General features: G+C 53.3%; 54 protein-coding genes (1 of these 54 running past the window's edge). 31 read left to right on the top strand and 23 right to left on the bottom strand.

Annotated features, from left to right (window positions below):
* The 7 genes from pstS to GC087_RS00240 all read left to right on the top strand — a co-directional run.
* Window positions 1–1,000 carry the 3' portion of a phosphate ABC transporter substrate-binding protein PstS gene (gene pstS, locus GC087_RS00270; protein ID WP_006121207.1) on the top strand. 44 nt of this gene lie to the left of the window's left edge, so the window shows 1,000 of its 1,044 coding nt (coding positions 45–1,044); the start codon falls outside the window, past its left edge; its stop codon occupies window positions 998–1,000.
* 86 nt (window positions 1,001–1,086) lie between these two features.
* Entirely contained in the window at window positions 1,087–2,049 is a 963-nt protein-coding gene (pstC, locus tag GC087_RS00265) for a phosphate ABC transporter permease PstC (RefSeq protein ID WP_324029404.1), read from the top strand.
* Entirely contained in the window at window positions 2,046–2,936 is an 891-nt protein-coding gene (pstA, locus tag GC087_RS00260) for a phosphate ABC transporter permease PstA (RefSeq protein WP_033737233.1), read from the top strand. The genes pstC and pstA overlap by 4 nt, the downstream gene beginning before the upstream one ends.
* A gap of 44 nt (window positions 2,937–2,980) precedes the next feature.
* Window positions 2,981–3,754 carry a phosphate ABC transporter ATP-binding protein PstB gene (gene pstB, locus GC087_RS00255; protein ID WP_033737235.1) on the top strand — a complete coding sequence of 258 codons (774 nt, stop codon included), beginning with the start codon at window positions 2,981–2,983 and terminating at the stop codon, window positions 3,752–3,754.
* Between the two features lie 17 nt (window positions 3,755–3,771).
* Window positions 3,772–4,509, top strand: a complete 738-nt coding sequence (gene phoU / locus GC087_RS00250) for a phosphate signaling complex protein PhoU (RefSeq protein WP_006121211.1) — start codon at window positions 3,772–3,774, stop codon at window positions 4,507–4,509.
* Window positions 4,510–4,619: 110 nt separating this feature from the next.
* Window positions 4,620–5,858, top strand: coding sequence for an MFS transporter (locus GC087_RS00245; protein WP_033737237.1), 1,239 nt, complete (start codon window positions 4,620–4,622; stop codon window positions 5,856–5,858).
* Window positions 5,859–5,870: 12 nt separating this feature from the next.
* On the top strand, window positions 5,871–6,971 hold the full coding sequence (locus tag GC087_RS00240) for a GNAT family N-acetyltransferase (protein WP_052133176.1): 1,101 nt from the start codon (window positions 5,871–5,873) through the stop codon (window positions 6,969–6,971).
* Window positions 6,972–7,029: 58 nt separating this feature from the next.
* On the opposite strand, the gene xylB is transcribed toward GC087_RS00240, so the two are convergent.
* Window positions 7,030–8,475 carry a xylulokinase gene (gene xylB / locus GC087_RS00235; protein WP_172913539.1) on the bottom strand — a complete coding sequence of 482 codons (1,446 nt, stop codon included), beginning with the start codon at window positions 8,473–8,475 and terminating at the stop codon, window positions 7,030–7,032.
* A 17-nt stretch (window positions 8,476–8,492) separates the two neighbouring features.
* Window positions 8,493–9,815 carry a xylose isomerase gene (gene xylA / locus GC087_RS00230; protein ID WP_033737241.1) on the bottom strand — a complete coding sequence of 441 codons (1,323 nt, stop codon included), beginning with the start codon at window positions 9,813–9,815 and terminating at the stop codon, window positions 8,493–8,495.
* Between the two features lie 354 nt (window positions 9,816–10,169).
* Here xylA and xylF point away from each other — a divergent pair, with 354 nt between their 5' ends.
* The 6 genes from xylF (at window position 10,170) to GC087_RS00200 (ending at window position 16,809) form a co-directional block, all read left to right on the top strand.
* Window positions 10,170–11,162, top strand: a complete 993-nt coding sequence (xylF, locus tag GC087_RS00225; protein WP_039339152.1) for a D-xylose ABC transporter substrate-binding protein — start codon at window positions 10,170–10,172, stop codon at window positions 11,160–11,162.
* 26 nt (window positions 11,163–11,188) lie between these two features.
* Complete coding sequence (locus tag GC087_RS00220; protein ID WP_205957113.1) at window positions 11,189–12,709, top strand: xylose ABC transporter ATP-binding protein; 1,521 nt, start codon at window positions 11,189–11,191, stop codon at window positions 12,707–12,709.
* Window positions 12,702–13,883 carry a xylose ABC transporter permease XylH gene (xylH, locus tag GC087_RS00215; RefSeq protein ID WP_110268680.1) on the top strand — a complete coding sequence of 394 codons (1,182 nt, stop codon included), beginning with the start codon at window positions 12,702–12,704 and terminating at the stop codon, window positions 13,881–13,883. The genes GC087_RS00220 and xylH overlap by 8 nt, the downstream gene beginning before the upstream one ends.
* Window positions 13,884–13,976: 93 nt before the next feature.
* Window positions 13,977–15,152 (top strand): D-xylose utilization transcriptional activator XylR, encoded by a 1,176-nt coding sequence (gene xylR / locus GC087_RS00210; RefSeq protein WP_033737245.1) that lies wholly within the window; start codon window positions 13,977–13,979, stop codon window positions 15,150–15,152.
* Window positions 15,153–15,827: 675 nt separating this feature from the next.
* Window positions 15,828–16,265, top strand: a complete 438-nt coding sequence (locus tag GC087_RS00205) for a GNAT family N-acetyltransferase (protein ID WP_205957112.1) — start codon at window positions 15,828–15,830, stop codon at window positions 16,263–16,265.
* Window positions 16,266–16,347: 82 nt separating this feature from the next.
* Window positions 16,348–16,809: an OsmC family protein gene (locus GC087_RS00200; protein ID WP_205957111.1), complete on the top strand. Its 462-nt coding sequence runs from the start codon at window positions 16,348–16,350 to the stop codon at window positions 16,807–16,809.
* 106 nt (window positions 16,810–16,915) lie between these two features.
* Here GC087_RS00200 and GC087_RS00195 read toward each other — a convergent pair whose 3' ends face one another.
* Window positions 16,916–17,854: an omptin family outer membrane protease gene (locus GC087_RS00195; RefSeq protein WP_033737252.1), complete on the bottom strand. Its 939-nt coding sequence runs from the start codon at window positions 17,852–17,854 to the stop codon at window positions 16,916–16,918.
* Between the two features lie 318 nt (window positions 17,855–18,172).
* On the opposite strand from GC087_RS00195, the gene GC087_RS00190 reads away from it, so the two are divergent.
* Together GC087_RS00190 and GC087_RS00185 are read left to right on the top strand one after the other, a co-directional pair.
* The gene (locus GC087_RS00190; protein WP_006121221.1) at window positions 18,173–18,361 is read left to right on the top strand and encodes a YjfB family protein; all 189 of its coding nucleotides are present in this window, start codon (window positions 18,173–18,175) and stop codon (window positions 18,359–18,361) included.
* A gap of 278 nt (window positions 18,362–18,639) precedes the next feature.
* On the top strand, window positions 18,640–19,278 hold the full coding sequence (locus GC087_RS00185; protein ID WP_110268678.1) for a LysE family transporter: 639 nt from the start codon (window positions 18,640–18,642) through the stop codon (window positions 19,276–19,278).
* Here the strand turns inward: GC087_RS00185 and GC087_RS00180 are convergent.
* Entirely contained in the window at window positions 19,249–20,067 is an 819-nt protein-coding gene (locus tag GC087_RS00180) for a helix-turn-helix domain-containing protein (RefSeq protein ID WP_324029402.1), read from the bottom strand. The two genes, GC087_RS00185 and GC087_RS00180, sit on opposite strands and share 30 nt — an antisense overlap.
* A gap of 797 nt (window positions 20,068–20,864) precedes the next feature.
* Here GC087_RS00180 and GC087_RS00175 point away from each other — a divergent pair.
* The 3 genes from GC087_RS00175 (at window position 20,865) to GC087_RS00165 (ending at window position 23,749) form a co-directional block, all read left to right on the top strand.
* Complete coding sequence (locus GC087_RS00175; RefSeq protein WP_033737256.1) at window positions 20,865–21,080, top strand: YdgH/BhsA/McbA-like domain containing protein; 216 nt, start codon at window positions 20,865–20,867, stop codon at window positions 21,078–21,080.
* Window positions 21,081–21,381: 301 nt separating this feature from the next.
* A complete protein-coding gene (locus GC087_RS00170; protein WP_033737258.1) occupies window positions 21,382–22,704 on the top strand; it encodes a methyl-accepting chemotaxis protein in 1,323 nt (440 codons plus the stop codon).
* A 145-nt stretch (window positions 22,705–22,849) separates the two neighbouring features.
* Window positions 22,850–23,749 (top strand): L-proline-binding transcription factor PsrA, encoded by a 900-nt coding sequence (locus GC087_RS00165; RefSeq protein WP_033737398.1) that lies wholly within the window; start codon window positions 22,850–22,852, stop codon window positions 23,747–23,749.
* Here the strand turns inward: GC087_RS00165 and GC087_RS00160 are convergent.
* From GC087_RS00160 to GC087_RS00125, 8 genes are all read right to left on the bottom strand, one after another.
* Window positions 23,724–24,530 (bottom strand): substrate-binding domain-containing protein, encoded by an 807-nt coding sequence (locus GC087_RS00160; protein WP_058708575.1) that lies wholly within the window; start codon window positions 24,528–24,530, stop codon window positions 23,724–23,726. The two genes, GC087_RS00165 and GC087_RS00160, sit on opposite strands and share 26 nt — an antisense overlap.
* Before the next feature lie 15 nt (window positions 24,531–24,545).
* Entirely contained in the window at window positions 24,546–25,847 is a 1,302-nt protein-coding gene (locus GC087_RS00155; protein ID WP_205950908.1) for an MFS transporter, read from the bottom strand.
* 337 nt (window positions 25,848–26,184) lie between these two features.
* Window positions 26,185–26,601 (bottom strand): VOC family protein, encoded by a 417-nt coding sequence (locus tag GC087_RS00150; protein WP_054634764.1) that lies wholly within the window; start codon window positions 26,599–26,601, stop codon window positions 26,185–26,187.
* Between the two features lie 190 nt (window positions 26,602–26,791).
* A complete protein-coding gene (locus GC087_RS00145) occupies window positions 26,792–28,171 on the bottom strand; it encodes a carbohydrate porin (RefSeq protein ID WP_033737263.1) in 1,380 nt (459 codons plus the stop codon).
* Between the two features lie 190 nt (window positions 28,172–28,361).
* Window positions 28,362–28,664: a PTS lactose/cellobiose transporter subunit IIA gene (locus GC087_RS00140; RefSeq protein WP_033737266.1), complete on the bottom strand. Its 303-nt coding sequence runs from the start codon at window positions 28,662–28,664 to the stop codon at window positions 28,362–28,364.
* Window positions 28,665–28,675: 11 nt separating this feature from the next.
* The gene (locus GC087_RS00135; RefSeq protein WP_033737268.1) at window positions 28,676–30,058 is read right to left on the bottom strand and encodes a 6-phospho-beta-glucosidase GmuD; all 1,383 of its coding nucleotides are present in this window, start codon (window positions 30,056–30,058) and stop codon (window positions 28,676–28,678) included.
* Between the two features lie 12 nt (window positions 30,059–30,070).
* Window positions 30,071–31,408: a PTS sugar transporter subunit IIC gene (locus GC087_RS00130; RefSeq protein ID WP_033737270.1), complete on the bottom strand. Its 1,338-nt coding sequence runs from the start codon at window positions 31,406–31,408 to the stop codon at window positions 30,071–30,073.
* Between the two features lie 12 nt (window positions 31,409–31,420).
* Window positions 31,421–31,735: a PTS sugar transporter subunit IIB gene (locus tag GC087_RS00125; RefSeq protein WP_324029400.1), complete on the bottom strand. Its 315-nt coding sequence runs from the start codon at window positions 31,733–31,735 to the stop codon at window positions 31,421–31,423.
* A gap of 289 nt (window positions 31,736–32,024) precedes the next feature.
* Between GC087_RS00125 and GC087_RS00120 the strand changes: the two genes are divergently transcribed.
* Window positions 32,025–32,981 carry a LacI family DNA-binding transcriptional regulator gene (locus GC087_RS00120; protein WP_324030673.1) on the top strand — a complete coding sequence of 319 codons (957 nt, stop codon included), beginning with the start codon at window positions 32,025–32,027 and terminating at the stop codon, window positions 32,979–32,981.
* 26 nt (window positions 32,982–33,007) lie between these two features.
* On the opposite strand, the gene GC087_RS00115 is transcribed toward GC087_RS00120, so the two are convergent.
* From GC087_RS00115 to GC087_RS00100, 4 genes are all read right to left on the bottom strand, one after another.
* A complete protein-coding gene (locus tag GC087_RS00115; protein WP_324029399.1) occupies window positions 33,008–34,141 on the bottom strand; it encodes an ROK family transcriptional regulator in 1,134 nt (377 codons plus the stop codon).
* A gap of 215 nt (window positions 34,142–34,356) precedes the next feature.
* A complete protein-coding gene (gene dnaC, locus GC087_RS00110; RefSeq protein WP_006121359.1) occupies window positions 34,357–35,097 on the bottom strand; it encodes a replicative helicase loader DnaC in 741 nt (246 codons plus the stop codon).
* On the bottom strand, window positions 35,097–35,633 hold the full coding sequence (dnaT, locus tag GC087_RS00105) for a primosomal protein DnaT (RefSeq protein WP_006121358.1): 537 nt from the start codon (window positions 35,631–35,633) through the stop codon (window positions 35,097–35,099). Before dnaT ends, dnaC begins: the two co-directional genes overlap by 1 nt.
* A gap of 165 nt (window positions 35,634–35,798) precedes the next feature.
* A complete protein-coding gene (locus tag GC087_RS00100) occupies window positions 35,799–36,404 on the bottom strand; it encodes a hypothetical protein (protein WP_058701537.1) in 606 nt (201 codons plus the stop codon).
* A gap of 191 nt (window positions 36,405–36,595) precedes the next feature.
* On the opposite strand from GC087_RS00100, the gene GC087_RS00095 reads away from it, so the two are divergent.
* From GC087_RS00095 to GC087_RS00045, 11 genes are all read left to right on the top strand, one after another.
* Window positions 36,596–37,156 (top strand): DNA-3-methyladenine glycosylase I, encoded by a 561-nt coding sequence (locus GC087_RS00095; RefSeq protein ID WP_033737277.1) that lies wholly within the window; start codon window positions 36,596–36,598, stop codon window positions 37,154–37,156.
* A 116-nt stretch (window positions 37,157–37,272) separates the two neighbouring features.
* Complete coding sequence (locus tag GC087_RS00090) at window positions 37,273–37,935, top strand: OmpA family lipoprotein (RefSeq protein WP_006121355.1); 663 nt, start codon at window positions 37,273–37,275, stop codon at window positions 37,933–37,935.
* 161 nt (window positions 37,936–38,096) lie between these two features.
* Window positions 38,097–39,086, top strand: a complete 990-nt coding sequence (locus GC087_RS00085; protein ID WP_324029397.1) for a LacI family DNA-binding transcriptional regulator — start codon at window positions 38,097–38,099, stop codon at window positions 39,084–39,086.
* Between the two features lie 62 nt (window positions 39,087–39,148).
* The gene (locus tag GC087_RS00080) at window positions 39,149–40,174 is read left to right on the top strand and encodes a LacI family DNA-binding transcriptional regulator (protein WP_205952433.1); all 1,026 of its coding nucleotides are present in this window, start codon (window positions 39,149–39,151) and stop codon (window positions 40,172–40,174) included.
* Window positions 40,175–40,313: 139 nt separating this feature from the next.
* Window positions 40,314–41,063, top strand: coding sequence for a sugar phosphate isomerase/epimerase family protein (locus GC087_RS00075; protein WP_324029395.1), 750 nt, complete (start codon window positions 40,314–40,316; stop codon window positions 41,061–41,063).
* Window positions 41,064–41,072: 9 nt separating this feature from the next.
* A complete protein-coding gene (locus tag GC087_RS00070) occupies window positions 41,073–42,026 on the top strand; it encodes a sugar kinase (RefSeq protein WP_054688589.1) in 954 nt (317 codons plus the stop codon).
* A 33-nt stretch (window positions 42,027–42,059) separates the two neighbouring features.
* Complete coding sequence (locus GC087_RS00065; RefSeq protein ID WP_039339172.1) at window positions 42,060–43,340, top strand: MFS transporter; 1,281 nt, start codon at window positions 42,060–42,062, stop codon at window positions 43,338–43,340.
* Window positions 43,341–43,411: 71 nt separating this feature from the next.
* On the top strand, window positions 43,412–44,386 hold the full coding sequence (ghrB, locus tag GC087_RS00060) for a glyoxylate/hydroxypyruvate reductase GhrB (RefSeq protein WP_205952431.1): 975 nt from the start codon (window positions 43,412–43,414) through the stop codon (window positions 44,384–44,386).
* 80 nt (window positions 44,387–44,466) lie between these two features.
* On the top strand, window positions 44,467–45,717 hold the full coding sequence (locus tag GC087_RS00055) for a valine--pyruvate transaminase (protein ID WP_324029393.1): 1,251 nt from the start codon (window positions 44,467–44,469) through the stop codon (window positions 45,715–45,717).
* A 158-nt stretch (window positions 45,718–45,875) separates the two neighbouring features.
* Complete coding sequence (locus GC087_RS00050) at window positions 45,876–46,787, top strand: EamA family transporter (protein ID WP_058701535.1); 912 nt, start codon at window positions 45,876–45,878, stop codon at window positions 46,785–46,787.
* 225 nt (window positions 46,788–47,012) lie between these two features.
* Window positions 47,013–47,942, top strand: coding sequence for an Rpn family recombination-promoting nuclease/putative transposase (locus GC087_RS00045; RefSeq protein WP_110268692.1), 930 nt, complete (start codon window positions 47,013–47,015; stop codon window positions 47,940–47,942).
* A 201-nt stretch (window positions 47,943–48,143) separates the two neighbouring features.
* Here GC087_RS00045 and ibpA read toward each other — a convergent pair whose 3' ends face one another.
* Window positions 48,144–48,560 carry a small heat shock chaperone IbpA gene (gene ibpA / locus GC087_RS00040; protein WP_006121371.1) on the bottom strand — a complete coding sequence of 139 codons (417 nt, stop codon included), beginning with the start codon at window positions 48,558–48,560 and terminating at the stop codon, window positions 48,144–48,146.
* Between the two features lie 276 nt (window positions 48,561–48,836).
* Between ibpA and GC087_RS00035 the strand changes: the two genes are divergently transcribed.
* Window positions 48,837–49,199, top strand: a complete 363-nt coding sequence (locus GC087_RS00035) for a YceK/YidQ family lipoprotein (RefSeq protein ID WP_006121372.1) — start codon at window positions 48,837–48,839, stop codon at window positions 49,197–49,199.
* Here GC087_RS00035 and GC087_RS00030 read toward each other — a convergent pair.
* The 6 genes from GC087_RS00030 to dnaA form a co-directional block, all read right to left on the bottom strand.
* Complete coding sequence (locus tag GC087_RS00030; protein ID WP_110268666.1) at window positions 49,180–50,433, bottom strand: YidR family protein; 1,254 nt, start codon at window positions 50,431–50,433, stop codon at window positions 49,180–49,182. The genes GC087_RS00035 and GC087_RS00030 overlap by 20 nt on opposite strands.
* Before the next feature lie 108 nt (window positions 50,434–50,541).
* Window positions 50,542–51,351, bottom strand: a complete 810-nt coding sequence (yidA, locus tag GC087_RS00025) for a sugar-phosphatase (RefSeq protein ID WP_006121374.1) — start codon at window positions 51,349–51,351, stop codon at window positions 50,542–50,544.
* Between the two features lie 171 nt (window positions 51,352–51,522).
* The gene (gyrB, locus tag GC087_RS00020; protein ID WP_006121375.1) at window positions 51,523–53,931 is read right to left on the bottom strand and encodes a DNA topoisomerase (ATP-hydrolyzing) subunit B; all 2,409 of its coding nucleotides are present in this window, start codon (window positions 53,929–53,931) and stop codon (window positions 51,523–51,525) included.
* A 17-nt stretch (window positions 53,932–53,948) separates the two neighbouring features.
* On the bottom strand, window positions 53,949–55,034 hold the full coding sequence (gene recF, locus GC087_RS00015; RefSeq protein WP_006121376.1) for a DNA replication/repair protein RecF: 1,086 nt from the start codon (window positions 55,032–55,034) through the stop codon (window positions 53,949–53,951).
* Window positions 55,035–55,159: 125 nt separating this feature from the next.
* On the bottom strand, window positions 55,160–56,260 hold the full coding sequence (gene dnaN / locus GC087_RS00010; RefSeq protein WP_006121377.1) for a DNA polymerase III subunit beta: 1,101 nt from the start codon (window positions 56,258–56,260) through the stop codon (window positions 55,160–55,162).
* A 4-nt stretch (window positions 56,261–56,264) separates the two neighbouring features.
* Window positions 56,265–57,671 (bottom strand): chromosomal replication initiator protein DnaA, encoded by a 1,407-nt coding sequence (gene dnaA, locus GC087_RS00005; protein ID WP_006121378.1) that lies wholly within the window; start codon window positions 57,669–57,671, stop codon window positions 56,265–56,267.

The raw sequence follows: 57,671 nt of genomic DNA, 5'->3' as shown, positions 1-57,671 counted from the left end.
TCTTGCCGTTAGTGCGGTTTCTGCATTTGCAGCCACCGATCTGACCGGTGCTGGCGGTACATTCCCGGCGCCGGTTTATGCCAAGTGGGCAGCAGAGTATCAGCAAGCCACCGGTAGCAAAATCAACTATCAGGGCATTGGTTCATCTGGCGGTGTAAAACAAATTATCGCCAAAACCGTTGATTTCGGTGCCTCCGATGCGCCTATGAAAGACGAAGATCTGCAGAAATATGGTCTGTTCCAGTTCCCTACCGTAATCGGTGGCGTGGTGCTGGCGGTTAACCTGCCAGGCATCAAATCTGGTCAGCTGACGCTGGACGGTAAAACCGTTGGCGACATCTATCTGGGTAACATCAAAAAGTGGAACGATCCTGCGATTGTTAAACTGAACCCAGGCGTGAAACTGCCCGATACCAACATCAACGTGGTGCGTCGCGCGGATGGCTCAGGTACCTCTTTCGTTTTCACCAGCTACCTGGCGAAAGTGAACGAAGAGTGGAACAGCAAAATTGGTAAAGGCAACACCGTTAACTGGCCAACCGGTCTGGGCGGTAAAGGTAACGATGGCGTAGCAGCGTTTGTACAGCGTCTGCCAGGTTCTATTGGTTACGTTGAGTACGCGTATGCCAAACAGAATAACCTGACCTATACCAAACTGATGGATGCGGACGGCAAAGCGGTTGCGCCAAGCGAAACCAGCTTCTCTAATGCCGCGAAAGGCGCAGACTGGAGCAAATCGTTTGCTCAGGATCTGACCTTCCAGAAAGGCAATGATGCATGGCCGATCACCTCAACCACCTTTATCCTGATTTACAAAGATCAGACTAATGCGGCGAAAGGTGCCGAAGTCCTGAAGTTCTTTGACTGGGCCTACAAAGATGGCGGTAAAACGGCCAATGCGCTGGATTATGCCACCCTGCCGGAGAGCGTGGTTCAGCAGATCCGTGCTGCCTGGAAAGCCAATATCAAAGACAGTTCTGGTAAAGCGCTTTATAAGTAAGTGAATGACCCTGACCAGCCTGCGTGCTGGTCAGCCTTCAAGGGCGGCGTCTGCCGCCCTGATAACTTCTGAGGACGAAGACTTCTATGGCTGCAACGAAGTCGGCATTCAAAGCCCCAGGTAAGCAAGGTGACCGAATTTTTGGCGCGCTGGTAAAACTCTCTGCGCTGATTGTTCTGTTGCTTATGGGCGGCATTATCGTCTCCCTGATCTTCTCTTCCTGGCCAAGCATACAGAAATTTGGTTTCGCGTTTTTGTGGACCAAAACCTGGGACGCCCCTAACGAACAATTTGGTGCACTGGTGCCGATTTACGGCACACTTGTCACCTCAATCATTGCGTTGATTATTGCGGTACCGGTCAGTTTCGGTATTGCTCTTTTTCTGACCGAACTCTCACCAGGCTGGTTACGACGTCCACTGGGAACCGCAATTGAGCTGCTCGCTGCGATTCCGAGTATTGTTTATGGTATGTGGGGCTTATTTATCTTTGCTCCGCTGTTCGCAGAATATTTCCAGACGCCCGTTGGTGATGTCCTCTCGGGCATTCCGATTATTGGCGCTCTGTTCTCCGGTCCGGCGTTTGGTATCGGTATTCTGGCCGCAGGTGTGATTCTGGCCATCATGATCATTCCCTATATTGCTTCGGTCATGCGCGACGTGTTTGAGCAGACGCCGGTGATGATGAAAGAGTCAGCCTATGGGATTGGCTGCACCACGTGGGAAGTGATCTGGCGCATCGTATTGCCGTTTACTAAAAACGGCGTCATCGGCGGCATCATGCTGGGCCTGGGACGTGCGCTGGGCGAAACCATGGCGGTCACCTTTATTATCGGTAACACCTACCAGCTCGACAGTGCCTCACTGTTTATGCCAGGCAACAGTATCACCTCGGCACTGGCGAATGAGTTTGCTGAAGCCGAATCGGGTGTGCACGTAGCGGCACTGATGGAACTGGGCCTGATTCTGTTTGTTATCACCTTTATTGTGCTGGCGATTTCCAAGTTAATGATTATGCGTCTGGCAAAAGGTGAAGGAGCGCGATCATGACAACAATGGAAGTACAGGCTCGGGCCGAACTGGAAGCGTCACGTCGCAAAATGCAGTCGTGGCGTAGCACCAAGAACAAAATCGCCTTAACGCTGTCCTTGCTGACGATGGCATTTGGCTTATTCTGGCTGGTCTGGATTTTGTTTACCACCGTGAGCCGCGGCATTGACGGGCTTTCATGGTCGCTGTTTACCGAGTCCACACCGCCGCCAAACACGGCGGGAGGCGGATTAGCCAATGCGCTGGTAGGTAGCGGTTTACTGATTTTATGGTCGACATTCATTGGCACGCCACTGGGCATTCTGGCGGGTGTGTATCTGGCAGAATATGGTCGTAAGTCTTTACTGGCGGAAGTGATTCGTTTCATCAACGACATCCTGCTGTCTGCCCCATCGATTGTTGTGGGCCTGTTTGTCTACACCATTGTCGTGGCGCAGATGCACCATTTCTCAGGCTGGGCAGGTGTGATAGCGCTGGCGTTGTTACAAATTCCAATAGTGATTCGCACGACGGAAAACATGTTACGACTGGTGCCTGACAGCATGCGCGAAGCAGCCTATGCGCTGGGTACGCCGAAATGGAAGATGATTTCCGCCATTACGCTGAAAGCGTCCGTATCCGGGATTATTACGGGTGTGCTGCTGGCGGTAGCGCGCATCGCGGGCGAAACCGCGCCGCTGCTGTTTACTGCGCTGTCGAACCAGTTCTGGAGCACCGACATGATGCAGCCGCTGGCAAACCTGCCGGTCACCATCTTTAAATTTGCGATGAGTCCGTTCGCCGAGTGGCAAAGTCTGGCCTGGGCGGGCGTACTGATTATTACCCTCTGTGTGTTGCTGTTAAATATCGTAGCACGCGTGGTATTCGCCAAGGGTAAACACGGTTAACGACTGACACGGCCCTGTGCGGTGTCGTATAAGAGAGAAAAGCAATGAGTACTGCGACTGCATCAGCGGGTAAGATTCAGGTCCGTAATCTGAATTTTTATTACGGCAAGTTTCACGCTCTGAAGAACATCAACCTGGATATTGCGAAGAATCAGGTGACGGCCTTTATCGGCCCTTCAGGCTGTGGTAAATCCACTTTGCTGCGAACCTTCAATAAAATGTATTCGCTCTATCCCGAGCAGCGCGCGGAAGGGGATATTCTGCTGGACGGCGACAACATTCTGGCGTCCAACCAGGATATCGCCCTGCTGCGCGCCCGGGTTGGCATGGTGTTCCAGAAGCCAACGCCTTTCCCGATGTCGATTTATGACAATATCGCCTTTGGCGTGCGCTTGTTTGAAAAGCTGTCTCGCGCCGATATGGACGAGCGTGTGCAGTGGGCGCTTACCAAGGCAGCCCTGTGGACTGAAACCAAAGACAAGCTGCATCAGAGTGGCTACAGTCTGTCAGGCGGCCAGCAGCAGCGTCTGTGTATTGCGCGCGGTATCGCCATTCGTCCGGAAGTCCTGCTGCTGGATGAGCCCTGTTCAGCGCTGGATCCCATTTCTACCGGCCGTATCGAAGAACTCATTACTGAACTGAAGCAGGATTACACCGTCGTGATCGTGACACACAACATGCAGCAGGCGGCACGTTGTTCCGACCACACGGCGTTTATGTATCTGGGCGAACTGATTGAGTTCAGCGACACCGACACGCTGTTCACCAAGCCGGCACAGAAACAAACGGAAGACTACATTACAGGTCGCTACGGCTGATTAGACAGGAGATCGCCATGGACAGTTTAAATCTGAATAAACACATCTCCGGTCAGTTTAACGCTGAGCTGGAGCACATCCGCACGCAGGTGATGATCATGGGCGGCATGGTTGAGCAGCAGCTGACCGATGCCATTACCGCCATGCATAATCTGGACGGCGAACTGGCCCAGCGCGTCATTGATGGCGACCAGAAGGTCAACATGATGGAAGTGGAGATTGATGAAGCCTGTGTGCGCATCATCGCCAAACGTCAGCCGACCGCTATCGATTTACGTCTGGTCATGGCGATTATCAAAACCATCTCCGAACTGGAACGCATCGGCGATGTTGCCGAGAAAATCAGCCGCACTGCGCTGGAGAAGTTTGGCCAGCAACATCTGCCGCTGCTGGTCAGCCTGGAATCGCTGGGCCGTCATACTGTGCAGATGCTGCATGATGTGCTGGATGCCTTTGCGCGCATGGATCTTAACGAAGCCGTGCAGATCTACCGCGAAGACAAGAAAGTGGATAAAGAGTACGAAGGCATTGTGCGTCAGCTGATGACCTACATGATGGAAGATCCGCGGACGATTCCCAGCGTTCTGACGGCGCTGTTTTGCGCCCGCGCCATCGAACGTATCGGTGACCGCTGCCAGAATATCTGCGAAATCATTTTCTACTTCGTGAAAGGTCAGGATTTCCGTCACGTGGGCGGCGACAGGCTGGACGCGCTGTTATCCGGTGACGACGACGGTAGCAACAAACCGTCTTGATCTCGCGCAACCGTGCGCCATAAGGCGCACGGCTCCGGCTATTCTGCATAGACCCCATCCTCTTAGCTCTTTATACTTGCGCCAGTTTTTTAACCAACGGGTGCGCACTCATGTCCTCTTCTTCCCCTGTTAAGCAGAGCATTACGCCTGCGAAAGCGATGCTGGCTGCCGTCAGCGGTTATGCCATGGACGGATTCGATCTGCTGATTCTCGGGTTTATGCTGCCCGCTATCAGCCTGTCGCTGGCACTGGATCCGTCACAGGCTGGTTCACTGGTGACCTGGACGCTGATCGGCGCGGTCATCGGCGGCATTGTGTTTGGCCACCTCAGCGATCGCTATGGGCGCATTCGTGTGTTAACCATCACGATACTGATGTTCTCTGTCTTTACCGGATTGTGTGCAGTGGCGCAGGGTTACTGGGATCTGCTGGCGTACCGTACGCTGGCGGGCATGGGACTGGGCGGTGAGTTTGGCATCGGCATGGCGCTGATTGCAGAAGCCTGGCCGGCAGAAAAGCGCAACCGCGCCTCGGCCTGGGTCGGCATCGGCTGGCAACTTGGCGTACTGCTGGCGGCATTTATCACCCCGCCTTTACTGAGTGTGATTGGCTGGCGCGGCATGTTCCTGGTGGGATTACTGCCCGCGCTGGTGTCATTTGTTATTCGCCGCAGCATGGGCGAACCCGAGAGCTTCACCCGTCAAATTAAACATGTTCCCTCGCTGTCCTTTCCCGCCCGACTGAAACTGCTGTTTAAAGACCGTGCCACCAGCAAAGCCAGCCTGGGGATCTTTATTCTCTGTTCCGTTCAGAACTTCGGTTATTACGGCCTGATGATCTGGATGCCCAGCTACCTGTCCTCTAACTTCGGTTTCAGTCTGACCAAATCCGGCGTCTGGACGGCAGTAACCGTGGTGGGCATGACCTTTGGCATCTGGCTGTTTGGCGTGCTGGCCGATCGCTTTGCGCGCTGGAAAATCTTCCTGCTTTACCAGTTCGGTGCGGTCGTGATGGTTGTGGTTTATGCGCAACTGCGCGATCCGACCGTGATGCTGTTTACCGGTGCGCTGATGGGCCTGTTCGTCAACGGTATGATTGGCGGCTATGGCGCATTGATCTCAGATACCTTTCCGCCGCAGGTTCGTGCGACCGCGCAGAACGTATTGTTTAATCTGGGGCGCGGCGTCGGTGGATTGGGTCCGTTGGTAATCGGGCTGCTGGCGGGTAAATTCTCCTTCGTGGCTGCTATCACGCTACTGGCCCTGATCTACCTGCTGGATATTGCAGCAACGCTGTTCCTGCTGCCGAAAAAGCAAAGCCAGGACGATGCGCTGGGGGCGATTGGTTAAGTAACCCGGCTGATGTCGCTTAACCGGCTTTATAATGAAGCCGGTTTAAGTTGGCTGGGGATGCCCGGATCGTTTGCTGAACTGAATTCGTCCATTGCGCATGGTTACACTGGCTGTTTGCGTATTCATTCCAGGCCGATGTTGGTGGAAAGACGCAATGCGGAACTTCGCCGCGCGAAAACAGGCAATGATTTCATCGTATTCATCAGGGTTCGCACCATGCTGGCCAGTTTACTCGATTACTACAAAAGTCTTCCTTTGACAGAAGAAGCCTTAAGGTTTCAGTTGGAAAAATGGCTTAGCATGCAACGCTCATGGTGTTGCGATATGTCATTTGCCACACAGTTTCCGTGGAAGGAAACGGGACTCCCTGCGCATTATTTTCTTCAGCGTCAGGTCGATGTGGATGGCGGGCATTACCTGACTGGCCCACGTTACATGGCAGGCGATCTGGCCCGTCCTTTTGTCGATATCGTGGCATTTGATGCCCCCATTACTTCGCATGTCATAACGAAAATTTGCAGGGAATGGTCAGAAATTAAGCCTCAGCGTGTTCGCATTCTCGTGCCTGGCGACATTCCTGTATGCGGAGAAACGGATCAACTCATCTATGCCTCAGCCCTCACCAGCAAGGGAAACGAGGCTGAAGAACATCATTTGACACTAATTCGCGCTGACGCAAGAAGTTTGAGCTGGTGCATGCAAGGGTTGACTGACGCTTATCAACGGGCATGGGAAGCCATGCCTGCTTTGAAAGAAAGTTTACTGCCGACGAATGAAAGGACACTGATGGAAAAAATTTCTGATGGCAGTGTTTTTATTCTTTATGAAGAAGCACAACGTGTCGGGTTTATTGTTTGTGAGGAAGGTACGGTAGGGTTTCTTCAGGCATTCCAGATAACTGAGGAAGTGATATTGCCTGAATATCAAGGGCGATCGCTGGCATCCCTTGCTCAGCAGGTTTTAAGAAAACAGCTGTGTCTTTCGGGTAAACGAAATTCCCTGTTAGCGGGCACGATTGTTCCGGGGAATCGTCCCTCAATCCGCGTAGCCGAAAAAGCAGGCCGTCGATGCGTGCTCAGATATGAATTTCTTCCAGCAGGACAGCCTTGATCGGCGACGATGAAAACCCTGCGCAGCCAGAGGGCAACGGTGTTGCCCTCTGGCTGAATTACAGATTCATCAGCGGCAGCAACTGCTGATACAACCGACTGAACGTCTCACGTCTCGGCTGATAATGTGCATGACGAGCCGGATCTGGCTCATGGCGCTGCACCTGCTTCAGGGCCGGAATGGTCAGATTGTTATCTATTGCCATCTGCGCCAGTCGGGCGGCACCCAGCGCCGGGCCGACATCGCCACCTTCGCAGTAGTCCAGTGTTTGTCCGCTGATATCTGCCAGCATCTGCCGCCAGTAGCGACTTCGTGCTCCACCGCCAATCAGCATGATGCTTTCGGGTGTTACGCCGCAGTCGTGAACCACATCCATACCGTCTGCCAGCGCAAAACCGACGCCTTCCAGCACGGCGCGCGCCAGCTCGGGTCGCCCATGCTGGTGGGTAAACCCAAAGAAGCTGCCGCAGGCATGCGGATTATTATGCGGTGTGCGTTCACCGGAAAGATAAGGCAAAAACCACAAGGGGGGCGCATCGTCTTTTGCACGTTCCGCTTCGGCTAACAGGTGCGGGACATCATCGCAGCCCGTCAGTGACGCTGCCCAGTCCAGGCAGGAAGCGGCGCTCAGCATTACCGACATCAGGTGCCAGCGCTGCGGCAGCGCATGACAAAAGCTGTGTACCGCCTGCTCGGGATTGCTGAGATAGCCTTCGCTGACCACGAAGTACACGCCGGAGGTACCGAGTGACAACATCCCTTGCCCCGGCGCGACCATGCCGACGCCGACCGCGCCTGCCGCGTTATCGCCACCGCCCGCCACGATCGGCACCTGCGGCAGCGACCAGCGCTGCGCGATCGCGGCTGATAAAGTACCGGTAATCTGGTTGCCTTCGAACAGGGCTGGCATCTGGCTGTGATCCAGCCCGCAGGCCGCGAGCATCTGCTCACTCCAGTCACGCTTTTCCACATCCAGCCACATGGTTCCGGCTGCATCAGACATGTCGCTGGCAAACTCGCCGCTCAGGCGCCAGCGCAGGTAATCTTTAGGCAGCAGCACCCTGGCAATCCGGGCAAAAATGTCTGGTTCGTGCTGTTGCACCCATAATAGTTTGGGCGCGGTAAAGCCTGGCATCATCAGGTTACCGGTGATGCGTCGTGAGTCAGGTACCCGCTGCTCCAGTTCACGGCACTGATCGCCGCTGCGTCCGTCGTTCCAGAGAATGGCGGGACGCAGCACCCGATGCTGCGCGTCCAGCAAGGTCGCGCCGTGCATCTGTCCTGTCAGGCCCATAGCTTTCACCGTGCTCAGGTCGTGACGCTGTGCCAGTGCCTGCATTGCCTTATCCGTGGCCTGCCACCAGCTTTCGGGATCTTGCTCGCTCCATAAGGGATGCGGGCGGGAAACCGTTAGTGGGGCCGTTTCCACCGCCGCCACCTGCCCTTGCACATCCAGCAACACGACTTTTACGCCGGATGTGCCGATATCGATCCCGATTACCATGTCGCGCTCCTTACGGATTAGAAGTCATAGAGGTAATGATTCACCAGGTTTTCCAGTTGTTCCTGGCGACCGCTGCGATGTTGCGGATTGAACTGCTGCTGGTGCGCATGGGCCGCGAGTGTTTCCAGTGAAAACTCACCTTTCAAAATCTGCTGACCAAACTCCCCGTTCCAGCCGCTGTAGCGCTGTGCCACGCGCTGATCAAGCTCACCGTCAGACAGCATACGCGCCGCCACTTTCAACGCCAGCGCCATCGTGTCCATGGCACCGATGTGTCCATAGAACAGATCGTACTTGTCGGTGCTCTGCCGACGTACTTTGGCATCAAAGTTTAAGCCGCCTGTGGTAAAGCCGCCTGCTTTGATAATTTCATACATCACCAGCGCGTTCTCTTCCACGCTGACCGGGAACTGATCGGTGTCCCAGCCGCACTGGGCATCACCCCTATTGGCATCGACCGAACCAAATACACCCAGCGCAATTGCCGTCGCTATTTCGTGATGGAATGAGTGACCCGCCAGCGTGGCATGGTTGGCTTCCACGTTCACCTTAATCTCTTTTTCCAGGCCAAACTGCTTCAGGAAGCCATAAACCGTCGCAACGTCATAATCGTACTGATGTTTGGTCGGCTCTTGCGGTTTGGGTTCAATCAGGAGCGTGCCCTGGAAGCCGATTTTGTGCTTATGTTCAACGACCATCTGCATAAAGCGGCCAATCTGTTCGCGCTCCTGGCGCAGGTCGGTATTTAACAGCGTTTCATAGCCTTCGCGTCCGCCCCACAGTACGTAGTTTTCGCCCCCCAGCGTTTGGGTCGCTTTCATTGCACTGCACACCTGACTGGCGGCCCAGGAAAACACTTCCGGATCCGGATTGGTGGCGGCACCCGCACCGTAGCGCGGATGCGTAAAGCAGTTAGCGGTGCCCCAGAGCAGTTTTAAGCCCGTTTCCTGCTGTTTCGCCTGCAACGTATCGGTCATTACCGCCAGGTTTTCGCGATAGCTTTTTAAGGAGTCACCTTCAGGTGAGACGTCCACATCGTGGAAGCAGTAGTAAGGCACGTTCAGCTTGTGGAAAAACTCAAAGGCAACGTCCGCTTTCAGTTTGGCCAGCGCCAGCGCATCGCCCGCTTTTTGCCATGGACGATCAAAAGCGCCGACACCAAACATGTCCGCGCCATTCCAGCAGAAGGTGTGCCAGTAACAGGCGGCGAAGCGCAGATGCTCAGCCATGGTTTTCCCCAGGATGACTTCGTCAGGGTTGTAGTGGCGGAAGGCCAGAGGATTACTGGTTTTTGCGCCTTCGTAGCGAACGCGATCAAGCTGGTCAAAATAAGCGTGCATGGTTTGCTCCTTAACAGTGGTCCCGAATGGGTTACCCAGAAGCCATATTGTGCGTATCCGCTTTCTGACCACTCAATTACGATATTTCACACAGGCAGTAAGAGAATTATTTATTGTGCGCTTGCTCGCAAAAAAATATGACGATGAGATGACCTCATGCTGTGCAGTTTGCGGTAACGGCGAGTCTGAAAATGTTAAAATTTGGATCGCGCTCAAAAATTCAGAAATAAACCAAAAAACGTAATAGCCGGATAAAAATCAGTAATTGCTGGCAGGTAAAAATAAGGTGAACAATTCATCCGCCTGGTTCATAGCCTTACAACGACAATAACCGTTCCCTACAGGATGACCATGATGAAAATGAAACCCGCATTACTCGCTGCGCTTGCGGCGCTTACGCTGTTCAGTCAGGCCAGTCTGGCAAAAGAAGTCAAAATCGGCATGGCCATTGACGATTTACGTCTGGAACGCTGGCAAAAAGACCGCGATATCTTCGTTAAACAGGCGGAAGCAAAGGGCGCGAAAGTCTTCGTGCAGTCTGCCAATGGCAACGAAGAAACGCAAATGTCGCAAATCGAAAATATGATCAACCGCGGCGTGGATGTGCTGGTTATTATTCCCTACAACGGTCAGGTATTAAGTAACGTCGTGGCAGAAGCGAAACGCGAAGGCATTAAAGTTCTGGCCTATGATCGCATGATTAATAATGCCGATATCGATTTCTATATTTCGTTTGATAATGAAAAAGTCGGCGAAATGCAGGCCGAAAGCCTGGTGAAAAAAGTGCCCAAAGGCAATTACTTCCTGATGGGCGGATCGCCTGTCGATAATAACGCCCGCCTGTTCCGCGAAGGGCAGATGAAGGTGTTAAAACCCTCTATTGATAATGGCAGCATAAAAGTTGTCGGTGACCAGTGGGTTGATGCCTGGCTGCCGGAAAATGCACTGAAAATCATGGAAAACGCCCTGACCGCCAATAAAAACCACATCGATGCCGTTGTGGCCTCAAACGATGCTACCGCGGGGGGAGCGATCCAGGCGCTCAGCGCGCAGGGGCTGGCCGGTAAGGTCGCCATCTCCGGGCAGGATGCCGATCTGGCCGCCATCAAACGCATCATGAATGGCACGCAAACCATGACGGTGTACAAACCGATCAAAGAACTGGCGACTGAAGCAGCTAATGTCGCCGTCGAGCTGGGCAACGGTCAGACGCCTGCCAGCAATGCCAAACTCAACAACGGCCTGAAAGATGTGCCGTCGCGCCTGCTGACGCCCATCGAGGTCAACAAAGACAATATCGACAGTACCGTGGTGAAAGACGGTTTCCACAAGAAGAGTGAACTCTGATCGCCATCCTGCGAAGGAGAAGACCGATGTTGCTGGAAATGAAAAATATCACCAAGCGTTTCGGCGCGGTGAAGGCGCTGGACAACGTCAGCCTGCAACTGGATGCCGGTGAAGTGCTGTCGTTGTGTGGTGAAAACGGCTCTGGCAAATCGACCCTGATGAAAATCCTGTGCGGACTGTATCCGCACGGGGAGTTTGAGGGGCAGATTCAGTTTTCCGGGGACCCGATCCAGGCACAGACTATTCGCGATACCGAACGCAAAGGGATTGTCATTATCCATCAGGAGCTGGCGCTGGTACGGCAACTGACCGTGATGGAGAACATCTTCCTGGGCGCAGAGCTGGGGCGCTTTGGCATGGTGGACGATGAAACCATGACGCTGCGCTGCCAGCAGTTGCTGGAACGGGTCAAACTTAACGTCTCGCCCGACACGCGCGTGGGTGAGCTGGGCCTGGGGCAGCAGCAGCTGGTGGAGATTGCGCGGGCGCTCAACAAACAGGTGCGGCTGCTTATCCTCGATGAGCCGACGTCCTCGCTGACCGAGCAGGAAACCACGGTACTGCTCAGTATCATCCACAACCTGCGCGAGCACGGTATCGCCTGTATTTATATCTCGCACAAACTGAACGAGGTGCGGGCGATTTCGGACACCATCTGCGTGATTCGCGATGGTCAGCATATTGCCACTCGTCCGGCGGCGGGCCTGAGTGAGGACGATATCATCACCATGATGGTCGGACGTGAACTCACGGCGCTCTATCCACATTCATCTCACGAGATTGGCGACACGGTGCTGCAGGTCAGCAACCTGACGGCCTGGCACCCGGTCAACCGCCACATCAAGCGCGTGAATAACCTGTCCTTTACCCTGCGTAAGGGAGAGATCCTTGGTATCGCCGGATTAGTCGGTGCTGGCCGAACGGAAACCGTTCAGTGTCTGTTTGGCGTCTGGCCTGGTCGCTGGCAGGGTGAGATCCGGATTAACGGCAACAAAGTGACTATCCGCGACTGTCAGGAGGCGATCGCGCACGGCATTGCCATGGTACCGGAGGATCGCAAAAAAGACGGCATTGTGCCGCTGATGGGCGTGGGCAAAAACATCACTCTGGCGGCGCTGGATCAGTTCAGCCAGCGCCTGTCCACAATTGACGAAGCCAGCGAGCTGCACGCCATTAATGCCGCTATCGCCCGCCTGCGGGTCAAAACCTCGTCACCTGAACTGCCGATTGGCCGCCTCAGCGGCGGCAACCAGCAAAAAGCGATTCTGGCGAAATGCCTGCTGCTCAATCCAAAAATTCTGATTCTGGATGAGCCCACGCGCGGTATTGATGTGGGTGCGCGGCAGGAAATTTATGTGCTTATCAATGCGCTGGTACAGCAGGGCATCTCCGTCATTGTGATCTCGTCTGAGTTGCCCGAAGTGCTGGGCCTCAGCGACCGCATTCTGGTGATGCATGAAGGGCAAATCAAAGCCGATCTGATTAACGACAATCTGACTCAGGAGCAGGTGATGGAAGCCGCTCTGCGGAGTGAACATTATGCTTAACAGCGAAACCAAGCCCGCCGTATCGACGCCGGCCAACAAGCCCGTCTCCAGCAAGCTCGGCCTGCGTAATTTGCAGGTGCTGGTCATGCTGGGGGCGATTGTGTTGATTGCCCTGTTTTTTACCTGGACTACTGACGGTGCCTGGCTCAGCCCGCGCAACGTCTCTAACCTGCTGCGCCAGACGGCGATAACCGGCATCCTGGCGGTGGGCATGGTGTTTGTCATTATCTCCGCTGAGATCGACCTCTCAGTTGGCTCTATGATGGGGCTGCTGGGCGGCGCGGCGGCGATCTTTGACGTCTGGCTGGGCTGGCCGCTGCCACTGACCATTGTGGTCACGCTGGTGCTTGGCCTGCTGCTGGGCACCTGGAATGGCTGGTGGGTGGCCTACCGCAAGGTGCCTTCGTTTATCGTAACGCTGGCCGGTATGCTGGCGTTTCGCGGCATCCTGGTCGGTATCACCGACGGAACTACCGTTGCCCCGACCAGTCCGGCGATGTCCCAGATTGGGCAAAGCTATTTGCCAGGCGGCTTCGGTTTTGGTTTTGGCTTTATCGGCCTGGCACTGTTTATTCTGTGGCAGTGGCGCTTACGGCTGCGTCGTCAGCAGTTGGGACTGGCTCAACCGGCGGCGACAGGCACCGTGGCACGCCAGGCGATCACCGCCGTGCTGGTGCTGGGGGCGATCTGGCTGCTGAATGATTACCGTGGCGTACCTACTCCGGTACTGCTGCTGGCATTGCTGCTGCTGGCGGGAATGTTTATGGCCACCCGCACGGCTTTTGGCCGCCGCATTTACGCCATCGGCGGCAATATTGATGCCGCCCGGCTTTCCGGTATCAATGTGGCGCGCACCAAGCTGGCGGTGTTTGCCATCAATGGCCTGATGGTGGCGATCGCGGGGCTGATCCTCAGCTCACGTCTGGGCGCGGGATCGCCTTCTGCCGGAAACATCGCCGAACTGGATGCGATTGCAGCCTGTGTTATCGGCGGCACCAGCCTGGCTGGCGGCGTCGGATCCGTCGCCGGGGCGGTGATGGGCGCGTTTATCATGGCCTCGCTGGATAACGGCATGAGCATGATGGATGTGCCGACCTTCTGGCAGTACATCGTAAAAGGGGCGATTTTGCTGCTGGCGGTCTGGATGGACACCGCAACGCGCCGCCGTATGTAATCGTGTGAACGATCACACTGTGGCGCAAACCATTTCTGTGATGCATCCAGCTGTGCTATGCAATTCGCTGGGAGTTAACGGGACGCTGCCACTATGCATGAGAAACGATACCGCATTACCCTGCTGTTTAACGCCAACAAGGTTTACGATCGTCAGGTGGTTGAAGGCGTTGGCGAGTATTTACAGGCTTCACAGACAAACTGGGATATTTTCATTGAGGAGGATTTCCGCTGCCGCATTGACAATATCCATGAGTGGCTGGGCGACGGCGTGATTGCGGATTATGACGACAGCGCCATTCAGCGTTCGCTGGCAGACGTGGCGGTGCCGGTCGTCGGTGTGGGTGGCTCCTATCATCGTGAAGAGGATTACCCGCCGGTACACTACATTGCCACCGACAACAGCGCGCTGGTGGAAAGTGCCTTCCTGCACCTGAAAGCGCGCGGTATCAACCGTTTTGCATTTTACGGTTTGCCGGCTTCCAGTGGTAAACGCTGGGCACAGGAGCGCGAACTGGCGTTTCGCCAACGCGTCATGCGTGAGCGCTATATGGGCGTGGTTTATCAGGGCATGGAAACCGCCTCTGAGAACTGGCAGCACGCGCAAAACCGCCTGGCCGACTGGCTGCAAACCCTTCCCCCGCATACCGGCATTATTGCTGTCACTGATGCACGTGCGCGTCATCTGCTGCAGGCCTGCGAGCACCTCAAGATTCCGGTGCCTGAGAAGCTGTGCGTAATTGGCATCGACAACGAAGAACTGACCCGTTATCTCTCTCGCGTCGCGCTTTCCTCGGTAGTTCAGGGTTCACGACAAATGGGTTATCAGGCCGCTAAGCTGTTACACCGCCTGCTGGATAAGCAGGTTCTGCCGCTCCAGCGCATTCTGGTACCGCCAGTGAAAGTGATTGCCCGCCGCTCAACCGATTTCCGCTCGCTGCACGATCCTGCAGTGATTCAGGCGATGCATTTTATCCGTTTTAACGCCTGTAAGGGCATTAAGGTGGAGCAGGTACTGGATGCCATTGGCCTGTCGCGTTCTAACCTGGAGAAGCGTTTCCGTGACGAAACCGGCGATACGATTCACGCCATGATCCATCGCGAAAAGCTGGAAAAGGCAAAGGAACTGCTGGCGGGCTCGTCACTCAGTATCAATGAGATCTCGCAGATGTGTGGTTATCCCTCATTGCAGTATTTCTATTCGGTGTTCAAGAAGAGCTATGCGACGACACCGAAAGAGTACAGGCAGGAAAATGGAGAAGTGGCGTAAGAAGGCGACGTTGGCATTTCTGTGAGTACATGAATGAACCGATGACCTGTCGCCATCATCTATAAGGAAGCCGGTCCGAATGTCCTGGGCTGGCTTTCCACTTATATTTTCTCTGAAAGACAAGACGAGAATGTCAGAATGAATATATTCAACTGAGTAACACCGTAAGGCATATTAAAGTAGCTATAAAAGATTTAATTCGTTGATTTATATAATTAATTATTCAAAATTTTCTGAGGTTATGTTCTGTTAAACAGTGTGGCAGAGCTTGCTGTCACTCTGTTTAACAATCACCATGATCCATGGTCACCCTTTTTTTGAGGGACTGTGTAGTTCAGTGCTTTTCTGACAGACTGTCGAAAATATACTTCTTTATATTATGGTTTTCTTTGAGAAAGGGCTGGGCCGCTGCCTCGCTTAAGTAGGAATCGCAAAATTCCACAGCCATTCGTAATACCCTGGTTGAATGCGCCTGCGCTGTCATCGTTATTATGGTCATCAGCCACGATTTTACAGACTCCATCGAATTAAGATAGCTTCTGAGGGAGACAGCTGCTTTACTGATTGAGCAGGCTCCAACAAGCCGTCAGTCGCTGTTTTCGTATCCGCGATGTGTAGCGTCGTCATGGCATTACAGCGGCGAGTTATCTGGCCCATTGACTAAAAGGAACGTCAATGCTTAACGTTCGTAATGCCCTGCCGGATGATTACGCAGCCTGGCTGGGGCTCTGGAAAGATTACCTGCTGTTTTATGGTCATCACCTGGATGAGAGCGTCACGCTATCTACCTGGCAGAGAATCCATTCACCTGACTCCGCGCTCATATGTCGACTCGCCGAACACAACGGCAGCGTGATCGGTTTCGCGATATGCGTGATACACGAAGGGACCTGGGTCACCCAGCCCGTATGCTATCTGGAAGATCTCTTTGTTAAGGAAAACAAGCGCGGCGTAGGTGCGGGAAAAGCCCTAATCGTAGCAGTCTGCGATGAAGCCCGTGAACTGGGTTGGGCGAAAGTATATTGGGTGACAAATGAAAACAATCCTGCCCGCAGATTGTACGATAAGCTGGCACAGGTGGATGATATTGTCCGTTATAACATCAGGCTCTGAGCATCAATCCGCTGGGCTACAGGCCTGAAATCACGATGGGCACTGTCTCCAGAATCACCTTCAGCCTTTAAAAGGATGCAAGATGGCTAATCGGGAACATCATTACCATATTCACATTCGCTGGACCGGTAACCGTGGCAGCGGTACAGATTCCTACACCGCGTACGATCGCAATGGTGAGCTTGCCGCTGAGGGGAAAGCGACCATCGCACTGAGTGCCGATCCGGCCTTTCGGGGCGATGCCACGCGCTGGAATCCCGAAGAACTGTTGCTGGCCTCGGCGTCCGCCTGCCATAAATTATGGTATCTGCATCTGTGCGCTGATGCTGGTATCATCGTCGAGGCTTATGAGGATGCGGCGGAGGGCACAATGGTCGAGGGTGAGCGGGGGCATTTCACGCAAATCACGTTGAAGCCGTTGGTCACATTGCGCGATCCGGCAGACGCTGCGCGCGCAGAAGCGCTGCACCACCATGCTCACGATGCGTGTTTTATCGCGAATTCGCTGAATTTTCCGGTGAGTTTTGTGCCGCGGTTTGTTTGAAACTGCAATCATATATAGCAGTTGTTATTACCAAATCAGAATAACTTTCTGGGAATATTTAAATTTAAAGGCGAAACTATGTTTCGCCTTAATTATTAACGTCTAATTAAAAGCGATATTGCAATCCTGCTGTAACCGTATAATTGTGGTTTGCTATGCCTGCTGCGTCACCATCAATATTCCCGGACTGGCCACTTACATTATCAAAAATTTGTGTGCCACCTTTACCTTCTTCGTATTTACTGTAAGTAAATTCAGCGAAGACTTTTGCGTTAGGTGTAACGTAATAACCGGCATCAACAGATGCACCGTAGTAGCGTGAACTGGATGTTTTTTCGCGGAAGGTTAACTGGCGCACATAGTGCTCGTCATTATCGTGAGCATTCACCCAGTCGCTGAATTTAAGTAAAGCACCAAATTCGAAATCATTGATGCGATAGCGTCCTGTCAATCCTACATATGGCATTGAAAAACGCTGACTGTAACCGATACCTGTTTGATCTCTGGGGAAATCTCCTACCAGCGTACCATTGTCGTAATTGAAAGAACCGCCAATTGCAGTCCAGCTGAATCGGGTTTCCTGATAGCCTGCTACAGCGCCTACTCGGTAGTTATCTCCCTGCAGGAACCAGCCTTTCAGATTGAGATCGTATTCATTTGCGTAGTTCATACGCGTATAAGGATGCGAGGAATGATCGGTCCAGTTACCTTGATTGCTATCCTGCCAGTCATAATCATCCAGATGGCCGGAACCACTGGCCAGAGAAGTCCACCCACGCGCGTTAAGCGTCAGAAATGGGTAGGCATCCCATGAAATGTCACCTTTCAGAATGGCAACGTTTTTTATCTTCCAGTCAAGCTGACTGATTTTCCGTCCAGTATCAGGGTCGTAAACAAGTTCTCCTGATTTACCGCCCAGCATACCTGTTGAAGCAGATACACTGAAACTATCAGCTGATAAATCGGGTGTATAAGATGTTTTCTCAGCATGAACACTTGCTGAAGCCCCTGCCATCATCATCATTACAAAAATGCTTTTTTTCATTTTTATCATCCTGTTTTTTGTTAAGGAACTCCTAAGAGCAGGGCCAGAATAAAATAGAGTGGCGTTGTTAAACAAGTTAAACAATTATGAAATTTAAAAATCCTAAAAAAATTGTAAGTATTACCCTGGAGGCTGGAGTATGTTGTTACGAATAAGTCGTGTATCGTGTGATTCTTCTGGATTAATAAATTTTTCCAATATTTAACTGGCACTAAAGTTTTAATACTCAGAGCCGATACTTTATGCGCCACTGGCGAAATCCGTCGCCAGTATTATGTGACCCCCGTTTGGGGCTCAGTCAACATAAGGAGCAACTGCATGGATATTCAGCAACTCACAACGCTGTCTGCAGGGTTAGATCAATGGCAGGCACGTGGTGAAGCCAATGCGACGCTGTTAAAGAAAACCCTGAACCAACAGGCAGATACCATCACTACACTGGTGGAAGGCGTTACTGCCCTTCCCGCGAACCCGGCTGTAGGGCGGAACATTAACACCACCGCCTGATTATTCTGCTCCAGGTTCCCCGGGCGGATCATGTCGTACCGCCCGCTTTATTCCCTTTCCCCGTCGGCTGAATTTCCCTTCATCCCTTCGCTGCAATTTTTTCCAATACCTGAGCTGAGTAAAAGAATGAAATAAGGTATCACTCACGGTCAGGCAGGGAACTCGATGACGCCGCTTCAGTTTACGCTTCGCTCTCCAGAATGGGCTCTTTTTACAGAATTTACAGGCACATATCAGGTGGCGCAGCGCGAGGTTCTTTCGTGCAGGAGTGCAGTGCGATGATGTCCTTTTCGACGGGGTTTTTCTTAAGTCTGTCACTGTGTCTGGATATCGGCATTGCCAACATCGCAATGATTACGCTGGCAATGCAGCGGGGATATTTTCAGGGATTTTCGCTGGGCATCGGCACCTGTATAGGCGATCTTTTTTATGCCGTGCTGGCGCTGGCGGGCATGGCGGTGTTGCTGCAATTCGAGATAGTGCGATGGATAATCTGGTCGGTTGGAGGGCTTCTGCTGACAGGGTTCACCGTTAAAATGCTGATGGCTGCCTTCAGTACAGTTAACGATATCGACACATCACAGGTGACTGTCAGGCTGTCGCTGTTCCGTGAGTTCCGTCGCGGAATTGTACTGGCCCTGTCCTCACCCACCGCCATTCTGTGGTTTGCGACGGTGGGTGGCGCGCTCATTTCCCGTTTCGGGGAGCAAAACCTTACCGGAACCACGCTATTTCTGAGCGGTTTTTTTCTGGCCGGGGTGATATGGACGGGTGTGCTCTGTCTGGTTGGCAGCGTGGGCGGCAGGCTATTAGGACAAAAGTTGTTGAGATATTCCTACATGCTTTCTGCCCTTATCTTTGCCTGTTTTGCTTTTTACGTCATCGTTTCAGGTTATAAAGAATTTTTGCTTTCCTGAACCTACCTGTGAAGCATAGTGTTTGGGCGTGGTGCCCATTACTTTGCGAAACGCATTGATAAAATGGCTTTGATCGTAAAATCCCAGGCGATGCGCGGCGTCCAGAGGATGCTGATTCTGTCGCAGAAGCGCCCGCGCTGCACACAGGCGAAGCTGCATGTGATACTGCAAAGGTGGAAGCCCGGTATAAGCAGTAAAACGCCTCACCAGCGCGTATTTGCTTATTTCCGCTACCTGCACCAATGCATTCAGCGTAAGCTTCATGTTCACATGCTGGCGCATAAAAGCAATGATGCGGTCCAGGTCTTTATCGACCACGGCATCTCGCGTGACTTTCTCAGAGAACAGTTCTGCGCACAACAGCAAAAGTGCCTGCTCTTCCTCTTCGCTGTCATGGTGTTGTGTCAGTTGGGCATAGCGACATATAGCGTTAAATAACCCCTGATGCGTGAAAACGCCTTCAGTTAAAACGGGTGCCTCACAGTGACTGCTGAGATTTTGGCTGAGATTGAATGTTTTTAATAGCGTCTGCGGAATATGGATGCTGAGGAATTCAGCGCCGTGCTGATCGAAACGTGAAGACTGGATGCTGGCCGGATTATACAGAGTGATCTGGCCCGCATTGACCTGCAGTGTCTGGCCATTAAGTGTGATTTCCTCAATGCCCGACAGGTTGGCGCTAAGCACATATTCATCGTGCGTGTGTTTTGGAAAGGTTGCGTTATGCGCTTTAACGCGCGAGCACTCCATACCATTGCGACTAAACCAGTCCAGAGCGTACAGCGCCATTAAAGCTCTCCTCCACAAAATATCAGCGCGCAGATGGCGCTGATAAAGCCTCTCAGCAGACTATATCACCCCGATGAAAAGACGCACATTAACGCGTAATATTCCAGTCGCTTTTGCCACAGGAAAAAACAGGTAGTTAAAGAAAAGAGCGGAGGAGGGCGAAAAGGCATGATTTTTCAGGATTACTGGCAAATTTTAGTGCGCTTTGCTTACCTGGAAAGCCGAAAGCCGAAAGCCGAAAGCCGAAAGCCGAAAGCCGAAAGCCGAAAGCCGAAAGCCGAAAGCCGAAAGCCGAAAGCCGAAAGCCGAAAGCCGTGACAAACAAACCCATCCGCTCTCTGGAATCTAAGCCATGGGTTAACACGTAAGAAACCAACAGGGGAAAAAGGCGCGCTACGTACTAACGTGCGCAAGCAGTAAAGCATTATCCTGTTTGTCGTCTGGCAGCAGTCATCAAGATGTGTGCGCTTAAAAGCGCACAACCTTCGCAGTTAACCGCCCTTAGTGCGCAGATAAGATCTGCCAGACAGGTGAGATATCCTTAATCCCTGGCATAGCAAAACGTGAAATATAGCTGCAGCTCGCGCTGAGCCTATGCTTTTCCTGCCTCAGTCACCCTTACCAAAAACGTTATATGTCAATTCCGCAACGTCGGCATGAGGTTTTAGCTATCAGCGTGATAGATAGCAGGATCACAATTGCGGCACTTATTGTTAACTTTGTATTAATAACTATGGTTATCATTACTCCCATCGAAAGCACACTGCTTTCCCGCTTACATGATAAGGAACCGGATTATGAAAACCATGAAAACACTTTCCCTTGCTGCCGTTGCTGCGCTTTCACTGATGTCAGCCTCTGCTTTTGCGCAAACTGTCACCGCAACTGGTTCCACCCTTGATGGTACCGAAGCGAAAATTGCAGCCCAGGCTGAACAGCAGGGTGCGCAGTACAGAATCATCGAAGCCAACACGAACGACCGTGTCCACATGACCGCCGAGCTGTATAAATAACCGCGTCGTGTTGAAAGATGCGCAAAGAGCTGCCTGATGGCAGCTTTTTTTTGGTCGCTGCAGAGCGTGAAAAGGACGGTTTATGTCGACAGTGACGTAAACCCGGTGTGCAAATAATTTTCCACTTAATGTCAGTCATTACGTTTTAACGCGGCCAAAAAAATAAAGGGCGTTGTATTCATCCTTTAATTAACGTTATTAGCCCGGTCACAATCTGTTGCCTGTTTATTCTCCATTGTCTCAAGCCTGCTCTTTCTTCTGCCGATAAACTCTCCAGACCACTCAACATGGCAGTATAAAAATGACAATTCTAAAAAAATTATTTTCCCTTTTCTCAAAACACCAGCATAAACACGCCGCCGATTCGCTCAAAGCACTGAATGATGCCATTCCGATCATCGAGTTTACGCCAGAAGGCACGATCCTTCGGGCAAATGATCTTTTTCTCAACAAGATGGGCTATGAGATAAAAGAAATCGTGGGTCGTCATCACAGCATGTTTTGCTCGCCCTCGCTGGTCAACTCAGCCGAGTATCGCCAGTTCTGGCTACGGCTGGCCAGCGGCAAGAGCTTCAGCGGTAAATACCTGCGTTTGGGCAAAGATAATCATCCCGTCTGGCTGGAAGCCAGCTATGTGCCAGTAAAAGATCGGCAGGGTCGGGTGATTAAGGTCATCAAGCTGGCGGCTGATATTTCCGAGCGTATCAGCGAAGCGCAGCAGCAGGATGCCATGGTACAGGCGATCAGCCGCTCAATGGCCGTCATTGCATTTAATAAGGCCGGGGAAGTACTGGAGGTGAATGAAAACTTCCTGAAAGCGACCGGCTACAAAGCCGATGAGATCCTCGGGCGGCATCACCGTATGTTTTGCTCTGAGGAACTGCGTAACAGCCAGGAATATCAGCAGTTCTGGCAACGCCTGAACCAGGGCGAATTTTTTTCCGGCCAGTATCCGCGCCTTAACCGCCAGGGTAAAACCATCTGGCTGCGTGCAACCTATAACCCGGTTTTTGATACCGAAGGCCGGTTATATAAGATCGTGAAATTCGCGACGGATGTGACGGAGCAGGTGTTGCAAAACCAGCAGGAAAACGAAGCCGCTCAGCACGCATGGAAGATGGCGCAACAGACACGTGAAAGCTCGGTAACGGGTGCCGATGTCATCGAAGACAGCGTCAGAACGATGGCGGAAATCGCCAATGAGATGAACAGCGTTTCGGCGGATGTCTTTGGCCTGAACGGCCAGTCTGACCGGATTGCCGATATGGTGCATTCCATTCGCAATATCGCCGAGCAGACGCGCTTTATTGCGCTGAATGCAGCCATTGAGGCTGCCCGCGCCGGCACGTCGGGGCGCAGTTTTGCCATCGTAGCCGCCGAGGTACGCACGCTGGCGGCACGTATTAACGAAGCGACAGAAGAAATAGGACGCGTGGTGTCCAGTAATAATCAGCTGGCGAAAAAGGTGCTGGAAGACATCGAAAATAACCTGAAAAACACGGCGCGTGGAGTTAATCTTATGCGTCAGGCGGGTGAGGTAATCGCCAGTATTCAGAGCAATTCTGAGCGCGTCGAGGAAGCGGTCAGAAACGTTTCCCGTTCATCCACGCCGCATCCTGTCTGAGTATTTTTCCCGGTCGCCTGCCTTCACGGGTGACCGGTTTCCCCGCTTAACACCCGCCGTTTCGCGCATATTTCACTTTGTTTGCTGTTAAGCGATAAGGCACTATGGTTCCAGCCTTTTCAACATCACGGGAATGTCTGTCGCCATGCCGGTTAATTTCGATCTTAACGATCTGTACGCGTTTCGCGCCCTGGTCGAATATGGCAATTTCCGCATTGCAGCGGAGTCCATTTGCCTGTCCCAGTCGGCCCTGAGCCGCAGGATTGAAAAGCTGGAAACGGCACTGGGGATTAAGCTGTTCGACAGAACCACGCGCCGGGTTACGCTTACGCTTTATGGTCAGACATTTGCCGCACGTTCGGAGCAGCTGCTCGCTAATTTTGAAGAGGTTATGGCCGATATCAGTAAAGTCAGCCAGGATCGGACCGGACTGGTGACGGTGGCGACGGTGCCCTCTGCGGCCTACTATTTTATGCCGGATGTCATTCGCCGCTTTCAGGCCCGCTATCCTCGCGTACGCGTCAAAATCATTGATAGCAGCGCAGGCAACGTGATCGAGGCGGTAACCAGTGGTCAGGCAGATTTTGGCATTTGCTTCTCCGGCAATCCACCACCTGGCACCGAATTTTTACCCCTGGTTGAGGATGTTTATGTTGTCGCCTGCCGACACGACCATCCGCTTGCCAGCCGTAAAGGACTGACATGGCAGGAATTTTATCAGCAGGATTATGTGGGGCTGGATAAGACGTCGGGTAATCGCAACCTGCTGGACTCTGCCCTGGGTCATGTTGTTCCGGCGCGTCCCAGTATCTGTGAAACCCGACATGTGACCACGATGCTCGGTATGGTTGAAGCGGGAATCGGCATTGCTGCCGTGCCCGCCATGTCGATGCCGTCATCCGGTCATTCGGTGCTGGTGCAGTTACCCCTCACCGATCCGGTGGTGAAACGTACTGTAGGGCTGCTCAGACGCAGCGGACGTATTCAGTCGTATATTGCAGCAGAACTGGAAAAGCTCATTACTGAACAGTATCACGCTGCGTAACAGGCTGCTGCGTTTTCACCGAGTGCAAACCGGTTGCGTGAACGACCGCCTGCGCCTGGGCTGAGGCCAGGAAATCAAGTAGCGCTTTACCTGCTTCCGGATGCACGGCTTTCGCCGGGACAGCGCCCGCGAAGCGGGTAATGTACTGGACATCGTCAGGCAACTCGCCAACAAAAGTCACGCCCTTGACGGGCAGCAGTTCGCTGACCTGCTGCAGTCCCAGTGCATAGTGGCCTTTTGCCACTTCCGAGGCGACAGGAATACGTTCGACCTGATGTGCTTTGTCTTTGACTTTGTCTTCAATGCCTAACTTCTTAAACAACTCGCTGCTGACATACTGACCGCTGGCGCTATCGGAATACGCAATAGACTTCGCGCTCAGTAAGGTTTGACGTAATTCGTCATCCGTCTTAATTGCGGGCTTAGCGTCGCCTTGCTTCACGACAATACCAATCGGCGAGTCAGCCAGCTCCACGCGTGAGCCGGGTTTTATCCACTTGTCTTTTTCCAGCTGAGTCAGCGCATTGCCCACCATAATGACCGCATCGGCCTTTTCACCACGTGCCAGGCGGTTAGGGATTGCCTGCGGGGTTTTACCCATTGAAGGGCCGGATACCAGGATAATTTTGTCACCGCTTTGGGCTTCAAACTGAGGCGTGAGTTTCTCCAGGGCGGCTTTAAAGCCACCAGAGATCATCACGGTCACGTCCTTTGCCAGTACCGTCGTGCTGACGGTTGAAAGCACGAGGGTGGCAAGGAGTGATCGGTATAGTCGTTTCATAATGGAGTCCCTGACTTAATGTTTAACGGCGGGTTGTAAATTGACAGCGCTGCGGCGGTAAAGATACAGCGTCGCCAGTAGGGCACAGACGGCAGCAAAGCTCATCCAGTAACCGGGTGACGCTTTATCGCCGGTGTACTCTATCAATGCGGTTGAAATCACCGGGGTAAATCCGCCAAAGACAGCCGTTGCGAGGCTGTAAGCGAGTGAAAAGCCCGCCACCCGAACTTCGGTTGGCATAATCTCGGTCAGGGCAGGAATCATCGCACCGTTATACAGGCCGTAGATAAATGACAGCCACAGCAGTACGGTCAGCATCATCATAAAACTCGGGGCTTCGGCCAGCAGCGTCAGGGCCGGATAAGCCGTTGCCAGGGCCAGCAACGTCATGGCAATCAGAACCGGTTTACGTCCAAAGCGGTCAGACAGGGCACCCCCGACCGGCAGCCAGAGGAAATTGGAAATGGCCACCAGCAGCGTAACCAGCAGGCTGTCAGACGCACTGAGCATCAGCACCTTCTTGCCGAAGGTGGGGGCATAAACGGTAATCAGATAGAACGCTGTTGTGGTCATCGCCACCATCAACATGCCCGCAACCACTACCTGCCAGTTAGCTAACAGGGTTTTAAAGACCTCGCGCATCGCCAGATGCTTACGGCGAGCATTAAATTCCTGCGTTTCTTCCAGCTTACGACGCAGAAAGAAAATGAAAGGCACAATCAGGCAGCCAAACAGGAACGGAATACGCCAGCCCCATTCACGAATCGCGCTCTCTTCCAGGGCGGCATTCAGGGCAAAGCCCATGGCAGCGGCAACCATAATGGCGACCTGCTGGCTGCCCGACTGCCAACTGGTATAGAAGCCTTTACGGCCTGGCGTAGCGATTTCGGCCAGGTAAACCGACACGCCGCCCAGTTCGGCACCGGCAGAGAAGCCCTGCAACAGGCGACCGATAAGCACCAGCATCGGGGCCCAAAGGCCAATGCTCTGATAAGACGGAATTAATACAATCAGAAAGGTGCCCGTAGCCATAATGGACAGGGTTACGATCAATCCTTTGCGTCTGCCGACTTTATCAATATAAGCGCCCAGCACCACGGCGCCGATCGGGCGCATCAGGAAACCTGCGCCGAAGACGGCAAAGGTCATCATCAGTGAGGCGAACTCACTGCTCGCCGGAAAGAAAGTATGCGCGATGTAGGTGGCATAAAAACCAAACAGAAAGAAGTCAAACTGTTCCAGAAAGTTGCCCGAGGTAACGCGCAAGATTGCGCCGATTCTGGCGCGAGTGGTCATAGGTGAAGTCGAGGAATGCATCGGTATCTCCAGTTTATCATTGACGCTTTTTGCTGCGCCTGTTGCTGAAGACTGGATCAGGAAAATAAAGTAAATAAGCGCAATAAACTCATCGACTGATGCGCTATGCGCATTAATGGCCGTTAACAATTACATTGGGCTATGTGCAACAAGGCTTTAACAAGTTTGCCGGGCGGGTGGACGTTTAACCAGCCCGAAAAACCGAATGCGCGTTTTGTGACAGGGTTCATATGGGTATTTAAAGGAAAAGGGGTAGCGTAAAGCCTTTGTCAGGTTCTATCAGGCGACGCGCGCGTTCGCCCCGTCGCGAGTGAAATCATTCCAGACAGGAGGCGGATTAGCGGCCGGGCTGAAAAAGCTCGACGAGCATCTTCTCGTTATCATGAATGAAAGCGAAACGATCGCCATCGCCGTTGGGTACGGCACGGGGCGGGGAAACGATCTCGACACCTTTTGCCTGCAGTTCCGCAACCGCCTCATCGAGATCGTCGACCTGAAGCGCGAAATGGTTGATACCGCCGATTTTCAGATTGGTTTCTGCGCGTTGCCGCTGTGGATCCATCGGGGTGGCCTGCGCATGTTGAAACAGCTCCAGTTTCACATTGCCCCGCGCAATAAAAACAACCTGTACGCCCGGCCAGCCATAATCATACAGACGCGTAAATCCCAGCATTTGGCTATACCAGGCTTCACTGGCTTCAATATCCTGAACCACAATACCGATGTGATGAAATGTATTACCGATTGCCGACATGGTGCTTTTCCTTATCAGGTCGCTGAGGTGAATGTCGCGTTGCCACGGCAAGGCGGTATAGCGCGCCCTTCGTACAGCTTACCACCCAATCGGGCATACGGCAGAAATGCCCGAGGGGCGAGGGTTGCTTATCGTTGCAGGTAAATCCGGACACCGCCTCACACTGGCCGTAGACGACCCGTGTTTCGTCTTAAAACCAGGCTTCCCACATCGCACCCAGATTGAAGTCGTCCAGAATATCGTTTTCCCGGCCATTCACGCGTGCGGTGCGTGCATCATCGACCTTGCCGCCCGTCACATAGAAGCGCAGCATGGGACGGAACTCCGGGCCCATCGCGATAGCGATATTCTGCGACAGCGTCAGCTTCCAGCCGTTGTTGCTACCGCCTTCATCATAGTTGACCCGTTGATAACCGGCTTCGAGCCAGGTGGAGTGCACGTCATTCCAGAAATACATCGGGCGCACAATGGCAGCGTAGTTTTTCCGGTTGTCGCTTTTCAGTCGACTGTTGTCATAATCGTGATAGGCCAGCAGATACTCCACCTGCGCCTGCTGAGTAAACAGGTGCTTACCTTCAAAGCTGGTGTAAAGCGTGCTGAGGCCATGGGTTTTGCTGTAAACGCTGTTATCCGCATTGTCTGAGTAGCGTGCAATCACTTTATTGACGCCATGATCGGTGGTGTGGCTTACGACAAACGCACCCTGCCAGGCGTTGAGGCGATCCTCGCTTTCCACGGCCTTAGAGTCGAAACCGTAATTGGCATACATCTCCAGATCCAGCGGCCCCAGTTTCATGCCGTGGATTTTAGATGTGGCGGCATAGTTTCCTTTATCGCCGGTGCCCGATCCGCCCGTACAGGTAATGCGTGACGGATTGGATTCATCGCTAAGCACTTCAGGATTACAGGATTCCACCGCCGCGACGGCAGCAAGGTCAAATTTTATCCCGCCTACGTCAAAGTCTTTTACGCCCGCGCCCTGACCATCGTGATTCATCCAGAAATAGTCATTGATGTTCTGTTGCGGGCGCTGATGAAAGTCCCGTCCGGCCCAAAGATAGGCATTAGGATTCGAGGCCAGCACGTTGGTCACGCCAGCGTAAGCTTTTTTCAGGTTCACTTCATCGCCCCAGTGATCGATCATCACGTTCACGTCCCAGATGGCACCGTTCGTGCTTTTAAACGCTTTAGAGAGCTGGAATTCGCCGCCGTTACCTTCGTTCCCCAGGCGACCAATACCGGAGGCGCCGTTGTAAGAGCCATCAACATTGACATACTTTTGGTCACCACTTTGGTAATGCGCGCCATAACGGGCGTAGCCGCTAAACTTCACGCCAAAAGGAATGGCCATATCCGGTGACTGTGCAGGACTCTGCGGTTCTGTTATCACATCCGTTTTTTTCGCGACGGCGGCATCCATCTTAGCCTGACGCTCTGCTAAAGCTTTATCGACGGCTTTGGCGACGATAGCGTCGATTTGTTCCTGCGTGAATTCCTGTGCGAGGCCGGCAATCGGGCACAGCGCGGCGCTCACCGCCAGAGGAAGTGAAAATGTTTTTATCATGTTCATGGTTATCTCGTTTACACCTCATCCTTCGGGTTAACACGAATTAACCCGAAAGACGCGTGCTGTTGTTTTCAGATAATAACCCGCCCGTTTCGACTTATTGACTGTCACCAAAACAAGTTGATTTGTAGAGTATGTTTTCTTTCCAGAGGGATGTTTTTTGTCAGGCGTTCTCCTGTATTAAGCGATCAAATTACCGTTGATAGAGATGAATTATTTCTTCTGATAATTCACGGGCTAATAGCGACGTCATTAAATGATCCTGAGCATGGACCATAATTAACGTCATCGGCTGTCGGGCCTCGCCAGCATCCTGTTCAATTAACCGGGTTTGCATCTGATGGGCCTTGCGGGAATAGTCGTCGGCCTCTTTGAGGCGCGCATGGGCCTCCTCAAACTCGCCTTGCCGCGCCGCCTGCAGGGCTTCAAAGCACAGGCTGCGGGCGTGTCCTGAATTGACGATAATCGTCATTACAGCGTCTTCAAGTTCAATCATTATTATCGCTCTCAGTCAAAACCGTTATTTTCGGCAACGTTAGCAAACCAGTTTCCGCTCTTTTTTATCGTACGTTGTTGTGTTTCCAGATCGAGCTGCACTAAGCCATAGCGATTTTTATAGCCATTCAGCCAGGACCAGTTGTCGATAAAGGTCCACATATGGTAACCCAGACAATGACAGCCCTCGCGAATGCCTTTATGCAGCCATTTAAGATGTTCGGAAACAAATTCGATACGGTAATCATCCTGAACTTTACCGTCTTGAATAAAACGCTGTTCATTTTCGACGCCCATTCCATTTTCAGAAATAAAGCAGCGAGGGTTGCCGTAATTATCGCGCAGGTTGATCAGAATATCGTAAATACCCGGCGCATAGATTTCCCATCCGCGGTATGGGTTCATTTGTCGGCCAGGCATGTCGTAATGATCGAATAATGCCTCCGGCATAAACGGTGCGTCAGGGTTGACGGCGCTGTCCCGGCACTTCACCCGGCGCGGTTGATAATAATTGACACCCAGCAGGTCGATGATGCCGTCGGCAAGCAAGGCGCTGTCGCCAGGCAGGCAGTGTGGCAACTGGTCATGCTGTTTTAATAAGTCCAGCAGCGCAGACGGATATTCGCCCTTGAGAACCGGATCGAGAAAGCTGCGGTTAAACAGCAGATCGGCATGCTGTGCTGCGTTGACATCTGCCGGATTCGTTGAGCGCGGATAGGACGGTGTGAGATTCAGTACCACGCCTATTTCGCCATCATAGCCGCCGTTACGCCAGGCTCGTACCGCCAGGGAATGTGCCAGTACGGTATGAAAGGCCACGGTAGCGGCGCGTTTAAAATCCACCACGTTGGGATAATGAAAATCATACAGATAGCCGCCTTCAACCGGCACAATGGGCTCATTAAAAGTAAACCAGTGCTTCACTTTGTGACCGAACAGCGTGAAACAGCGCTGCGCGTAGCGGCCAAACGCCTGCACCACTTCGCGGTTTTCCCAGCCCCCTTTCTCCTGCAGGGCCAGCGGCATATCGAAATGAAACAGTGTGATAAACGGCGTAATCCCCTGCGCCAGTAATTCATCAATGACCCGGTGATAGAAATCGACGGCCTCGGGATTGATCTCATCCGCTCCGTCCGGCATGAGCCGCGCCCAGCTCAGCGAGGTGCGAAAGCTGTTGTGCTTTAACGCTTTTAGCAGCGCGATATCCTGCCGCCAGTGTTGATAAAAGCCGGAGGTATCGGCCGGGCCAATACCGTGATGGAAACGATGCGGCTGGTGTGCGAACCAGTGATCCCAGGTGGTGGCGCTTTTACCGCCCTGAAGGCTACAGCCTTCGGTTTGCAACGCCGAGCTGGCGCTGCCCCACCAGAAATTGTCGGGAAAACGGTAGTGCATGTGACTGACTCCTTAAGCCTGGGGATGACCGTGCACGGTATTGCCTGCGGGCACGGTATCCTGAATTTTTTTCTCTTCTGCTTTGATCAGGCTGCGTTCGTAAGCGCGCAGAAAAGGTAAGTACATCAGTGCCGACATCACCATGCAGATCAGGCACATGACCAGTGGACTGAGCGCCCAGTTGGCCGCCCAGGAAGCACCAATCGGCGCGGGCGTCGTCCAGGGCGTCAGCGAAACGACCTGCGCAACCCAGCCCAGCTTTGTGGCGGTATAAGCCAGAACGGCATTAATCATCGGGACGCAGACGAAGGGAATAAACAGCAGGGGATTCATGATGATGGGCGCACCAAATAAGATCGGCTCATTGATATTAAAGAAGCTGGGAACCACGCCCATTTTGCCGATGGTACGCAGATGCAGCACCCGGCTGCGCAGCAGTAAAAAGGCCAGCGGCAAAGTGGAACCGACGCCGCCGATAAGCAGATAGTGATCCCAAAAGCCCTGCAGATAGACATGGGGCAGCGCCGCACCGGCTGCCAGAGCGGCCTGATTGGCGGAGAGATTAGCCATCCAGAAGGGATTCATGATGCCGGTGACGATGAGTGCGCCATGGATACCGGCGAACCAAAAAATCTGGCACAGCAGCACCGACAGCAAGATGGCTGGCAGGGAATCCGAGGCGGATACCAGCGGTTCCAGCAGATGCATAATCGCCTGAGGAATAATCATGCCCGTTTTGGCTTCAATAAACAGATTAAGCGGATGCAGGGTGCCAATGATCACCAATACCGGAATTAAAATCTCAAAAGAACGGGCGACGCCAGTGGGGACTTCTTTGGGCAGGCGAATCGTGACGTTATGCTGTTTGAGCCAGGCATAAACACGGGTGGCATAAATCGCGGTAATCAGGGCCGTAAAAATTCCCTGACCGGACAGGTACTGCGTAGAGATCTTTTCATCAGCATAGGGCGCTGCCACCAGTAAAAAGGCCATAAAAGCCAGTAAACCTGACATGATGGGATCAAGGTTGAACTGTCGGCCCAGACTGGCACCGATGCCGACTGAGATAAAGAAGGTCATGACGCCCATGCTGAGATTAAACGGCAGCATCAGTTGCTGGCGATAAGTGACCGAAAAGTCGAGCCAGGCCCGGGCAAAGCTGTTGGTGGTATCCGCTGAAAAGGGCGGGAAAATAAACACCAGCATGAACGAGCCAATAATCATAAACGGCAGGGCCGCCGTAAAACCATCACGAATAGCGATAACGTACTTTTGCTGACCCAATTTTCCGGCGAGGGGCGTAATAGCCTGTTCAATCACCGTCACCATTGACTGATATAACGAACCCATAAATGACACCTTTTAGTGTGTCGCTTCAATAAGCGACAGAGCGTAATCCAGCACGTTGTCACCGCGTTGCATACCGTAGTCCGTCATATCAATAGCCCGGACAGGAATACCGTGGGTGGCAGCTTTTTCTGAAAGCGTGTTTAACATGTACTTCACTTGCGGGCCGAGCAGCACAACCTGATACGTTGGAAACTGCGTATCAAACTCGGCAATGCCCCAGGCATCAATGTGCACAGCGAGGCCACGCTGATCCGCCACCTCTACCATTTTGCGCACCAGCATGCTGGTGGACATACCTGCCGAACAGCACAACATAATCCTGATCATGAGAACGCTCCTTTACGTGTAAAACTTGTTACGGCGATGATTTGATACGATATGGAAACCGGTTTCCATTTGTCGCAAAAGAAAGTGTGACAGGCATCATGCTCTGGCTGATAACGGGTGTTTAATTACGATTCAGATCACTAAATTAAGCGGTAAAAATCATTATTGAGTAGAAATGGAAAATCGGTTTCCATGAAAAAATGAAAACGCTATACTGCCTGTGGCGAAAAATTAAGCCACCGTTTCGGTCAGTTTTCAGGGAGCCGTTTGGTTCTGTTAGGGGAAAATGATGTCTACTATCAACGATGTATCGCGACTGGCTGGCGTGTCTAAAGCCACCGTATCGCGCGTGTTGAGTGGGTCACGTGGGGTGAAAGAGGCCAGTCGGGCTGCGGTGTTAAAAGCGGTGGATGAACTGAATTATCGTCCAAATGTCATCGCCCAGTCACTACTGAGTCAGTCTACGGGCTGTATCGGTGTTATTTGTGCGCAGGAAAATATCAATCAGACGACGGGTTACCTTTATGCGCTGGAGAAACATTTCAGTCAGCATCAAAAACACCTGTTACTTCGTTTCGCCAACACGAAAGCGGACGTGATGACCTGCCTCAGTGAGTTGACCTGTGGGTTATGTGATGACGTCTTAATTATCGGCGCGCGCTTTCCGTTAAACCTGCGTCAGCCAAACGTGATGCTGGTGGATTGTCTGGAATCCGGCGAAGAAGTGAACAGTATCCAGCGTGATCATGCTTTTGCAGCGGAAACGGCCTGTAACTTTCTTATCAGTCAAAATCGTCGTCAAATTGCTCTGATTCATCCCGAGGGCATGGGCTTTGCCGATCAGGTTCTGCTGGGCTATAAACATGCCCTGGAAAAAAATTTCCTGCCTTTTAACCGCAATCTGGTCTTTATGGACACGTCATCTTCTTCAGTGGCGTTGCAGGAACTTCTGAACAATGCCTCCACGCTCAATTTCAATGCATTGCTGGTGGCCGATGAACAGCAGGCACAAAAAGTGATTCCTCAGTTGCAGGCGTTCAATAAGCAGGTGCCAAAAGACATTATGGTCTTTAGTCTGGCCGGCACGCTGGATCTGCCCGGTATCCCGACGATTCCGGCTATCTCATATTCAATGGATGCCATGGCCGCGCGTATTGTGAAGGCACTGAATCAACAGACGCAGAGCGTGTTACATTCCTCAGTAATGCGTGGCGATCTGGTTATTCCCGATTTTCGCCAGCGCTAAGCCACCGGGCCACGCTCAGTGGCCTGTTACTCGAGGCGCTGCTCCATCTGTTCGATAATGGCCAGCGCCAGCCCGGTTGCCGGGGCCAGATGCGATTGCAGAAAATGTACCTGCGTATGGGCCGCAATAAACGCCAGTTTGTTGGCCTGTGTCTGATTGAGCACGGCCTGACAAAAGGTCGGGCTGATGCTCCAGGGACAGTCAATGATGATCGTGGCAGGATTCAGTAATAACATGATTTGGCTGAGCGCGATGCCCAGATAGTTGCCTGCCAACTGCATCACTTCATTTACGACATTCGGTGCGCTGTCACGACTGTGCCAGGTTAATCCCGGCTGACGCTGGGCAAGCTGTTGGTTAATGGCAGGTTTGCTGATCATCGCCTCCAGACAACCCTGCCGATTACAGCTACAGCGAGGGCCATTTGGCTGGACGGTAAGATGTCCTGCTTCACCAGCGGTCCAGCTGTTACCGGTGAAAACCACGCCATGCTGCACCAGCGCGCCGCCAATGCCTTCCGCAATGCGCAAATAAAAATGCCCGCCTTCAGCAGGCAGATTGAGCTGTTGCACAGACAGCAGCGCAGCGGCCCTGACGTTATTCATAATCCGAATCGGCAGGGTGATTTGTTTGCGCAGATCACTGGCCAGGTCAACATTCTGCCAGCCCAGGTGGGTTGACAGATGCATCCAGCCTCGCCGGGAATCGACGACACCGGGAAACCCCAGCCCAATTCCCAGCAGCCCTGGCCAGGCTTCCATCAGTTTTTCGCACAGGGCGCCGATTTCAGCCAGGATCGGGCCAGGTTTACTGGTGTCCGTCCGTATTGTCTGTTCGGCAAGCGTTTGTGAAAAATAATCGCAGATCTGCCAGTGAATCAGGTTTTTTTCCACCATGATACCGGCACTGACCAGCTTTTCCGGGCGCAGGGTAATGTGAATTTTAGGACGGCCAGCCGAAGAAACGCTGGCTTTACCTAGTTCCTGAACCCAACCGTTTTCCAGCAGATCATCAATAATCTGCGAAACGGTATTTTTGCTGAGCGCCAGTACCTGCGCCAGATCCTGGCGCGATGTGATGCGCAGCTGACGCAGTTGAGCCATTACGCGCTTTTGATTATTCAGCCGCATCAATGCAGGCCCTTTGCCAGTTGCTTTCATGACGGCTTACCCCAGAGGTGCACAGCGGCGAGGGAGCGCCCACCGCCAACGAAGTCTTATTAGTTTGATGTCTAATGAAAACTTAGCATTGGGCAGAGAGGGCTGCCAAATAGCAATGTCCTCTGAATAAGGGGATTACGTCAGAAATGGGGGCCAGGCCACAGGATAATGCAACTGGAGAGTAACCCTACCGCCCGCTTCAGCGGGCAGCAACATCAGTATTCGTCACCCCGGACGCGGCTGCGATAGCTTTCCCAGTCGAAGCGCACCCACAGGCTGTTACCTAAACGCATACGATCCATCACGCGTTCACCTAACAGGGCGTTCATTCCGGTGGGATCGAGATTGGTGAGCATCCCCGTCGGACGTTTAGATGACGAGCGGCGGTCAACAATCTGGTTAATAATCACTTTTTCGTAGCGCGATTCACTCTGCATACCAATCTCATCAATGACCAGCAAATCCACGCTGCTCAGATCCTGAATCAGTCGCTCTTCGGTGATATCACTGCTGCCGCTGAACGTTCCTTTCATGCTGGACATCAGATCCGCGACAGTCACGATAAGCACGCTCTTGCCACGCAAAATCAGATCGTTACCGATGGCGGCAGCCAGATGATTTTTCCCTGTGCCCGGCCGACCTGCAAAGACAAAACTGGCGATGTTTCCTTCAAAATTAGCAGCATACTGGCGCGCCTGCTCCAGGGCTTTGCGCTGACCTTCATTCTCGACACGGTAGTTGTCGAATGAGCAGTTAATATGCAGATCACGAATCCCAGAACGCCCCATGATACGCTGCATTTTCATCGCGCGGTTTTCTCGCACAATCGCTTCTGAACGCAACCGCCCCTGTTCCTGGTTCCAGGCCAGCAACTCTTCACCATTGGTGAATTTGGGACGGGTTCCTGCTGGCATCATTCTTTTCAGACGGTTAAACAGATCGTTGGGCGTTTTCATTACTCACCTCGGAAACCATCGGGAATATCGTAGTCAGTACTGCTGATCTGCGTAATATCGCGACGCGGCTGTCCGCCATTGGCGGCGCGGTTCATCTGCAGGCTACGCGCCAGCTTCTGTTGCCACTGTACATGATGAAAAAGGCGGCCTTCGGCCTGCCAGTAAGCCACAAAGGCGGCCAGCTCTGCCGCCGTCACCGGCTCGCTGAGCGCGACGCCCCAGATTGCTGCCTGGCGGGTAAAGTCGGCGTCAGGCTGCCAGCCGTCATACATGGCAAACTTGCCGACGGGTTTATGCAGCGTAGCAGAAACATCGTCATACAGACTGTCATCCAGCGCCACATCACTGGGTTGCTGAGCGGCGGCTTCAAGGGCTAATAACTGTGCAAGACGCGCGGGAGTGAGGGCATACATCACTGGCGTGTAATTATCCAGCACCGCCAGCATGCCGTCTTCAGCCTGCTGTAAGGCGCTCTGCGGGTCCTGACGGAAAGCCTCCAGACCGATTAGCGTTGACGTTAAGATTTTGACTGACATGAAAAGACCTGCGGTTAACTTACACCCAACACCGGATCACCTGTCGCGGTGCAGAAGGGCATATTGTACCTTTTTTAAGGCGCGGGATCGCTGAAAAAGCGTTGCCGGCGATCTCCCCGGCGAGCGCCTGTTATGCAACCGTGGGGCGGACAGAGACTTGCGCGTTCACGGCCGGGTTTGCCACAGATAGCGCAGACCGGCCAGCCAACACAGGCTGTATCCCAGCAGCTCTACCCCTTCTTCGGCCATGTTTTTTACCCCGCGGTTGTAATGATCGGGCATCAGGTGTTGCCAGAGGGTGTTCATGCCAAACAGACGTGAGAAAACCAGCACAATCATCAGTCCGGTCGCCATCACGGGCCAACGGTTATGGTGCAGCAGGTTCGCCAGCGTACGGAGCGTCTGCCTGGGAGTACGCATGGCGACGGCGAAACTCGCCAGTGCGGCCGCCAGTGCAAACCACACCCAACTGCCGTGACGAACAAGATCGAAGAAGAAATCCAGCTCGCGGATAAGCATACAGCTGTAAAAACCGGCTATTAAGGTTAATCCACCGCACTGATCGGGACGGTGTCGTGCGGCAATATAAAATGCGCCCGCGAGACTAACTAACAACAGTTCCTGTGTGGTTTCAGTAAAAGAGGCTTCGTGCAGCGCGTTATCCATCCACACCACATCCATATAGAGGGGGACAAGCATGAAGGTGATAAACAGGGAGGCAAAAAGGAATACCGTGATTTCACGGCCGATAAGAATGACTTCGTTACGCATGGAATGACCTGAAAATGACTATCGTTATCATTGTATTCGCCTGGCGTGGGGCTGCCTTCGCTTTCAATGCTTTACGGATGTGGTGGTGACTATGGAAGCCGCCTCGCATTTTGTCATGTGGCGGGTTCAAATGGTGGCAGTTTCCCTCTACCATCGGTCAACAAACTGGCGCTTTATAAAGGAATACCATGATGCAACGATGCGGCTGGGTTACGCAGGATCCCCTCTATCTGGCTTACCATGACAATGAGTGGGGCCGTGCGCAGAGAGATAAACTGGCGCTGTTTGAAATGCTGTGTCTGGAAGGTCAACAGGCCGGGTTATCCTGGATTACGGTGCTGAAAAAACGCGAGAATTACCGCGCGGCCTTTCACCAGTTTGATCCGCAGGCGGTGGCATTGATGAACGATCAGGACGTTGTCCAACTTATGCAAAACAGCGGCATCATTCGTCACCCGGGTAAAATTGCGGCGATTATTGCCAACGCCAGAGCGATGCTGGCGATGGAGGCGGAAGGGGAAGATTTTGCCCATTTCGTCTGGCAGTTCGTCGATAACCAGCCAATTGTTCACCACTATGCGGATTACAAACAGAGCCCGACCACCTCTCCGCAGGCTATAGCACTCTCTAAAGCATTAAAGACGCGTGGTTTCAAATTCATCGGTCCGACAATTTGTTACTCCTTTATGCAAGCTTGCGGCCTGATTAACGATCACCAAACCAACTGCTTTTGCCATCCTGATAACATTTAACACCGCTCCTTTACAAAATAAGACATTGTCTCAGGATTTCCCTCACTTTTACGCGGCATAATCAGGGCCAGTAAGGGGCCGGGGCGCCCCGATTAGAGAAACCCAAGGGACACATAATGCAGAAAAAATTGATTGCCATCTCGTTATTAATCAGCGGTAGCCTGGTGATATCCGGTTGTACTACGAATCCCTATACCGGCGAGTCGCAGGCCGGAAAATCCGGCGTGGGGGCGGGTCTTGGTGCATTAGTCGGCGCCGGTGTGGGCGTGCTTTCATCCTCGAAGAAAGATCGGGGTAAAGGGGCACTCATCGGTGCCGCCAGCGGCGCAGCCTTAGGCGGCGGTGTGGGGTATTACATGGATGTTCAGGAAGCAAAACTGCGCGATAAAATGAAGGGTACGGGCGTCAGTGTGACGCGCCAGGGCGACAATATTGTGTTGAATATGCCAAACAATGTGACCTTCGATTCCAGCAGCAGCAGTCTGAAGCCAGCCGGTGCCAATACCCTGACCGGCGTCGCAATGGTACTAAAAGAGTATCCGAAAACGGCCGTAAACGTGGTGGGGCATACGGATAGTACGGGGTCGCGCGCATTGAATATGCGCCTGTCACAGCAGCGCGCAGAAAGCGTGGCCAGCGCCTTGATCGTACAGGGCGTGGCGGCTGACCGTCTGCATACGCAGGGTGTCGGCCCCGACAGCCCCATTGCGACCAACAGTACTGAAGCAGGCAAAGCCCAAAACCGCCGGGTTGAAATTACGCTGAGCCCGTTAAATTGATCATTTCGCCCCCTGTCACTGGGGGCGAAAGACATGCTACTGTCAGTTATTCGACAATTTTTAGACAATAAACTCGGTAAGGTTTCCAGTTGGTGCCTGTACACAGTGCCAGTTAACGCTTTATGCCAGCATGGTTCAAATTGAACAATGGATAACGCATCATGTCACTTAAAGCCATTGCGTCAGTCCTGGGGCTCTCCGTAACCACCGTGAGTCGCGCCCTGAATGGGTATGAGGATGTAGCAAAACACACGCGTCAGCGCGTGGAAGAAGAAGCCCGGCGACGTGGCTACCGTCCTAACGTAGCTGCCCGGCGTTTAAAAACCGGACGCGCTAACGCGGTCGGCGTCGTCTACCCGATGAGCGCCCCACCCCTCAGCGATATCCATTTCAATAAGATATTACTGGCGCTGGACCAGCGTCTTTCCCACTATGATATCGACCTGCTGTTGCTGACGGATAAACCCTGTGACGGACAGCGTTCACTGATGCGTATGCTACGCAGTCGCGTGGTCGATGCGCTAATCATCACGCACACCTTGCCGCAGGACGAACGCCTGCGCTGCCTACAGCAGAAGGGCTTTAATTTTCTCTCGCTGGGGCGCACTGATGCACAGCAAAATCATGCCTGGTTTGATGTCGATAACGCCGCAGGTTCCGCGCTGGCGGTAAAACACTGCCTGACCCAGGGCATGCAGCGCATCGCCTTTCTCGGGGGAAACGAACGCTGTACGTTTGTTCGCGATCGCCGTCAGGGCTACCTGAACGCCCTGGATTCCGTACCACCTTATGCCACTGCGGCGGTTGCTCCCTCGCGCCGCGCAGGGTATCAACAAGTCTCCGCCTGGCTGGCTGAAGGGCTACAACCTCAGGCCATTATTACTGATAGCAGTACGCTGGCCGAAGGCGCGTTAATGGCGCTTCAGCAGGCAGGACGACTGCAGGGTAAGGATGCCATCACTTTGATGGCCTGGGATGGACTCCCGGTTGACGCCATCATTGATTTTCCGGTTATTGCGATTCGTCAGGCCAGTGAGCAGGAGAGAGGCGAAAAGCTTGCGACCATGGTGATGCAGTTACTGGACGGCGCACCGCTGGCCCAGCTACAGGTCTTGTGGCAACCCAGTCTGCAACTGCCCGCACAGCGCTAACGTGTTTGTCATGCCGGACGCCTGTGGTAGTCTCGCGGCATGCGTAATTTGCGGAATATTCTATGAAAATCAGGCCTTCTCGCGCCACTATTAGCGATGTTGCCCGCGCGGCAAAAACCGGGAAAACCAGCGTCTCGCGTTATCTTAACGGCGAACAGCATCTGCTTTCTCCCGACTTAAAAGCGCGCATTGAACAGGCAATTAGCGATCTTAACTATCGGCCAAGCCAGATGGCGCGCGGGCTTAAACGGGGGCGAACCCGGCTAATCGGGTTAATCATTGCCGATATCACCAATCCCTATTCCGTGGACGTTATGTGCGGCATTGAAGCGGCCTGTCGTGCCTGCGGCTTTACATTGCTTATGTGTAACACCAACAATGAAGTCGATCTTGAACAGCATTATTTGCAGTTGCTGAGTAGCTATCAGGTTGAAGGCATTGTCGTTAACGCGGTAGGTATGCATGAAAAGGTACTGAGCCGGCTGCAGCAATCTTTGCTGCCGATGGTGCTGATTGACCGAAAAATCCCCGATTTTCCCTGTGATGTGGTGGGCCTGAATAATGCTGAAGCGGCAGAAACGGCCACCGATCACTTAATTGATAACGGTTATGAGGCGCTGCTGTTTTTGAGTGAACCCTTAGGCAGCGTGAATACCCGTCGTGAGCGCCTGCAGGCGTTTCGCCAGCGTCTGGCTGCGCATCCGGCCATCCTCCATGAAAATGCAGAAGTCTCGCTGCATCAGCCCGATGTGATGGATACCGTCTTGCATGGCTTCTGTCAGCGTCATGCAGACAGGCGTTGCGCAGTTATGGTGGCAAACGGTGCGCTGACCTTACAGGTGGCCCGTTCCCTTCAGCGTCTAAATTTGCACTGGGGAAGCGATATGGGTTTATTGGGGTTTGATGAGCTGGAGTGGGCGGCGCTGGCAGGTGTCGGGATTACCACGCTTAAACAGCCCACCTGGCAGATTGGCTACCATGCGCTGGAGCGCCTGATTTCGCGTATCGAAGGCCACGATCATCCTCCCTGTGAGCAGGTTTTCTCGGGTGAGCTGATTGTCCGGGGATCAAGCCAGCGTCTTCGCTAATTTTCAGATTGTTCCCTTCACTTACGTGCTTGCTTCGTGAGCACGATCATAATTCCGCATTTTGCTACTTTGCTTTGGAACCGGTTCCATTTAACGTTTTTATAACGTTAATACCGATTTTCCCCCTCAGGAGTCCGCAATGGAGCCCGAAATTATCGTCGTCACGGCGGCTTATGGACATCAACAGATTGCTGCGCTGGGCGGACAAAGGGCGCTCTTACCGATCATTCAGCAGGCTGGTGCGGACGGTGTGGAAATCCGTCGCGAATTGTTCGATGACACGACTTTCGATGACCTGCCCGCGCTGGCGCTGGCCATTGATCAGCACCGGCTGCGCGCCAGCTATTCTGTACCCGATACCTTGTTCAGTGAGGACGGCAAGCTGAACCCTTTGCTGACGCGTTATTTTACCGAAGCTCGCCAACTAAACGCGCAGAGACTAAAGGTGGCGCTGGGCAATTTTACGGGGGCTCTGTACAGCGAAACACTGCGCATGCTGATTGCGGAATATGGCGTGCCGCTGACCGTGGAAAATGACCAGACAGTGCACGGCAAACTGCAACCGATGCTGCGCTTTTTTAACGCTGCCCGTGAGGCGGCATTGCCGATTGGCATGACTTTCGATATGGGGAACTGGCACTGGACAGGCGAAAACCCGGAGCAGGCTGCAGTCCTGTTGACCGACCAGGTGGGTTACGTGCACGTCAAAGCAGCGGTGCCGCAGGGGAAAAGCTATCGCGCTATTGCGCTCGACGATGCCGGACCGGGCTGGCAAGACCTGTTGCATCGGCTACCGACGAGAGCCCCTCGCGGTATTGAATTTCCGCTGGAAGGCGACAATCTGATTGCGGTTACGCGCCATTATGTGACGCTGCTGCGTAATGTCTGAGGAGTAAAAATGACGACTCATCCTAACGGTACGCTTGATGTCATCACGATCGGCGAAGCCATGGCCATGTTTGTCGCCCGCGAAACGGGTGATTTGGCTGCAGTAGAAACATTTATCAAACGCGCCGCAGGTGCAGAACTGAATGTCGCCATCGGTCTGGCACGCCTCGGGCTGAAAGTGGGCTGGGTGAGCCGTATTGGACAGGACGCGTTTGGTCGTTTTATTTGTCAGGTGCTGGATAAAGAAAATATCGACCATCGTCAGGTGACCGTCGATCCACGCTATCCCACGGGCTTTCAGCTTAAATCTAAAGTGGATGATGGTTCCGATCCGCTCGTGGAATATTTCCGCAAAGGCTCCGCTGCCAGTCATCTGTCACCCGAGGATTTTGACCACGATTATTTTGGCTCTGCACGCCATTTGCATCTGAGCGGCGTGGCGGCAGCAATATCAGACAGTTCGCTTGAGCTGACCAGGCATGCTGCGAAAGAGATGCGGGCACGGGGTAAAACGATTTCGTTTGATCCTAATCTGCGTCCGGTGCTGTGGCGCAGCGAAGAGGAAATGCGTAAGCAGCTCAATCTGTTAGCGGAATACGCAGACTGGGTACTGCCCGGTGAAAAAGAGGGTTACATCTTAACCGGCTATCGCCAACCGCAGGATATTGCCGATTTTTATCTCGATAAAGGGGTAAAAGCGGTGGTGATTAAAACCGGCGGCGAGGGCGCCTGGTATAAGACAGCCGGGGGTGAGCAGGGCCAGGTGGCGGCAATCAAAGTTGATCAGGTTGTGGACACGGTCGGGGCCGGAGATGGGTTTGCCGTGGGAGTCATAAGTGCATTGCTGGAAGGGAAACCACTGGTAGAGGCGATTCGCCGGGGGAACAAAATTGGTTCACTGGCGATTCAGGTGAGTGGTGACAGCGAAGGTTTGCCGACGCGTCAGCAGTTAGGTGATGTGTAGCCCGGCCCGCAAACAGAAACAGAGGAGTTCCCGATGAAAACGCAGATTATCGCGCCTAAACGCTGGTGGTTCATTATGCCCATCGTGTTTATCACCTACAGTCTTGCCTATCTGGATCGGGCAAATTTTAGCTTCGCATCCGCCGCTGGCATCAATGACGATCTGGGCATTACCAAAGGAATGTCTTCCCTGCTGGGTGCGTTGTTCTTTCTGGGGTATTTCTTTTTTCAAATCCCTGGGGCGATCTATGCGGAGCGCCGCAGTGTAAAAAAACTGATCTTCTGGTGCCTGCTGTTGTGGGGCGGCTGTGCTTCACTCACCGGCGTTGTCAGCAACATCCCTGTGCTGGCGGCGATTCGCTTTGTGCTGGGGGTTGTCGAGGCTGCGGTAATGCCTGCTATGCTGATTTACATCAGTAACTGGTTTACAAAATCTGAGCGCTCGCGGGCAAACACCTTTTTAATTCTCGGTAATCCCGTCACGGTCCTGTGGATGTCCGTGGTTTCAGGGTATCTGATAGAGGCGTTTGGCTGGCGGGAAATGTTTATCTTCGAAGGCATTCCTGCGGTGATCTGGGCCATTGCCTGGTGGTTTATGGTACAGGATAAGCCTGCGCAAGCGCGCTGGATGAGCGATGCAGAAAAAGCCGCGCTACAGGCCGCGCTGCAAAAAGAGCAAGAAAGCATCAAAGCGGTGCGCAACTACGGCGAAGCCTTTCGCAATCGTAACGTGATCATTCTCTGTATGCAGTACTTTGCCTGGAGTATTGGCGTTTACGGTTTTGTCCTGTGGCTGCCTTCAATTTTGCGCAACGGTACACAAATGGGCATGGTGGAAGCGGGCTGGTTATCGGCTGTGCCTTATCTGGCAGCCACGATTGCGATGGTGGTGGTGTCCTGGGCATCGGACAAAACGCAAAACCGTAAACTGTTTGTCTGGCCACTGTTGCTGGTGGGTGCCTTCGCCTTCCTCGGTTCGTACATGGTAGGTTCGGGCAATTTTTGGCTGTCTTATACCTTGTTAGTCGTCGCCGGTGCCGCGATGTACGCGCCTTATGGCCCGTTCTTTGCCATTATTCCGGAAATGCTGCCCCGCAATGTTTCCGGCGGCGCAATGGCGCTTATCAACAGTATGGGGGCGTTGGGCTCGTTTATCGGCTCCTGGATTGTGGGTTATCTGAACGGGGCAACCGGCAGTCCTTCGGCCTCCTATATTTTTATGGGTGGCGCACTACTGCTGTCCGTGGTCCTGACGCTTATCGTCAAACCCGCACAAAATAAGGCGCCTCCGCTACAAGGCGCGAAACCGGCCTGAAAGCGTAAGCGTTAGCATCTTCTCCGGGCGACCTTTGTGTTGCCCGTCATTTATTTACAGGAAGCTATCTGATGAAACCCGCCGTCATTCTTTATAAAAAATTGCCTGACGATCTCCGTGCGCGTCTCGCAGACTATGCCACGATCACCGAAATCAACGATTTATCACCCGAAAGCCAGCAGCAACATGCGCACGCACTGCAACAGGCCGAAGGAATGCTGGGTTCGGGCGGAAAAGTCAACGGCGAGTTACTGGCCAAAATGCCCGCACTGCGCGCCTGTTCCAGCGTTTCTGTCGGCTATGACAACTTTGATGTGGATGCCCTGAATCAGCGAGGGATAGTGCTGATGCACACGCCAACGGTACTGACGGAAACGGTGGCCGACACCATCATGGCGCTGGTTCTCAGTACGGCAAGACGTATACCGGAGCTGGATGCCTGGGTGAAAGCTGGCAACTGGCAAAAAAGTATTGGTCCGGACCGGTTTGGCATGGATGTGCACCATAAGACGATGGGAATTCTTGGTATGGGACGCATCGGTATGGCGCTGGCCCAGCGTGCGCACTTCGGATTCGGCATGAACATTCTCTACAATGCGCGCCGTCAGCACGACCAGGCCGAATCGCAGTTTGCAGCCCGCCGGTGTGAGCTGGAAACGCTGCTCAAAGAAAGCGATTTCGTTTGCATCAGCCTGCCGCTTACCGAAGAAACGCATCATTTAATTGGCGCAGAACAGCTGGCGATGATGAAGCCCAGTGCGGTGCTGATCAACGCGGGCCGTGGGCCAGTGGTAGATGAAAATGCCCTGATTACCGCGCTACAAGAGGGCACGATCCACGCCGCCGGGCTGGATGTTTTCGAAAAAGAGCCGCTGCCGACTGACTCGCCGCTGCTGTCGTTACCGAATGTTGTTACGTTGCCGCACATTGGCTCTGCAACCCACGAAACCCGCTATGGGATGATGCAGGACGCGGTAGAAAATCTCATTGCCGCCCTGAGCGGCAAGGTTGAAAAGAACTGCGTGAATCCTCAGGTGCTGAAGTAATCCTGCGGCTGCCCATTGCGCCCGCCGGGAGCGGGCGTTATGGTGGTTATCCCATTCTTTATTACAAATTTTTAACCGCTATGGCTTTTTCTCAGTTCGGCGACAAGTTTACTCAACATTCCGGCATCTCACGTCTGATGGAAGACATGGGCGCAGGCCTGCGTACGCCCGGCACGATCATGCTTGGCGGCGGGAACCCCGCACAGATCCCGGCAATGAACGATTATTTTCAGCAGTTGCTGCAGCAGATGCACGACGAGGGCAAACTGAGTGAGGCCTTATGCAATTACGATGGTCCACGCGGTAAAGCCGTGCTGCTGGATGCCCTGGCGGCAATGCTACGTAAGCAGTGCGGTTGGTCTGTCACTGCGCAAAATATCGCGCTGACTAACGGCAGTCAGAGCGCATTTTTTTATCTCTTCAACCTGTTCGCGGGGCGGCGCAGTGACGGCAGTAAAAAACGGGTGCTGTTTCCTCTGGCTCCAGAGTACCTGGGTTACGCTGATGCGGGTCTGGATGAAGACCTCTTTATTTCTGCCAGGCCCAACATAGAGTTATTACCGGAAGGGCAGTTCAAGTATCACGTCGATTTTGAACATCTCCCCATGAATGACGATGTGGGGCTGATTTGCGTATCGCGCCCGACCAATCCAACCGGCAATGTCATTACGGATGACGAACTTCTGCAACTGGATGCGCTGGCGCAGCAGCATGAGGTGCCGTTACTTATCGACAACGCTTATGGTGTGCCATTTCCCGGCATTATTTTTAGTGATGTGCGGCCGCTGTGGAACCCCAATATCATTCTCTGCATGAGTTTATCCAAACTCGGTCTGCCAGGCGCACGTTGCGGGATCATCATCGCCGATGAGAGCACGATTACCGCGATCGGTAACATGAACGGCATCATCAGCCTGGCACCGGGCAGTATTGGCCCGGCCATTGCCAGCGAAATGATTCAACGTGGCGATCTGCTGCGCTTGTCTGAAGAAGTGATTAAACCTTTTTATCAGCACAAGGTGATGCAAACGATCACCCTTATTCGCCGCTACTTATCGGCGGAACGCTGTCTGATCCATAAACCGGAGGGGGCAATTTTTCTCTGGCTGTGGTTCCGGGATTTACCGATCAGTACGGAGTTGCTGTACCAGCGGCTTAAAGCTCGGGGCGTGCTGATGGTGCCGGGCCACTTTTTCTTTCCGGGTCTGGAGCATGACTGGCCGCACACGCACCAGTGCATGCGCATGAATTATGTACCGGATGCGGAAAACATTGAGCGCGCCATACAGATTCTGGCTGAAGAAGTGGAGATCGCCTGGCGCGACAGTTAAATCTACAGACCCGATCGGGCAACAAGGCGTCGTCTCTATCCGGCCGGCCTTGATGAAGCGCAACGCTGCCTTAACCCGATCGCAAAGGCATTTTGCATTATTAACAGACGTGATGCGCATATGGCCGTGCGGGCCAGCGCGGGCAAAAGGAGAGTGCGGTGTCGGGAAAAGACTGGCTGTTAGCCCTGTGTGTAGTGATTGCGTGGGGCGTGAACTTCGTTGTCATAAAACTGGGTCTGCATAACATGCCTCCCTTTTTGCTGGCGGGATTGCGTTTTGCACTGGTTGCCTTTCCTGCCCTTTTACTGGTGCGCCGTCCTGCTGTGCCAGTAAAGTGGCTTTTACTTTACGGCATGACCATCAGTTTTGGGCAGTTTGCGTTTCTGTTTTTGGCCATCAAACTGGGTATGCCTGCAGGCCTTGCTTCGCTGATATTACAGGCGCAGGCGTTCTTTACGCTGCTGCTTGGGGCGCTGTTTCTGGCCGAAAAGCTGCGCTGGAATCACATTGCGGGCATGCTGATTGCCACCTCAGGCATTTTTTTATTAGCCACCTCCGGCATGGCTGGCCAGAGCGCCGCCGGCATAACACTGACCACTATGATGCTTATGCTGGCGGCGGCGTTTTCCTGGGGGCTGGGGAATATCACCAATAAAATCATCACCCGGCATTATCCCGTACCGGTTATGTCGCTGGTGGTCTGGAGCGCGCTGGTGCCCGTCGTTCCTTTCTTTGCCTGTTCGCTGCTGTTTGAAGGCCGGTCGGCAATCATTACCAGTCTGACGCACATTGATCTACAGACGGTGATGGCGCTGATTTACCTGGCCTTTGTGGCGACCATTATGGGTTACGGCATCTGGAGTACGTTGCTTAGCCGTTATGAAACCTGGCGTGTGGCACCGCTTTCCCTGCTGGTGCCTGTTGTTGGGATTGTTTCGGCAGCCCTGGTGCTGGGGGAAACCTTATCACGCCAGCAGATTGTGGGTGCTGTAATCATCATTGTCGGGCTGCTGGTCAATATGTTTGGTGGCGTGATTGGTCAGCGCTGGCTCAGGCAGCCGCAACATTAGCGCTTACCACTCGTCAAACTGACGTGCCCGACGAAACTACCGTTTCGTAAATGCCTGTGCATGCGCGCGTTTTCGGGCTGGCTTTGGCAGCCCGCTCGCAGAATAAAACCTCCGCCTGGACAGCAATGCGGATGCATGGAAGTATCCGCATTGCCAGGGCGACCACACAACTCTTTTCACTCATCACGACTTTCGCCCGTGTGCTTTACAACCGGGCCAGCAATGATGAAGAAGAAAAACGCAACGCCAACACCGCATGATGCAACCTTTCGTCAGTTTCTCACCCAACCTGACATTGCCCGCGATTTCATGGAAATTCATCTTCCCGCAGATCTGCGCGCGATTTGCGACTTACGGACATTAAAACTGGCGTCCGGTTCTTTTGTTGAAGCGGATCTCCGGCAGTATTTCAGTGATGTGCTGTATAGTCTCAAAACGACAGCGGGTGAGGGATATATGTACGTCCTGATCGAACATCAGTCTTCACCTGACAGGCATATGGCGTTCAGGCTTCTTCGCTACGCGGTCGCGGCCATGCAGCGCCACCTGGATGCCGGCTATAAAACGCTGCCGCTGGTGATACCGGTGCTGTTTTATATGGGTAAACGCAGACCCTATCCTTATTCTACCTGCTGGCTGGATGATTTTACGCATCCGGCACTGGCTCGCAGGCTCTACAGTACTTGCTTCCCTCTGGTTGATATTACGGTAATGCCTGACGATGAGATTGTGGAACATCGCAGCATGGCGGCACTGACGCTGCTGCAAAAGCACATCCATCAGCGCGATCTCGCAAATCTGATGGACAGACTTGTCCCTGTGCTGCTGTCCGGTTATCTTTCGTCATCACAGATTGTATCGTTGGTGCACTACATTGTGCAGGCGGGTGAAACCCCAGACGTCGAGGCTTTTATTCAGGAACTGGCCCTGCGGGTGCCGCAACACGGAGACACGCTTATGACCATTGCACAGCAGCTTGAACAAAAAGGTATGCAGAAGGGCTTTGAGAAGGGTATTCAGACCGGGCGGCATGAAGGCCGTAATGAAGGTAAACGCGAGGTTGCGCGCACTATGCTGCAGCATGGCCTGGACAGAACAACCGTAATGAAAATGACCGGGTTGAGTGAAGCAGATCTGGCACAGATTCAGCATTGATCTGAACCTGCAAAAGAAGGCGCGGGACAGGTGAAGCCCTGCGTTTGTCAACGCGACCTGATGCTTTTCGTTTTCTTACCATCAGGCCATCACTGATCGCTTCGCCGCATCCGCATCAATCTGCTTGTCGCGGTCATAAAAAAACGGCCACAACCTGTATGCTGTGACCGTTCTCATGTTTACTCAGCCGTCACGGCCGCTTTATTTTAAAATTTCAATCCGGCGTGGTTTCGCTTCTTCAGGAATCAAACGCTCAAGATCGATGCTCAGCAGACCATTTTCCAGGCGCGCGTCGCGCACGACGATATGGTCAGCCAGCTGGAATTTACGCTCGAAATTACGCTCGGCGATGCCCTGATAGAGATATTTACGTTCTGTCTGCTCTTCCGGATGCGCACCACGCACGATGAGCACGTTGTCGTGGGCCGTAATATCCAGTTCACTCTGAGCAAAACCGGCTACCGCGATAGTGATGCGGTAATGATTCTCATCAACCAGTTCAACATTGTAAGGGGGATAACCACCGTTGCTCTGATTTTGATTGGACTCAAGCAGATTGAACAGGCGATCAAATCCGATGGCAGAGCGATAAAGGGGAGACAGATCAAAGTTACGCATAAAAAGACTCCTGAATGTCAGCAAGTTTTGGCAACCTTCCACTATTGGACAGGTTGTGCAGGACCGCATTGCCCCTTTCGGCGGCAGCCTTAACGACCCTGTTTAGAAAATGGGTGCAGACGCCAGGCTTTCAAGACCCGATGCATGATTTTTTTCGCCAAACTGGCGAAATGGCATACACTCAAGGGTAAATTGCCGGACCAGAACGGACTTCATGACTGAGAGGGTACGCTGGTGCGCTCACGCAATCAGGTGCCAGAATCGAAGGGACGACATATGAAAATGATGAAAAGGTTACCGTTGGCTGGCGTGATGTGTTGCGCAGTCGCTTCCGGTGGATGTTCCAGCGTCATGACGCATACCGGTGCAAGTCAGGGCTACTATCCGGGCACACGTGCCAGTGCTGACATTCTGACGGACAGTCAGGCCAGCTGGGCGCTAAAGCCCCTGGCGCTGGTTGATCTGCCTTTTTCTGCCGTCATGGATACGCTGTTACTGCCCTGGGATTACTATCGCAGCGACAAGGATAAAGCCCTGGATTCGCCGCGTGCCCGCGTGCTTCAGAGTGAAAAGCTGGCCCACACCGAGGAGAATCTGGCGCATGCTCAGCCCATGCCCGCTATGCAACCGTCACAGTAAACAGGTGCTGCCAGCCCTCTTTTTCCCGCATAAAAGCGATCTTTTTTCCATCCGGTGACCAGACCACCGCATCCCCGGACGGTGCCGACCCGGTGCGGGCGGTTAAGCGTTCGCACTCTCCCGTTTGCCAGTGACACAGCATCACGCTGTTGTCGCAAATAAAGGCAATGGCTTCACCACGAGGATGCCAGCTAAATGCAGACTGAATGCTGTGGTTCAGCCGCGTTATCTGGCGCGGTTCACCGCCGTTAGGCGATACCCACCATAATTGAATCACCTGCTGGCTGTCCGCCATCAAAAAGGCGATAGCGCTGCCATCGGGTGAGCTACGTAACCAGTGGCGAGGTTGTTGCGCCAGTCCCTTGCTATAGGTTAACCGTCGCTGTTGAACCCCCGCTGGTGGCGCAGGTAGATGGTGGCTGTCCCCTTCCAGCGGTGAGCGGCCGGGTTTGGCATAGGCTTCCAGTGCCTCTGGCAAATCGACGACAAATACCTCGGGATGCTTGTCTCCTGCTGCGGAAAGCGTGTCGCCAATAAAGGCGATGGCCCAGCGTTGACGGCTGCCGTCCGGCTTTTCATAGCCCTGATGACCAATCCAGCACTCTTCATAGGCCCGATTGATTTGATCGCTGCCCGGCTGTGGGTGCGCTGTCGTTTCACTGACTACTACACAAAAATGGCTGCCATCATATTCGCGCGGATGCTGTTTTTCTGGTTTCACTGCTTTTAACGGGACGGCAATGCCGACATTGCGCAGATCAAGACTGATATCCAGCTCGTGCATCACGTGATCGTTATAGGTGAAGCTGAGGCGCGAGCCATCCGGACTAAAAACATGGACGTGAGAACCGCCGCGCAAAGCACCTGGCGTAAAGGGCGGCGTGATATCGCATGCATCCAGACTGGCGGCCTGACCCGCTTCAATGATCACGCCGCGGCGATGATGAAAGTCATAATGCCAGTTGTCGTCAGGATGCTCTGGCCCATGAATACAGACATAGCGCTCGGGTAAGGTGGGACAAACCGTCACCACGCCAACATGGGCGCCCGCCGTTGCCTCATACAGCACTTCCACTTCGCCGGTATTCACATTAACGCGTTCAATTGTCTTACCGGTGAACGACGCGCCGGAAGGCCGCACATCAAAGGCCAGCCACTGGCTGTCGGGCGTCCAGACGTTGATGTTGGTCAGTTGATGATGACGAGGAGCAAAAGTAATCTGTTTTTCAGGCATGAAAGCACTCGTGAGCAGGCGCGTTATTTGACAGTTGCAGTGATGTTATGGATAAAACCGTGCAGATGACTGACCTGACTGCGCGATCTTACCCATAAAAGAAACCGATTAAAGCACCCATTTTTCAATGGCGTGCGCAACCCCATCTTCCATATTGGTTTTGGTCACAAACTGGGCTATTTTTTTCACAGAATCAATCGCATTGCCCATCGCGACGCCGGTCCCTGCGTATTCAATCATCGCCAGATCATTTTCCTGATCGCCTATCGCCATGACCTCTTCCGCTTGCAAACCCAGTTTCTCCGCCAGCATTTTTACGCCATAACCTTTGTTTACCCGACGGTCGAGAATTTCCAGATAGTAGGGCGCGCTTTTCAAAATGGTATACGTCTGGTGCGCATGCTCAGGCAGTCTGGCGATGGCCGCATCAAGCAGAGCGGGTTTATCAATCATCATGAGTTTTGGAAAACGCGTTGCCGGATCCATTTCTTCAACGGCCCGATAACGTACCGGGATGCCGGTCAGGCTGGCTTCATGAATCGTAAATTCGCTGATATCTTTATTTGGCGTATACAGGTGTGATTTATCAAACGCCTGAAAATGCACGCCCAGTTCTCTGGCCAGCTTCTCAACATACATGTAATCGTCAAAGCCCAGCGTTACATCGGCGACGACTTCACCATCTTCAGCCCGATGAACAAGCGCGCCATTATTACTGATGCAGTACTGACCTGGCGTATGGAGATCAAGTTCCATTAAATAACGTTCAATACCAACATAAGGTCGGCCGGTCGCCAACACGATGGAAACCCCTTTTTCCCGGGCGCGGTTCAGTGCCGATTTTACGCCTGCGGTGATCTCGTGCTGCGGATTCAGCAGCGTGCCATCCATATCAATTGCAATCAGTTTAATAGCCATAGCATCCTCATTGTGTCGGGTTTGCAGCAATGCTAGCGCGATTCAGCTCACATTGACCAGTTTATCGGCGCTTATCAGCACGCATGAACCATAACGCGTCACGTTTCGGTTCACGATGATCTGGCAAAAAAAAACCCTTCACGAGGAAGGGTTTTACATCGTTTGGCGCGATTAGATATCGATGTTAGCGGCTTTCAACGCGTTCTCTTCGATGAAGGCGCGGCGCGGTTCAACGGCATCCCCCATCAGGGTTGTAAACAGCTGGTCGGCGGCGATCGCATCTTTAATGGTGACACGCAGCATACGACGGCTGTCTGGGTCCATTGTCGTTTCCCACAACTGATCCGGGTTCATCTCACCCAGACCTTTATAGCGCTGTACAGACAGACCACGACGGGATTCTTTCACCAGCCACTCAATCGCCTGTTCGAAGCTGGATACCGGTTGACGGCGCTCACCGCGCTCAATGTAAGCATCCTCTTCCAGCAGGCCGCGCAGTTTGCCACCCAGGGCGCAAATTTTGCGGTATTCCGGCCCCATAATAAATTCGCTGTCCAGAGGATAATCCGTGTCCACGCCATGGGTCCGTACGCGTAAAACAGGCTCAAACTGATTCAGCTCACGATTTTCACGTACGTGTGCCACATAGGTGCTGCCGTGCGCTTCACGTTCAGTCAGATAGCTCACCAGTCCGTTAATCCAGGCGTTAACGGCCGCTTCATTACTCAGATCGCTCAGCGTGTCGTGATAGACCAGCGCACGTAACATCGCCAGCGGAAAACGGCGCTCCATACGTTTGATCATCTTCTGCGTGCTGTTAAAGTCCGCGACCAGAGATTCAAGCGGCTCACCACCTAATGCCGGTGCGCTGGCATTGGTGTGCAGCGTCGTTCCGTCGAGGGCGATAGCGATCTGATACTGATCCATCGCCTCATCGTCTTTAATATACTGTTCCTGCTTGCCTTTTTTCACTTTATACAGCGGCGGCTGAGCAATGTAGACGTGACCACGCTCAATAATTTCTGGCATCTGACGATAGAAAAAGGTCAACAGCAGTGTACGAATGTGCGAGCCGTCGACGTCCGCATCGGTCATGATGATGATGCTGTGATAGCGCAGTTTATCCGGGTTATATTCGTCGCGGCCAATGCCGCAGCCCAGCGCGGTAATCAGCGTAGCCACTTCCTGAGACGCCAGCATCTTATCGAAACGCGCCTTCTCAACGTTAAGGATTTTCCCTTTCAGCGGCAGAATAGCCTGGTTTTTACGGTTACGGCCTTGCTTGGCAGAACCGCCCGCGGAGTCACCCTCCACCAGGTAGATTTCAGACAGAGCCGGATCGCGCTCCTGACAATCCGCCAGCTTGCCCGGCAGGCCAGCCAGATCCAGCGCACCTTTGCGGCGTGTCATTTCACGGGCACGGCGCGCGGCTTCACGGGCGCGGGCGGCATCAATGATTTTGCCGACAACGATTTTTGCATCGCCCGGATTTTCCAGCAGATATTCCGCCAGCAGTTCATTCATCTGCTGCTCAACGGCCGATTTCACTTCAGAAGACACCAGCTTGTCTTTGGTCTGTGAAGAGAATTTTGGATCCGGCACTTTCACCGACACCACGGCAATCAGGCCCTCACGCGCGTCATCACCGGTGGCGCTGACTTTGGCCTTCTTGCTGTATCCCTCTTTATCCATGTAGGCATTCAGGGTACGCGTCATCGCGGCGCGGAAACCGGCAAGGTGCGTACCGCCGTCGCGTTGAGGAATGTTGTTAGTGAAGCAGTAGATGTTCTCCTGGAAGCCGTCGTTCCACTGCAGGGCTACTTCCACGCCAATGCCGTCTTTTTCGGTTGAGAAATAGAATACGGTCGGATGGATAGGCGTTTTGTTCTTGTTCAGGTACTCAACAAACGCTTTAATCCCACCTTCATAGTGGAAATGGTCGTTTTTGCCGTCACGTTTGTCTTCCAGACGAATGGAAACACCGGAGTTCAGGAAAGAGAGCTCACGCAGGCGCTTCGCCAGAATGTCGTATTCGAAGTCGGTCACGTTGGTGAACGTGTCATGGCTTGGCCAGAAACGGATACGGGTACCGGTCGCGTCGGTATCGCCTGTCACCGCCAGCGGCGCCTCGGGCACGCCATGCAGATAAATCTGCTGGTGCACTTTGCCTTCGCGACGAATGGTCAGCTCCAGCTTCTGTGACAGGGCGTTAACCACAGACACGCCCACGCCGTGCAGGCCGCCCGAGACTTTATACGAGTTATCGTCGAACTTACCGCCAGCGTGCAGCACGGTCATGATCACTTCTGCCGCGGACACGCCTTCTTCTTCGTGGATACCGGTTGGAATACCGCGTCCGTCATCCTGTACGGAAACCGAGTTGTCCGCATGGATGGTGACAACGATATCTTTACAGTGACCGGCGAGCGCTTCGTCGATTGCGTTATCCACGACCTCGAATACCATGTGATGCAGACCGGTTCCGTCATCGGTATCGCCGATGTACATGCCCGGGCGTTTGCGTACCGCATCAAGCCCTTTCAGAACTTTGATACTTGAAGAGTCATAAGAATTCGACATCAACGTTTCTCGCTCATTTAATCTTTAGGTTGAACCGCTATTTTACCCTGTTCCACGCGGAACATCTTGCCCTTTTCGTCAGTCATGTCGATTACATGCTCGGACGAGATGGCGCTGACAAAGACCTGAGCCTGAGTCGCCTTCAGTCGTTCCGCCAGCAGGCGGCGGCGACTGTCGTCCAGTTCAGAGGCAAAGTCATCAATGAGGTAAACACAACGGCGTCCGCTCTGGTTAGTCAGGAACTCGCCCTGCGCCAGACGCAATGCACACATCAGCAGTTTAAGCTGCCCGCGTGAGAGTAAATCTTCCACCGGCGTACCTTCGGCACGAATACGAAAGTCCGCTTTATGCGGGCCGCTGGCGGTGTAGGTTAAGGCCCGATCGCGTTCAAAGTTGCGTTCAAGCAGTTCGGCATAATCGCTCTCTTTGTCCCAGCCGCGCTGGAACGAAAAACGCAGATCAAATTCGGGTAAAAACTGCCCGCAGGTGGTGACGATCTCGGCTGAGATCGCGTCACTGTACTCGGCGCGCCACTGGCTAATCTGTTCGGCCAGCGGCACCAGTTCTTGATCCCAGGGACGAACTTGACTGTAGCGCGTGACCTGACGCAATGCCGCATTGCGCTGTTTGAGCAGGCGCCGCAGGTTGCTCCAGGCATTAAAAAAACCCGGCGTATTGTGAAAGCAGCCCCAGTCGACATAGGCTCTGCGATATTTAGGACCGCCATTAAGTAGGGTAAAACCCTCTGGCGTGATCAACTGCATCGGCAGTAACTGCGCCAGCTCAGCCACTTTATGTCCGTCGCTGCCGTCAATGCGGACTTTGCTCTCCCCGGCGCGATTTTTACTGAGCCCGACGGAGAACTCGCGCTCCTGGCCTTCCAGCCGGCCATGCAGCACAAAGGCGGCCTGATCGTGCCGAATTACCCGTCCCGCCTGCAAACTGCGAAACGCACGTCCGTGGCCCAGCGTATAGATCGCCTCAAGCACGCTGGTTTTGCCGCTACCGTTCGCGCCCACCAGAAAATTAAATCCCGGCGCTAACGCCAGGTCAGCCTGTTCAATATTGCGAAAATCTTTTATTAGCAGGCGGGTTAAAGCCATGAATCAATCCAGCGTGAAGGGCAAAAGTCAGGATGAAAGGGATTGTGCCTTTGAAAAACAAGCCGCTCGGGTCACGGACAATACTGTCCGAAACCCGAATGGCGAGCAGGCCAGCGTACGATGGCCTACAGGCGCATAGGCATGACGACATAGGCCGCCGCCGGGCTGACGACATCTTCAATCTGCACACTCGACACAGAATCCGTCAGCAGCAAACGGACGTTCTCGCACTTCAGCGCATTCAGCACGTCCAGCACGTAACTCACGTTGAACCCAATTTCCAGCTCGCTGCCGTTATAGCTGACATCCAGCATCTCTTCCGCTTCTTCCTGTTCCGGGTTATTCGCGGTAATTTTTAGCTGATTTTCGGTGATATGCAGACGAACGCCACGGAATTTCTCATTCGACAGAATCGCAGCACGGGCAAACGCCTGTTTCAGCAGATCGCAACCGGCTTCCAGCACCTTATCCGGATTCTTGGGCAACACACGACGATAATCCGGGAAGCGACCATCCACCAGCTTAGAGGTGAAGATATAGTCGCCCACATGTGCACGGATATTACTGCTGCCAATCTGTACCTGAAGCGGCGTATCGCCGCCATCCAGCAGACGCAACAGCTCGATAACCCCTTTACGCGGCACGATGACCGAATGGCTGGGCAGCGCCTGGCCAACGGGCATGGAACAGACGGCCAGACGGTGACCATCGGTGGCGACCGTACGCAGTTCTTCGCCTTCGGTCTCAAACATCATGCCGTTCAGGTAGTAACGCACGTCCTGATGCGCCATGGAAAACTGCGTGGCTTCAATAAGCCGTTTCAGCGTTGCCTGCGGCAGCGTGAATTCCACCTCGCTCTGCCAGTCATCCAGGTTGGGGAAGTCGCTGGCGGGCAAGGTCGAAAGCGAGAAACGGCTGCGGCCAGAGCGCACCAACATCCGTTCGCCTTCCAGTGTGACGTTGATCTCTGCGCCTTCCGGCAGGCCGCGACAAATATCGAGAAATTTGCGTGCCGGCACGGTGGTTGCGCCAGGCTCGTGCGCCTGAGTAAGCGCCACGCGCGCCACCATTTCCATTTCCAAATCGGTGCCGGTCAGCAACAGCGATCCGTCATTCACCTGCATCAGCAGGTTGCCAAGGATCGGCAGCGTCGGACGACCACCAAGGGGGCCGCTGACTTGCTGCAGCGGCTTTAGCAACTGTTCACGTTCAACAATAAATTTCATAGCGTCACGAAGATAATGTTCTGATGAGATTAGAGAAATCTTCTTTGATGTCGTGGCTTTCTTCACGCAACTGCTCAATCTTGCGGCAGGCATGAAGCACCGTGGTATGGTCGCGACCGCCAAAAGCATCGCCAATTTCCGGCAAACTGTGGTTGGTCAGCTCTTTCGCCATCGCCATCGCCATTTGACGCGGACGCGCGACTGAGCGCGAACGGCGCTTAGAGAGCAAATCCGCGACTTTAATTTTGTAGTACTCCGCAACGGTCTTCTGAATATTATCAATAGTGACCAGTTTCTCCTGCAGGGCCAGCAGATCCCGCAATGCTTCGCGGACGAAATCGATCGTAATCGCCCGACCGGTAAAGTTAGCGTTCGCAATCACCCGGTTCAGTGCCCCTTCCAGCTCACGCACGTTCGAACGTAAACGCTTGGCAATAAAGAAGGCCACTTCGCCCGGCAAACGAATGTCGTTTTCGTCCGCCTTTTTCATCAGGATCGCAACGCGGGTTTCCAGTTCAGGCGGTTCGATCGCCACGGTCAGGCCCCAGCCAAACCGTGACTTCAGTCGATCTTCAACCCCGTTGATCTCTTTGGGGTAACGATCCGACGTCAAAATGATCTGTTGATTGCCTTCCAGCAGGGCATTGAAGGTGTGAAAAAATTCTTCCTGCGAACGCTCTTTATTGGCAAAAAACTGAATGTCATCGATCAACAGCGCATCAACCGAGCGGTAGTAACGCTTAAACTCTTCAATCGCGTTATTTTGCAGCGCTTTTACCATGTCCTGCACAAAGCGCTCGGAATGCATGTAAACCACTTTCGCATTTGGCTTACGCGCAATGATGCCATTACCCACGGCGTGCAGCAGGTGAGTTTTGCCGAGGCCAGTACCGCCATAAAGGAACAACGGATTGTAGGCACCGCCAGGGTTATCGGCCACCTGGCGTGCCGCCGCGCGCGCCAGTTGGTTAGATTTACCTTCAACAAAGTTATCGAAGTTATGGCGATTGTTAACATTGGACCGATAGGTCACATCCGCAGGAGCAGGCACGTTGTCCCAGCTCGGACGTAAAATCTGTGTCGGTGCCGGACGGCTTGGCACAGGCTCCGCCGGCGCACTGACGCTGGCCATCGCGGGCTGGCTGACCGCTGCGGCGTGTTGAACCGGGCGCGTGCCCACCTCAAAACGCAACAGCGGGACATTGGCACCGCAGAATTCGTTCAGCAATGCGTTGATGCTGTTTAGGTATTTATCCCGAACCCAGTCGAGTACGAAGCGGTTAGGAGCATACAAGGCAAGCGTATTGTCGTTTAATTCAGCCTGCAGTGGACGGATCCACATGCTGAATTCGGTGGCAGGAAGCTCATCCTGCAAACGGGCAAGACACTGTTGCCAAAGCGTAAGTGACAC

Source organism: Pantoea sp. JZ2 (genome assembly GCF_035191405.1).
Lineage (GTDB): Bacteria > Pseudomonadota > Gammaproteobacteria > Enterobacterales > Enterobacteriaceae > Pantoea > Pantoea stewartii.
The sequence above is the reverse complement of the archived record's forward strand: the minus strand, read 5'-3'. Positions and strand labels throughout refer to the sequence as shown.

What these genes read in the sequence shown, in the direction of transcription:
- GC087_RS00200 (WP_205957111.1), top strand. Translation starts at nt 16,348, where the DNA reads ATGGCTAATCGGGAACATCATTACCATATTCACATTCGCTGGACCGGT.
- GC087_RS00220 (WP_205957113.1), top strand. Translation starts at nt 11,189, where the DNA reads ATGTTGCTGGAAATGAAAAATATCACCAAGCGTTTCGGCGCGGTGAAG.
- GC087_RS00205 (WP_205957112.1), top strand. Translation starts at nt 15,828, where the DNA reads ATGCTTAACGTTCGTAATGCCCTGCCGGATGATTACGCAGCCTGGCTG.
- xylH (WP_110268680.1), top strand. Translation starts at nt 12,702, where the DNA reads ATGCTTAACAGCGAAACCAAGCCCGCCGTATCGACGCCGGCCAACAAG.
- pstB (WP_033737235.1), top strand. Translation starts at nt 2,981, where the DNA reads ATGAGTACTGCGACTGCATCAGCGGGTAAGATTCAGGTCCGTAATCTG.
- GC087_RS00130 (WP_033737270.1), bottom strand. Translation starts at nt 31,408, where the DNA reads ATGGGTTCGTTATATCAGTCAATGGTGACGGTGATTGAACAGGCTATT.
- GC087_RS00045 (WP_110268692.1), top strand. Translation starts at nt 47,013, where the DNA reads ATGAAGAAGAAAAACGCAACGCCAACACCGCATGATGCAACCTTTCGT.
- GC087_RS00085 (WP_324029397.1), top strand. Translation starts at nt 38,097, where the DNA reads ATGTCACTTAAAGCCATTGCGTCAGTCCTGGGGCTCTCCGTAACCACC.
- GC087_RS00175 (WP_033737256.1), top strand. Translation starts at nt 20,865, where the DNA reads ATGAAAACCATGAAAACACTTTCCCTTGCTGCCGTTGCTGCGCTTTCA.
- phoU (WP_006121211.1), top strand. Translation starts at nt 3,772, where the DNA reads ATGGACAGTTTAAATCTGAATAAACACATCTCCGGTCAGTTTAACGCT.
- xylA (WP_033737241.1), bottom strand. Translation starts at nt 9,815, where the DNA reads ATGCACGCTTATTTTGACCAGCTTGATCGCGTTCGCTACGAAGGCGCA.
- dnaN (WP_006121377.1), bottom strand. Translation starts at nt 56,260, where the DNA reads ATGAAATTTATTGTTGAACGTGAACAGTTGCTAAAGCCGCTGCAGCAA.
- ibpA (WP_006121371.1), bottom strand. Translation starts at nt 48,560, where the DNA reads ATGCGTAACTTTGATCTGTCTCCCCTTTATCGCTCTGCCATCGGATTT.
- xylF (WP_039339152.1), top strand. Translation starts at nt 10,170, where the DNA reads ATGAAAATGAAACCCGCATTACTCGCTGCGCTTGCGGCGCTTACGCTG.
- yidA (WP_006121374.1), bottom strand. Translation starts at nt 51,351, where the DNA reads ATGGCTATTAAACTGATTGCAATTGATATGGATGGCACGCTGCTGAAT.
- GC087_RS00170 (WP_033737258.1), top strand. Translation starts at nt 21,382, where the DNA reads ATGACAATTCTAAAAAAATTATTTTCCCTTTTCTCAAAACACCAGCAT.
- GC087_RS00100 (WP_058701537.1), bottom strand. Translation starts at nt 36,404, where the DNA reads ATGCGTAACGAAGTCATTCTTATCGGCCGTGAAATCACGGTATTCCTT.
- xylR (WP_033737245.1), top strand. Translation starts at nt 13,977, where the DNA reads ATGCATGAGAAACGATACCGCATTACCCTGCTGTTTAACGCCAACAAG.
- GC087_RS00075 (WP_324029395.1), top strand. Translation starts at nt 40,314, where the DNA reads ATGGAGCCCGAAATTATCGTCGTCACGGCGGCTTATGGACATCAACAG.
- GC087_RS00030 (WP_110268666.1), bottom strand. Translation starts at nt 50,433, where the DNA reads ATGCCTGAAAAACAGATTACTTTTGCTCCTCGTCATCATCAACTGACC.
- GC087_RS00055 (WP_324029393.1), top strand. Translation starts at nt 44,467, where the DNA reads ATGGCTTTTTCTCAGTTCGGCGACAAGTTTACTCAACATTCCGGCATC.
- pstC (WP_324029404.1), top strand. Translation starts at nt 1,087, where the DNA reads ATGGCTGCAACGAAGTCGGCATTCAAAGCCCCAGGTAAGCAAGGTGAC.
- GC087_RS00195 (WP_033737252.1), bottom strand. Translation starts at nt 17,854, where the DNA reads ATGAAAAAAAGCATTTTTGTAATGATGATGATGGCAGGGGCTTCAGCA.
- GC087_RS00070 (WP_054688589.1), top strand. Translation starts at nt 41,073, where the DNA reads ATGACGACTCATCCTAACGGTACGCTTGATGTCATCACGATCGGCGAA.
- GC087_RS00185 (WP_110268678.1), top strand. Translation starts at nt 18,640, where the DNA reads ATGATGTCCTTTTCGACGGGGTTTTTCTTAAGTCTGTCACTGTGTCTG.
- GC087_RS00095 (WP_033737277.1), top strand. Translation starts at nt 36,596, where the DNA reads ATGCAACGATGCGGCTGGGTTACGCAGGATCCCCTCTATCTGGCTTAC.
- GC087_RS00115 (WP_324029399.1), bottom strand. Translation starts at nt 34,141, where the DNA reads ATGAAAGCAACTGGCAAAGGGCCTGCATTGATGCGGCTGAATAATCAA.
- gyrB (WP_006121375.1), bottom strand. Translation starts at nt 53,931, where the DNA reads ATGTCGAATTCTTATGACTCTTCAAGTATCAAAGTTCTGAAAGGGCTT.
- dnaC (WP_006121359.1), bottom strand. Translation starts at nt 35,097, where the DNA reads ATGAAAACGCCCAACGATCTGTTTAACCGTCTGAAAAGAATGATGCCA.
- GC087_RS00135 (WP_033737268.1), bottom strand. Translation starts at nt 30,058, where the DNA reads ATGCACTACCGTTTTCCCGACAATTTCTGGTGGGGCAGCGCCAGCTCG.
- dnaT (WP_006121358.1), bottom strand. Translation starts at nt 35,633, where the DNA reads ATGTCAGTCAAAATCTTAACGTCAACGCTAATCGGTCTGGAGGCTTTC.
- recF (WP_006121376.1), bottom strand. Translation starts at nt 55,034, where the DNA reads ATGGCTTTAACCCGCCTGCTAATAAAAGATTTTCGCAATATTGAACAG.
- GC087_RS00120 (WP_324030673.1), top strand. Translation starts at nt 32,025, where the DNA reads ATGTCTACTATCAACGATGTATCGCGACTGGCTGGCGTGTCTAAAGCC.
- GC087_RS00125 (WP_324029400.1), bottom strand. Translation starts at nt 31,735, where the DNA reads ATGATCAGGATTATGTTGTGCTGTTCGGCAGGTATGTCCACCAGCATG.
- GC087_RS00190 (WP_006121221.1), top strand. Translation starts at nt 18,173, where the DNA reads ATGGATATTCAGCAACTCACAACGCTGTCTGCAGGGTTAGATCAATGG.
- GC087_RS00140 (WP_033737266.1), bottom strand. Translation starts at nt 28,664, where the DNA reads ATGATTGAACTTGAAGACGCTGTAATGACGATTATCGTCAATTCAGGA.
- ghrB (WP_205952431.1), top strand. Translation starts at nt 43,412, where the DNA reads ATGAAACCCGCCGTCATTCTTTATAAAAAATTGCCTGACGATCTCCGT.
- GC087_RS00180 (WP_324029402.1), bottom strand. Translation starts at nt 20,067, where the DNA reads ATGGCGCTGTACGCTCTGGACTGGTTTAGTCGCAATGGTATGGAGTGC.
- GC087_RS00150 (WP_054634764.1), bottom strand. Translation starts at nt 26,601, where the DNA reads ATGTCGGCAATCGGTAATACATTTCATCACATCGGTATTGTGGTTCAG.
- GC087_RS00080 (WP_205952433.1), top strand. Translation starts at nt 39,149, where the DNA reads ATGAAAATCAGGCCTTCTCGCGCCACTATTAGCGATGTTGCCCGCGCG.
- GC087_RS00090 (WP_006121355.1), top strand. Translation starts at nt 37,273, where the DNA reads ATGCAGAAAAAATTGATTGCCATCTCGTTATTAATCAGCGGTAGCCTG.
- pstA (WP_033737233.1), top strand. Translation starts at nt 2,046, where the DNA reads ATGACAACAATGGAAGTACAGGCTCGGGCCGAACTGGAAGCGTCACGT.
- GC087_RS00160 (WP_058708575.1), bottom strand. Translation starts at nt 24,530, where the DNA reads ATGAAACGACTATACCGATCACTCCTTGCCACCCTCGTGCTTTCAACC.
- GC087_RS00065 (WP_039339172.1), top strand. Translation starts at nt 42,060, where the DNA reads ATGAAAACGCAGATTATCGCGCCTAAACGCTGGTGGTTCATTATGCCC.
- GC087_RS00240 (WP_052133176.1), top strand. Translation starts at nt 5,871, where the DNA reads ATGTCGCTTAACCGGCTTTATAATGAAGCCGGTTTAAGTTGGCTGGGG.
- xylB (WP_172913539.1), bottom strand. Translation starts at nt 8,475, where the DNA reads ATGGTAATCGGGATCGATATCGGCACATCCGGCGTAAAAGTCGTGTTG.
- GC087_RS00245 (WP_033737237.1), top strand. Translation starts at nt 4,620, where the DNA reads ATGTCCTCTTCTTCCCCTGTTAAGCAGAGCATTACGCCTGCGAAAGCG.
- GC087_RS00035 (WP_006121372.1), top strand. Translation starts at nt 48,837, where the DNA reads ATGAAAATGATGAAAAGGTTACCGTTGGCTGGCGTGATGTGTTGCGCA.
- GC087_RS00165 (WP_033737398.1), top strand. Translation starts at nt 22,850, where the DNA reads ATGCCGGTTAATTTCGATCTTAACGATCTGTACGCGTTTCGCGCCCTG.
- GC087_RS00155 (WP_205950908.1), bottom strand. Translation starts at nt 25,847, where the DNA reads ATGCATTCCTCGACTTCACCTATGACCACTCGCGCCAGAATCGGCGCA.
- GC087_RS00145 (WP_033737263.1), bottom strand. Translation starts at nt 28,171, where the DNA reads ATGAACATGATAAAAACATTTTCACTTCCTCTGGCGGTGAGCGCCGCG.